Source organism: Cryobacterium sp. GrIS_2_6, from assembly GCF_035984545.1.
Lineage (GTDB): Bacteria > Actinomycetota > Actinomycetes > Actinomycetales > Microbacteriaceae > Cryobacterium.
Genome location: NZ_JAXCHP010000001.1, coordinates 224,139 through 281,809, shown reverse-complemented (window position 1 = coordinate 281,809; position 57,671 = coordinate 224,139). Strand labels below are relative to the sequence as shown.

At 69.3% G+C, this 57,671-nt stretch carries 46 protein-coding genes and 1 pseudogene (1 of these 47 only partly in view); 23 read left to right on the top strand and 24 right to left on the bottom strand.

From position 1 onward, the window contains the following. The 4 genes from RCH22_RS01310 to RCH22_RS01295 form a co-directional block, all read right to left on the bottom strand. On the bottom strand, nt 1–241 hold the start of the coding sequence (locus RCH22_RS01310; RefSeq protein WP_327012525.1) for an Ig-like domain-containing protein. 5,762 nt of this gene lie to the left of the window's left edge; 241 of the gene's 6,003 nt are visible here — the first part of the coding sequence; it begins with the start codon at nt 239–241; its stop codon lies off the left edge, out of view. Next, a complete protein-coding gene (locus RCH22_RS01305; protein ID WP_327012524.1) occupies nt 238–1,776 on the bottom strand; it encodes a serine/threonine-protein kinase in 1,539 nt (512 codons plus the stop codon). Before RCH22_RS01305 ends, RCH22_RS01310 begins: the two co-directional genes overlap by 4 nt. A gap of 150 nt (nt 1,777–1,926) precedes the next feature. Next, on the bottom strand, nt 1,927–2,817 hold the full coding sequence (locus tag RCH22_RS01300; protein ID WP_327015426.1) for a protein phosphatase 2C domain-containing protein: 891 nt from the start codon (nt 2,815–2,817) through the stop codon (nt 1,927–1,929). Nucleotides 2,818–2,822: 5 nt separating this feature from the next. Then, nucleotides 2,823–3,932, bottom strand: coding sequence for an FHA domain-containing protein (locus RCH22_RS01295; protein ID WP_327012523.1), 1,110 nt, complete (start codon nt 3,930–3,932; stop codon nt 2,823–2,825). Nucleotides 3,933–4,109: 177 nt separating this feature from the next. On the opposite strand from RCH22_RS01295, the gene RCH22_RS01290 reads away from it, so the two are divergent. Next, complete coding sequence (locus RCH22_RS01290; RefSeq protein ID WP_327012522.1) at nt 4,110–4,592, top strand: Lrp/AsnC family transcriptional regulator; 483 nt, start codon at nt 4,110–4,112, stop codon at nt 4,590–4,592. A gap of 3 nt (nt 4,593–4,595) precedes the next feature. Continuing rightward, nucleotides 4,596–6,098 carry an aspartate aminotransferase family protein gene (locus RCH22_RS01285; RefSeq protein WP_327012521.1) on the top strand — a complete coding sequence of 501 codons (1,503 nt, stop codon included), beginning with the start codon at nt 4,596–4,598 and terminating at the stop codon, nt 6,096–6,098. Between the two features lie 22 nt (nt 6,099–6,120). On the opposite strand, the gene RCH22_RS01280 is transcribed toward RCH22_RS01285, so the two are convergent. Further along, complete coding sequence (locus RCH22_RS01280) at nt 6,121–7,350, bottom strand: DUF4192 domain-containing protein (RefSeq protein ID WP_327012520.1); 1,230 nt, start codon at nt 7,348–7,350, stop codon at nt 6,121–6,123. 109 nt (nt 7,351–7,459) lie between these two features. On the opposite strand from RCH22_RS01280, the gene RCH22_RS01275 reads away from it, so the two are divergent. Next, nucleotides 7,460–8,641, top strand: a complete 1,182-nt coding sequence (locus tag RCH22_RS01275) for a MarP family serine protease (RefSeq protein WP_327012519.1) — start codon at nt 7,460–7,462, stop codon at nt 8,639–8,641. A gap of 70 nt (nt 8,642–8,711) precedes the next feature. Beyond that, a pseudogene (locus RCH22_RS01270) lies at nt 8,712–9,167 on the top strand (RNase H family protein); the annotation flags it as partial. 290 nt (nt 9,168–9,457) lie between these two features. On the opposite strand, the gene RCH22_RS01265 reads toward RCH22_RS01270, so the two are convergent. The 3 genes from RCH22_RS01265 to RCH22_RS01255 form a co-directional block, all read right to left on the bottom strand. Beyond that, the gene (locus RCH22_RS01265; RefSeq protein ID WP_327012518.1) at nt 9,458–9,748 is read right to left on the bottom strand and encodes a hypothetical protein; all 291 of its coding nucleotides are present in this window, start codon (nt 9,746–9,748) and stop codon (nt 9,458–9,460) included. A gap of 21 nt (nt 9,749–9,769) precedes the next feature. Then, entirely contained in the window at nt 9,770–10,696 is a 927-nt protein-coding gene (locus RCH22_RS01260) for a Pvc16 family protein (RefSeq protein WP_327012517.1), read from the bottom strand. A 597-nt stretch (nt 10,697–11,293) separates the two neighbouring features. Then, nucleotides 11,294–12,757 (bottom strand): cryptochrome/photolyase family protein, encoded by a 1,464-nt coding sequence (locus RCH22_RS01255; protein ID WP_327012516.1) that lies wholly within the window; start codon nt 12,755–12,757, stop codon nt 11,294–11,296. Nucleotides 12,758–12,848: 91 nt separating this feature from the next. Here RCH22_RS01255 and RCH22_RS01250 point away from each other — a divergent pair, with 91 nt between their 5' ends. Continuing rightward, nucleotides 12,849–13,799, top strand: coding sequence for an oxygenase MpaB family protein (locus RCH22_RS01250; RefSeq protein WP_327012515.1), 951 nt, complete (start codon nt 12,849–12,851; stop codon nt 13,797–13,799). A 17-nt stretch (nt 13,800–13,816) separates the two neighbouring features. On the opposite strand, the gene RCH22_RS01245 is transcribed toward RCH22_RS01250, so the two are convergent. The 3 genes from RCH22_RS01245 to RCH22_RS01235 all read right to left on the bottom strand — a co-directional run bounded on the left by RCH22_RS01245 (nt 13,817) and on the right by RCH22_RS01235 (nt 16,784). Then, a complete protein-coding gene (locus RCH22_RS01245; RefSeq protein WP_327012514.1) occupies nt 13,817–14,494 on the bottom strand; it encodes a hypothetical protein in 678 nt (225 codons plus the stop codon). 79 nt (nt 14,495–14,573) lie between these two features. Further along, nucleotides 14,574–15,239: a MerR family transcriptional regulator gene (locus tag RCH22_RS01240; RefSeq protein ID WP_327012513.1), complete on the bottom strand. Its 666-nt coding sequence runs from the start codon at nt 15,237–15,239 to the stop codon at nt 14,574–14,576. Between the two features lie 192 nt (nt 15,240–15,431). Beyond that, nucleotides 15,432–16,784: a M18 family aminopeptidase gene (locus tag RCH22_RS01235; protein WP_327012512.1), complete on the bottom strand. Its 1,353-nt coding sequence runs from the start codon at nt 16,782–16,784 to the stop codon at nt 15,432–15,434. Between the two features lie 50 nt (nt 16,785–16,834). Between RCH22_RS01235 and RCH22_RS01230 the strand changes: the two genes are divergently transcribed. Both RCH22_RS01230 and RCH22_RS01225 read left to right on the top strand, forming a co-directional pair. Then, nucleotides 16,835–17,353: a glycosyl hydrolase family 65 protein gene (locus RCH22_RS01230; protein WP_327012511.1), complete on the top strand. Its 519-nt coding sequence runs from the start codon at nt 16,835–16,837 to the stop codon at nt 17,351–17,353. 42 nt (nt 17,354–17,395) lie between these two features. After that, complete coding sequence (locus tag RCH22_RS01225; RefSeq protein WP_327012510.1) at nt 17,396–18,028, top strand: DUF2510 domain-containing protein; 633 nt, start codon at nt 17,396–17,398, stop codon at nt 18,026–18,028. A 31-nt stretch (nt 18,029–18,059) separates the two neighbouring features. Here the strand turns inward: RCH22_RS01225 and RCH22_RS01220 are convergent, their stop codons facing one another. After that, nucleotides 18,060–18,782, bottom strand: a complete 723-nt coding sequence (locus RCH22_RS01220) for a hypothetical protein (RefSeq protein ID WP_327012509.1) — start codon at nt 18,780–18,782, stop codon at nt 18,060–18,062. Between the two features lie 59 nt (nt 18,783–18,841). Between RCH22_RS01220 and RCH22_RS01215 the strand changes: the two genes are divergently transcribed. Then, a complete protein-coding gene (locus tag RCH22_RS01215; RefSeq protein WP_327012508.1) occupies nt 18,842–20,992 on the top strand; it encodes a RecQ family ATP-dependent DNA helicase in 2,151 nt (716 codons plus the stop codon). 88 nt (nt 20,993–21,080) lie between these two features. Then, nucleotides 21,081–23,207: an acyltransferase family protein gene (locus RCH22_RS01210; RefSeq protein ID WP_327012507.1), complete on the top strand. Its 2,127-nt coding sequence runs from the start codon at nt 21,081–21,083 to the stop codon at nt 23,205–23,207. Nucleotides 23,208–23,227: 20 nt separating this feature from the next. Here the strand turns inward: RCH22_RS01210 and RCH22_RS01205 are convergent, their stop codons facing one another. Both RCH22_RS01205 and RCH22_RS01200 read right to left on the bottom strand, forming a co-directional pair. Continuing rightward, nucleotides 23,228–24,811 (bottom strand): ABC-F family ATP-binding cassette domain-containing protein, encoded by a 1,584-nt coding sequence (locus RCH22_RS01205; protein WP_327012506.1) that lies wholly within the window; start codon nt 24,809–24,811, stop codon nt 23,228–23,230. Nucleotides 24,812–24,911: 100 nt separating this feature from the next. Further along, nucleotides 24,912–25,781 (bottom strand): hypothetical protein, encoded by an 870-nt coding sequence (locus RCH22_RS01200; RefSeq protein ID WP_327012505.1) that lies wholly within the window; start codon nt 25,779–25,781, stop codon nt 24,912–24,914. Nucleotides 25,782–26,142: 361 nt separating this feature from the next. Between RCH22_RS01200 and RCH22_RS01195 the strand changes: the two genes are divergently transcribed. From RCH22_RS01195 to RCH22_RS01180, 4 genes are read left to right on the top strand one after another with little or no spacing between them, the layout of a single operon-like run. Then, complete coding sequence (locus RCH22_RS01195) at nt 26,143–26,970, top strand: amino acid ABC transporter substrate-binding protein (protein ID WP_327012504.1); 828 nt, start codon at nt 26,143–26,145, stop codon at nt 26,968–26,970. Between the two features lie 7 nt (nt 26,971–26,977). Beyond that, a complete protein-coding gene (locus RCH22_RS01190; protein WP_134445903.1) occupies nt 26,978–27,646 on the top strand; it encodes an amino acid ABC transporter permease in 669 nt (222 codons plus the stop codon). Next, on the top strand, nt 27,633–28,526 hold the full coding sequence (locus RCH22_RS01185; RefSeq protein WP_327012503.1) for an amino acid ABC transporter ATP-binding protein: 894 nt from the start codon (nt 27,633–27,635) through the stop codon (nt 28,524–28,526). The genes RCH22_RS01190 and RCH22_RS01185 overlap by 14 nt, the downstream gene beginning before the upstream one ends. A gap of 53 nt (nt 28,527–28,579) precedes the next feature. Further along, a complete protein-coding gene (locus tag RCH22_RS01180; RefSeq protein WP_327012502.1) occupies nt 28,580–29,317 on the top strand; it encodes a Pr6Pr family membrane protein in 738 nt (245 codons plus the stop codon). Here the strand turns inward: RCH22_RS01180 and RCH22_RS01175 are convergent. The 4 genes from RCH22_RS01175 to RCH22_RS01160 all read right to left on the bottom strand — a co-directional run bounded on the left by RCH22_RS01175 (nt 29,223) and on the right by RCH22_RS01160 (nt 35,414). Next, nucleotides 29,223–29,591, bottom strand: a complete 369-nt coding sequence (locus tag RCH22_RS01175; protein WP_327012501.1) for a DUF2834 domain-containing protein — start codon at nt 29,589–29,591, stop codon at nt 29,223–29,225. The genes RCH22_RS01180 and RCH22_RS01175 overlap by 95 nt on opposite strands. 36 nt (nt 29,592–29,627) lie before the next feature. Further along, nucleotides 29,628–31,007, bottom strand: coding sequence for a trypsin-like peptidase domain-containing protein (locus tag RCH22_RS01170; protein WP_327012500.1), 1,380 nt, complete (start codon nt 31,005–31,007; stop codon nt 29,628–29,630). Between the two features lie 152 nt (nt 31,008–31,159). Further along, nucleotides 31,160–34,180 carry an AAA family ATPase gene (locus tag RCH22_RS01165; protein WP_327012499.1) on the bottom strand — a complete coding sequence of 1,007 codons (3,021 nt, stop codon included), beginning with the start codon at nt 34,178–34,180 and terminating at the stop codon, nt 31,160–31,162. Between the two features lie 25 nt (nt 34,181–34,205). After that, entirely contained in the window at nt 34,206–35,414 is a 1,209-nt protein-coding gene (locus RCH22_RS01160; RefSeq protein ID WP_327012498.1) for an exonuclease SbcCD subunit D, read from the bottom strand. Nucleotides 35,415–35,593: 179 nt separating this feature from the next. Here RCH22_RS01160 and RCH22_RS01155 point away from each other — a divergent pair, with 179 nt between their 5' ends. From RCH22_RS01155 to RCH22_RS01135, 5 genes are all read left to right on the top strand, one after another. Further along, the gene (locus RCH22_RS01155) at nt 35,594–36,382 is read left to right on the top strand and encodes a DeoR/GlpR family DNA-binding transcription regulator (protein WP_327012497.1); all 789 of its coding nucleotides are present in this window, start codon (nt 35,594–35,596) and stop codon (nt 36,380–36,382) included. Further along, nucleotides 36,379–37,347 (top strand): 1-phosphofructokinase family hexose kinase, encoded by a 969-nt coding sequence (locus tag RCH22_RS01150; RefSeq protein ID WP_327012496.1) that lies wholly within the window; start codon nt 36,379–36,381, stop codon nt 37,345–37,347. The genes RCH22_RS01155 and RCH22_RS01150 overlap by 4 nt, the downstream gene beginning before the upstream one ends. Then, a complete protein-coding gene (locus RCH22_RS01145; RefSeq protein WP_327012495.1) occupies nt 37,344–39,335 on the top strand; it encodes a fructose-specific PTS transporter subunit EIIC in 1,992 nt (663 codons plus the stop codon). The genes RCH22_RS01150 and RCH22_RS01145 overlap by 4 nt, the downstream gene beginning before the upstream one ends. A 119-nt stretch (nt 39,336–39,454) precedes the next feature. Next, complete coding sequence (gene ptsP, locus RCH22_RS01140; RefSeq protein ID WP_327012494.1) at nt 39,455–41,143, top strand: phosphoenolpyruvate--protein phosphotransferase; 1,689 nt, start codon at nt 39,455–39,457, stop codon at nt 41,141–41,143. Nucleotides 41,144–41,233: 90 nt separating this feature from the next. Beyond that, the gene (locus tag RCH22_RS01135) at nt 41,234–41,512 is read left to right on the top strand and encodes an HPr family phosphocarrier protein (RefSeq protein ID WP_327012493.1); all 279 of its coding nucleotides are present in this window, start codon (nt 41,234–41,236) and stop codon (nt 41,510–41,512) included. A gap of 73 nt (nt 41,513–41,585) precedes the next feature. Here the strand turns inward: RCH22_RS01135 and RCH22_RS01130 are convergent, their stop codons facing one another. Beyond that, nucleotides 41,586–45,158 carry a TM0106 family RecB-like putative nuclease gene (locus RCH22_RS01130; RefSeq protein ID WP_327012492.1) on the bottom strand — a complete coding sequence of 1,191 codons (3,573 nt, stop codon included), beginning with the start codon at nt 45,156–45,158 and terminating at the stop codon, nt 41,586–41,588. Between the two features lie 297 nt (nt 45,159–45,455). Between RCH22_RS01130 and RCH22_RS01125 the strand changes: the two genes are divergently transcribed. Continuing rightward, nucleotides 45,456–45,659 carry a hypothetical protein gene (locus tag RCH22_RS01125; protein ID WP_327015425.1) on the top strand — a complete coding sequence of 68 codons (204 nt, stop codon included), beginning with the start codon at nt 45,456–45,458 and terminating at the stop codon, nt 45,657–45,659. A 2-nt stretch (nt 45,660–45,661) separates the two neighbouring features. Beyond that, a complete protein-coding gene (locus tag RCH22_RS01120) occupies nt 45,662–46,591 on the top strand; it encodes an FHA domain-containing protein (protein WP_327012491.1) in 930 nt (309 codons plus the stop codon). A 48-nt stretch (nt 46,592–46,639) separates the two neighbouring features. Here RCH22_RS01120 and RCH22_RS01115 read toward each other — a convergent pair whose 3' ends face one another. The 3 genes from RCH22_RS01115 to RCH22_RS01105 all read right to left on the bottom strand — a co-directional run bounded on the left by RCH22_RS01115 (nt 46,640) and on the right by RCH22_RS01105 (nt 50,121). After that, nucleotides 46,640–48,370, bottom strand: a complete 1,731-nt coding sequence (locus RCH22_RS01115; protein WP_327012490.1) for a DHA2 family efflux MFS transporter permease subunit — start codon at nt 48,368–48,370, stop codon at nt 46,640–46,642. Nucleotides 48,371–48,482: 112 nt separating this feature from the next. Continuing rightward, nucleotides 48,483–48,656 carry a hypothetical protein gene (locus RCH22_RS01110; protein WP_327012489.1) on the bottom strand — a complete coding sequence of 58 codons (174 nt, stop codon included), beginning with the start codon at nt 48,654–48,656 and terminating at the stop codon, nt 48,483–48,485. 160 nt (nt 48,657–48,816) lie between these two features. Then, nucleotides 48,817–50,121 carry an LCP family protein gene (locus RCH22_RS01105; protein ID WP_327012488.1) on the bottom strand — a complete coding sequence of 435 codons (1,305 nt, stop codon included), beginning with the start codon at nt 50,119–50,121 and terminating at the stop codon, nt 48,817–48,819. Between the two features lie 113 nt (nt 50,122–50,234). Here RCH22_RS01105 and RCH22_RS01100 point away from each other — a divergent pair, with 113 nt between their 5' ends. Further along, nucleotides 50,235–50,621 carry a VOC family protein gene (locus RCH22_RS01100; protein ID WP_327012487.1) on the top strand — a complete coding sequence of 129 codons (387 nt, stop codon included), beginning with the start codon at nt 50,235–50,237 and terminating at the stop codon, nt 50,619–50,621. A 123-nt stretch (nt 50,622–50,744) separates the two neighbouring features. On the opposite strand, the gene RCH22_RS01095 is transcribed toward RCH22_RS01100, so the two are convergent. Further along, entirely contained in the window at nt 50,745–51,473 is a 729-nt protein-coding gene (locus RCH22_RS01095) for an HAD-IA family hydrolase (RefSeq protein WP_327012486.1), read from the bottom strand. A gap of 87 nt (nt 51,474–51,560) precedes the next feature. On the opposite strand from RCH22_RS01095, the gene RCH22_RS01090 reads away from it, so the two are divergent. Beyond that, a complete protein-coding gene (locus RCH22_RS01090) occupies nt 51,561–53,780 on the top strand; it encodes a S9 family peptidase (protein ID WP_327012485.1) in 2,220 nt (739 codons plus the stop codon). 108 nt (nt 53,781–53,888) lie between these two features. Then, complete coding sequence (locus RCH22_RS01085) at nt 53,889–57,077, top strand: DEAD/DEAH box helicase (RefSeq protein WP_327012484.1); 3,189 nt, start codon at nt 53,889–53,891, stop codon at nt 57,075–57,077. Between the two features lie 30 nt (nt 57,078–57,107). Here the strand turns inward: RCH22_RS01085 and RCH22_RS01080 are convergent, their stop codons facing one another. After that, nucleotides 57,108–57,638, bottom strand: a complete 531-nt coding sequence (locus RCH22_RS01080; protein ID WP_327012483.1) for a flavodoxin domain-containing protein — start codon at nt 57,636–57,638, stop codon at nt 57,108–57,110. Between the last annotated feature and the right edge of the window lie 33 nt (nt 57,639–57,671).

Sequence of the window (57,671 nt, the reverse complement as noted above, 5' to 3'; positions counted from 1 at the left end):
AGCTCTCGCTCGTCACGACCGTGTTGAGCTCCATCACCGCCGTGTTCGCCCGGCCGACAGCCTGGCGGGTCTCGTTGGTGACCCAGACGGCGGCATCGCCGAGGTCAAGACGCTGGGCGGTGTATCCGCCGGACACGACAGCGGTCGTCACGACGAGGGCGAGGACGAGCGTTCCGCCGAGGGCCGTCGCCCACGCCGAGCGGTGCGCAGCGAACTGGCGGGAGACCCAGAGACGGATCACGAAGCGTCGCCGCCTCGGGTCAGGTCGCCGCGCGCGCTGCCGGTCACTGATCCGCCGGCGTCGACGCACTTCTCGCCGCTCGCGCCCCCGGTGCGCCCGTCCCGGTTCACGGCGACGCTTACGCAGACCCTGGCCTGTCCGTGCGGGTCGACGCTGAACTCAGTGCCCTTCTGGATGCTGCTCTCACCGGTGCGGAGGGTGATCACGTAGCTGTCCCCCTGGGCGATGCCGGGGTCCGCCCAGCCGAACACGACCATACCGTCCCGCAGCTCCCCCGAGACGTTGCTCACGGTCGGCAGCCCTGGCGTCGCCTGGTGCGAGAGCGCCGACGCCGTCACGACGGCGAGTACGACGATGACGACGGATGCCGCAACGAGAGCCCAGACGAGCGCCGAACGCCGCCAACCCCCTTGCACGGAACCCCTGGCTGTGCTGCGGGACGTGCCCCTGGCCGTGCCCACGCTGCCCGCAGTCCCCGCCGAAGCGTCGAAACCGGACGGGCTGCGCGCGCCGGAGGTGTCGGCGAGCGCACCGGCCGCCGAACGGCGCCCTCGCGGCGCCTGATTCACGCGGCGGCGGCGCGGCTCCTGGTAGGCATTGATCGAATTCACGGCCGAGATCCGGGTGCGGTCGTCGTCGTCGACGCCGTTCTCAGCGGCCCAGTCCTCGTCGGCGACTTCGAGCCGGGTGGGGAGGAGACCCAGTTCGCCCTCGACCGACTGCAGCTCCCTGATGAGCTCGAGCACGCTGCCCTGGCGCGACTCTGGCCGCCGGGACATCGCACGCTGGAGGATGAGCTCGAGCCTGCTCGGGACATCCGCCCGGCCGATCGCCGGGACCCTGGCCTTGTTGATGCGGGAGATGAGATGGGCCGAGCTGTTCTCGGCGCCGGGAATCTCGAACGGCGAATGACCGGCGAGGAAGGAGTACAGGGTGGCGCCGAGGGACCAGACCTCGGAGGCGACGGAGCCTGACACCTCGTCGAGGAGGACTTCCGGAGCGGACCAGGGGATGGACAGCCCGACCGCTTCGACGTTTCTGGCTTCGCTCACCGTGGCCGCGATGCCGAAGTCGCCGAGCACGGCGTGCCCGTAGCGGGTGACGAGGATGTTCGAGGGTTTGAGGTCCCTGTGCAGCATGCCGGCCTGGTGCGCGGCCTGGACGGCGTTCGCGATGGTGATGCCGACCTGGAGCACCTCAGGGACGCCGAGTGGCTCCGCGCGGTAGCGCTGGCTGAGCGCGGGAGAGCACTGTTCCATCACGAGGTACGGGCGTCCGTCCGCCGAGACGCCGGCCTGGAACACGGTCAGGATCGACGGGTGCGAGCTCAGCGAGGCCATCAGATTGGCCTCGGCCTGGAACAGCTGCCGGACCTGGTCGTTGACGACCTCGGCGAGGAGCACCTTGACCGCGACCTGTCGGCGCGGAAGGTCCTGCTGGTAGAGGAAGACGTCGGCGAAGCCTCCGGAGCCGAGCACCCGGAGGTAGGAGAACCCCGGCAGGTTCGGGGGCATCGACGGTAATCGTCGCTGCATCGCGGCCTCCCCGTCTCGCTCTCGCCAATGGTCCCTGAACTGGTCCGTGAACGCGCATCGAACGGGTATCACGACTGGCGTCACTCAAGTTTATGCAGTTGCCCCGCACGTGTCCGGGATGCTGCTCCCCCAACTCAGGGGGTGTCGAACTCAGTTCGTGTCGAGATGGACGATGTCGAGCGGGCCGGTGTCGGCGTCCTGCGAGTCGGACGGGCCGCCGGTCCCCACGTCCTCTTCACGTTCTTCGCTGTCTTCGCTGTCTTCGCTGTCTTCGATATCGAGGACGTCGAGGACGATCACCGTCACGTTGTCGCGACCGCCGTTCTCGAGCGCGGCCTCGACGAGCGCCTTCGCCGCGTCGTCCGGGTCCGGGTTCGAGATCAGGAAATGCCGGATGCCGTATGCGGTGAGTTCCTTGGTCAACCCGTCTGAGCAGATCAGGAGGCGCATCCCCGGGTGCACAGGCAGCACACGGTAGTCGGGGACGGGCGCCTCGTGGAACCCGACTGCGCGGGTGATGATATTGCCGTGCGGATGGACATCCGCTTCGTCGCGGGTGATCCGGCCGGCGTCGACGAGTTCCTGCACGACGGAATGGTCGATGGTGATCTGTTCGAGCACACCGGAGGTGAGCAGGTAGACCCGGGAGTCGCCGATGTTGAAGACGACCCACTGGGGAGCGCCGGACACGAGGGTGAGTGCCGCTCCCGTCACCGTGGTCCCTGTGCCCAGGTCGGTCACGCCGACACCGGACGCCATGTCCGTGACCGCGAGGCCGAGTGCCGCGTTGATGGCCGCATTCTGCGGCGAGTCCCGCCCGGCAAGTTCGCCGAGCCGGTGCACGACGGCCGCGCTCGCGACGTCGCCCGCGGAATGCCCGCCCATGCCGTCCGCGACCGCGAAAATGGGCGGCGCGGAGATCAGGCTGTCTTCATTGACTTCGCGGCGATGCCCGGTGTCGGTGAGTGCGGCCCACGCGAGCGAGACCGTTTTCTTCACCGAGGGGAAAGCGACCTCGAATCCGCCTGAGCCTTGACCAATCTGGGTCACGGGTGGTGCCTTCCACGATGTGCTGGGAAATACGGAGCCGACTCGGTGCCGCTCGCCGGGATGATCTCGATGATGTTATCGTCCCCGATGTCTATTCTCGTACCCGGAGGCACAGTTCGGGAATCGCCGGGACGGAGCCGTTCCTTGCGCCCGTCCGCGGAGACCACAATGGTGCCGTTCCGGGAGCCCGCGTCAGTGACGACGATGACGTCCCCAACCTGCCGGATGTCGACGTGGGTCGCGGACACGAGCGAGCCGGCAGAGACGACGGCCACGAGAGTGATGCTCGGTCCGACGGGGATGCGCGGCTGTGCCGGGCGCCTGCCGAGCCGGTATGGACGGTCGAGAGGGAACTCACGGCCGTCGGACAGCCGGAACCGGGCGAGTGGAGGACGGAGGGCCGCGCCGGTCGCGGTGTCCTCGGTGTCATTCTGCGGGCTGCTCACCGTGTCGTCCGCCCCTCGGATCACGGTGTCGTCCGCCCCGCGGAGCACGGTGTCGTCCGCCCCTCGGAGCACGGTGTCGTCCGCCCCTCGGAGCACGGTGTCGTCCGCCCCGCGGATCACCGTGTCGTCCGCCCCGCGGATCACCGTGTCGTCCGGCCTGTGGATCACGGTGTCCTCCGGCAGCCGCATCGCGGTGTCGTCCGTTTCGGCCGGCAGGCCGCCTGGCGACCAGCGCACCGTCCGGCCGACCGCTGTGCCCTGTGCGTTCCCGGTTTCGCTTCCGCCGGGCACTGCGGCGAGCGCCGCCGTGTCCGGGGAACCGATGACGACGCCGGTCACTGCGGAGAAATCGGCGAGGTTCCAGGGCCGGATGCCCTGGTCTGTGAAGCGTCGTGAACCGCCGACCGAAAACACGTCGACGGCGACCGGTCCGCGCACGACGACGGTCACGGCGGACTCATCCGCCGCTGCACGGATCACGAGCGCGAAGGACTCGAGAGCGTCGGAGCCACCGAGCGGCAACAGTCCGACGAGCGCCTCGGCCGAGACGCAGGCGTCTCCGGCCCTGCTCGAGAGCGCCGTGACGAGACCACGGGGCGCGTCGACGGGGACCGCGGCGATGAAGGAGCGGCCGGCCACGAACATCCACTCTCGGCCCATGGGACTCCCTTCGTCCTCGTAGGGTCTTCACCGTATCCCGAGTACGCGGATCCGCCGTTCGGCGCGGGGAGGCCCCACGCACCGCCAAAACCCTCAAAGATATGGAATCCGCAGCGTTTGCCGTGAAAAGCTGCGGAATCGCTTGCCGGGGCAGGGTCTCGCTGGCATAATCGCTGGATGGTCGCAAACGGACGTACCACGCCGGGCAAGCCGGTACCCCTCGATGATGTCTCGAAGAAAATCATTGAGCAATTGCAGGTCGACGGGCGCCGGTCGTACGCGGAGATCGGCAAGGCCGTCGGGCTCAGCGAGGCCGCCGTGCGCCAGCGGGTGCAGAAGCTCACGGATGGCGGGGTCATGCAGGTTGTGGCCGTCACCGACCCGATGCAGCTCGGTTTCTTCCGCCAGGCCATGATCGGCATCCGTGCCTCGGGAGACACCCGGATGCTGGCGGACCTGCTCGCCGCGATGCCGGCCGTTGACTACGTCGTGCTGACGGCAGGCTCCTTCGACATCCTCGTCGAGGTCGTCTGCGAGGACGACGATGAGCTCCTCGACCTGCTCAACTCCCAGATCCGCAACCTCGACGGGGTCAGGTCCACTGAAACATTCGTCTATCTCAAACTCCACAAACAGTTCTACAACTGGGGAACACGGTAAAAAATGACACTCTCAGAACCCTTGCTCGAATCCGTTCCCGCGTCGCCCGCGGTCGTCAGTGCTGACGCAACCGGTGCCGATGCCGCGGCGACGCCGGAGGATGCCGGGCCCACCGTCTACACGGACGCCGAGAACGCGGCCATGCAGCAGAAGGCCAAGGACCACCTCTGGATGCATTTCTCACGCCAGTCGGTCGTCGAATCCGGCGCGGGCGTTCCGATCATCACGAAGGGCCTCGGACACCACATCTGGGACTCGAACGGGAAGAAGTACATCGACGGCCTGAGCGGCCTCTTCACGGTCAATGCAGGACACGGGCGCAAGCGCCTCGCCCAGGCGGCCGCCAAGCAGGCGGAGGAACTCGCGTTCTTCCCGATCTGGTCGTACGCGCACCCGAACGCGATCGAACTGGCCGACCGGCTCGCCTCGTTCGCTCCCGGCGACCTCAACCGCGTCTTCTATTCGACCGGTGGCGGCGAGGCCGTCGAGACCGCGTTCAAGCTCGCCAAGTACTACTGGAAGCTTCAGGGCCGCCCGACCAAGCACAAGGTCATCTCGCGCAACGTCGCCTATCACGGCACCCCGCAGGGAGCCCTCGCGATCACGGGCATCCCCGCGATGAAGGAAATGTTCGAACCGGTCACTCCCGGGGGGCTCCGGGTGCCCAACACGAACTTCTACCGGGCGGACGAGATGGGCTCCGGCTTCGGCGACGACATCGAAAAGTTCGGCCTCTGGGCGGCGAACCGGATCGAGGAGATGATCCAGTTCGAGGGGCCTGAGACGGTCGCGGCCGTGTTCCTCGAGCCCGTGCAGAACTCCGGCGGATGCTTCCCGCCGCCCCCCGGCTACTTCAAGCGCGTGCGCGAGATCTGCGACAAGTACGACGTGCTCCTCGTCGCCGACGAGGTCATCACCGCCTTCGGCCGGATCGGGAACATGTTCGCCTCGACGACCTTCGGCATCGAACCGGACATGATCACCTGCGCGAAGGGCATGACGAGCGGCTACTCACCGATCGGCGCGACGATCGTCTCCGACCGCATCTACGAGCCGTTCAAGCACGGCGACACGACGTTCTATCACGGCTATACCTTCGGCGGGCACCCGGTCTCCTCCGCGGTCGCGCTCGCGAACCTCGACATCTTCGAGGAAGAAGGGCTCAACGAGAACGTCCGCACGAACTCGCCGATCTTCCGCGCCGAGCTCGAGAAGCTGCTCGCGCTGCCGATCGTCGGCGACGTGCGAGGCGCGGGCTACTTCTTCGGGATCGAACTCGTCAAGGACAAGGGCACGAAGGAGACCTTCAGCGACGAGGAATCCGAACGCTTGCTTCGCGGCTACCTGTCCAAGGCGCTCTACTCCGCCGGGCTGTACTGCCGCGCCGACGACCGCGGCGACCCCGTCGTGCAGCTCGCTCCCCCGCTGACCATCGGTCCGTCCGAGTTCCGGGAGATCGGCGACATCCTCTACGGTGTGCTCGCGGAGGCCCCGAAGTACCTGTAGCGAGGAGCCGGCCCGCGCCGGGTCAGCCGGGTTGGCCGGGCCGACCCGGCTCGTCCTCCGGGTCCCAGGCGGGTACCGCGAACGCCCACTCGGGCAGGTGCCCGGCGGAGACGACGGTGAGCAGCAGCCTGGCCATGCCGTATTCCGGGTCGATCGCCAGGGCCTGGTCGATGAAGATCCCGGCGACCGAGCTGCGCCCGAGCGCCCACGACAGCCAGGCGAGCATGCACAGTGGCGCGGGGCGCACCCGTTTCGGGGCTAGCGCGACCAGGGTCTTCAGGAGGTCGATACCGCGTTCGATCCGTTCAGGGTCAGGGCGTTGCGAGACGGATCCGAGCATGAGGTCGCCTGTCTGCGCGAGGCCCCGTGTGGCGCCGGATCCGGCCTGCTCCTCTGCGACGATGTCGTCCATGCTGCGGCCGGTCTCGCGCTGGATCGCGGCATACCGTTCGTTCAGTTCGTGCGTCATCCGCCCGATCTCCTCGCCGAACGCGATCTGCAGCATGACCTGGTCGCGCCGGGCCGGGCTCTTCAGCAGGAACAGAAGGGTTGCGGCCTCTTCGGCCTCGAGAGCGGAGGGGTCCAGTTCGAGCGCGGCCTCCGTTGTCGACACCGGGTCGAGGATGTCCCCGACCATGGCCACGAGTTCGGGCAGGTCAGGCGCGTCGGGAACCTGGGACCCGAGGCATTCGTACCGGGTCAGCCTCCGGGCGCAGTGCTCCCGGAGCGCCAGGTCGACCTTCGGCAGGTCGGCCCGGCTCACGAGGTGCCCGAGTTCACGCCGGGCCTCCGGCGGCAGGTCGCGGTTCACCGGGGACTCCGCGATCTCGGACAGCGGCCGCCCGCCCGCCGGGCAGGCGGGGTCGAGGTAGGAACCCCAGCCGTCTGCGGCGACGCACAGGGAATCCCGGACCAGGAAGCCGGACAGTTCGGCCCGGCGGCCCAGGATTTCCGCGAAGCGCTCACCGGGGATGCCCGGCGCCTCCGCGAACCGTTCGTCGGTGTAGAGGACGGGTACGACGGCATCCACCCCCTCGATCTTGCACAGCGTGCCGACGAGAGTGGTCGCGACGCGGCGGAGGACCGTGCGTGCGAGGTCGGGTTCCGGCAGGTTGAAGCGCAGGGCGCCGCAGGTGCGGTTGCCACGGAAGGCGACGAGGACCACGCTGCGTTCGGGCTGGAACCCGGCGAGCTGTGGCACGAGGGCGAGGAAGTCGTGGGCTTCCTTTGTCTTCACGATGGTCGGTGTCATGCGGACACTCTCCCGGGGCGTTCCCTCCCCGGGTGCGCTCGCTGGGGATCGGTGCATAACTCGCGCAAGGAACGGACCTGTGCATAACTCCCGACGTAGTCTTGGAGCTATGCCCATTTCGACCATCGTGGACGTCCTCCTCGTCCTGCTCCTGCTGGGCTATTTCGTCTCCGGCTACCGCAGCGGCCTGATCGGCAGCCTGAGCGGCATCGCCGGCCTCGTCGCCGGCGGTATCGCCGCATACTTCCTCGTTCCACTCGTCGGAGCCTGGGTGCCTGCAGCGGAGTGGCGCACCGCAGCAACCCTCGCCACCGCCGCCGCCCTCCTGCTCGGCGGTCTGTCGATCGGCGGAACCCTCGGCAGGGTGCTCCGTCCCCGAGCGGCCCGAAAACGGCTGCTCGTCGTCGACCGGGTGTTCGGCGCCGGCATCGCCGTCGTCGTCGCAGCGAGCATCCTGTCGATGCTCGCCTTCAGCATCGGGTCACTCGGGGTGCCGATCCTGTCGCCCGCGATCGCCTCGTCGACGGTGGTGCGGTCGATCGACTCACTCACGCCCGATCCGGTCAAGGCCTTCCTCGCCCAACTGCGTGCGATGGTCGTCACCGAGGGCATCCCGCGGGTCATCGAGGCCTTCAACGGGCCGGTGCCCACGGTTCCCGTCGTCACCGAAACGAGCGCCGAACTGCTCGCCGCGCAGGATTCCGTGCTCAAGATCGTCGGGACGGCATACGCCTGCGGGCAGAACCAGTCCGGGAGCGGCTTCGTCATCGCGCCGGGCCGGGTGCTGACCAATGCGCACGTCGTCGCGGGCGTCTCAGAGCCCGTCGTCGAGTCGGCAGACGGCACGGCCCGCGCGGGAACCGTCGTCTACTTCGACCCGGCGGCAGACCTCGCCGTCATCGCCGTCGCGGGGCTCGGTGCCGAACCCCTCGGCCTCGGTGCAGACCTCGCAACGGGAAGCCTCGCCGTGAGCGACGGCTATCCGTACGGCGGACCGTTCGAAACCGGACCCGCGGAGGTCGTCGCGGTCGCTCCGGCCGTCGTCGGTGACATCTACGGCGACAATCCGACCTCCAGGCCGATCTACACCCTCGCGGCGGACATCCAGCACGGCGAGTCCGGCGGGCCGCTGCTCAATCAGGACGGCAAAGTCGTCGGCGTCGTCTTCGCGAAGTCGACGGTCACCGCCAACATCGGCTACGCCCTCGCAATGGAGTCCGTCACCCCCGTCGCCGCAGAGGCCGCATCGCTCACCGACTCCGTCGAGCCCGGGCACTGCGTCGTCGGCTAGCTCCGCCCGGTCAATGCGAAAATAGGGAAGAACACCGGGGAGCGAGACCGCTCCCCGAGGAGAGGCCACCATGACCATCACCGCTGCCGCCGACGGTTCGGCACTCGGCAACCCGGGACCGGCCGGCTGGGCCTGGTACGTCGACGACTCCTGCTGGGACGCCGGCGGCTGGAAGCACGCCACCAACAACCAGGGCGAGCTCAAGGCCGTTCTCGAGCTCTTCCACGCGACCGCGCACCTCGACGAGGACCTCCTCGTGCTGTGCGACAGCCAGTACGTGATCAACTCGGTGACCAAGTGGATGCGCGGCTGGAAGGCCAAGGGCTGGCGCAAGGCCGACGGCAAGCCGGTGCTGAACCTCGACTTGCTCCAGGAGATCGACGCGGCGCTCGCCGGCCGTCGCTACCGGTTCGAATGGGTCAAGGGACACGCGAACCACCCGCTCAACGAGGCAGCCGATGCCCGGGCACGGGCCGTCTCCGAGGCGTACCAGCGCGGTGGGCCGATCCCGAAGGGTCCCGGGTTCGTGCGCGCGGGCACCCCGGCGGCACCGGCTGCCCAGGCGGTCCCTGCGGTCGGTCCTGCTGCCGGTGCCTCCTCGCGAGAGCAGAAGCCGGCCGTGCGCCGAACCGTTGCGGCTCCGCCGGCGCGCGCGGCGCATCCGGAGTTGTTCTCGTTCGACGACGCTGCAGACCCTGCCGCCGCGCATAAGGTCTCCCTCACGCTCACCTCCGAGCAGCACGCCCGGCTCACCGCACACGCAGCGCGCCTCGGGCTGACGGTTGAGGAGGCGCTCCGCACCCTGATCTAACGGGGTCAGTGGACGGGCAGCCAGCGACCGTGGACGCGCTCAGTGACCTGCCACGTGATCACTCCGGCGCGGACGCGGGTGCCCGCGAGGGTGTGCGCGCTGATTCGGACCGCTGAGGCCGAATCGTCCGCGGTGAAGCGCACGGTCGCGCGCGCCGAGCCCGCCACGACGGCGAGGTCGGACGCCTCGACGGTCGTGAGTTCGGCCGCGGCGGCGGCCGCAGCGGGCAGGACGGAGTCGGGGGCGACCCCGGGTTGCAGGCTGCCGATGGTCATGGTGATCCGGAACGAGGGCATTCCCTCAGCGTAAGCGGGGCTTCAGTCGCCGGGGAACCTGACCTCGACCCTCGCGCGGTCGGCGAGCTCGTCGCCGGAGAGTCCCGTGAGCGCGATGATGACGACGCTCGGGGCGTTCCCCAGCCGGTCGAGCACGGCCCCGACGTCGATCGCCGCATACGGGTCGTCGAGGTCGAGTTCCTCGGGGCGCACGCCGAAGAGGGCATCGGCGTCGTCGACCAGGAGTACGGCGCCCGCATCCTTGACCCGCTCGAACAGGCGGTCGAGCGTCGCATCCGTCTCCTCGGGGGACGAGGCGACGACGCTGTCGAGCCCGACGGTGACGAGGGCCTTGCCGAGCTCGCTCGCAGCGGATGCCGCAGCCGCGGCCTTCGCACCGGTATCCGTGCCGCTGAACACGGCGATCGCCCCCGCACCGGCGAGCTTCACGACGTCGCGGATCGTTCCGAGTTTCGTGACCCGTTCCGTCGTGTCGAGGGTGAATGACGCCATCACCGCGAACGAGACGCGCAAGGGGGTGGAGGACGCCTGCCAGAGCGAGGTGAGCACCTCGGTCGTGAGCGGAGAGGGGGTGAGCCAGACCTGGAGGTTCTCGCTCCCGGTCACGGGAACCGTGAGCACCGGGTGCCGCTCGATCGCGGCCTGGGCGGTGCCGAAGTCGCGGTGGCTCGCCGCGTCGGTGTCCTCGATGTCGGCGGCGAAGGCGCTCACGAGGTAGCGCAATTCCGCGATGACCCGGCTGGGTCCGTGCTGGGCGCTCGCCTCGCGGTAGCTGATCAGGCTGTCGCTGTAGAGGAACAGGTTGATCGAAGACCCTGTGACCCCGGTGCGTGCGACGTCGAGGCTGCGCGCCGTGACGTTCAGTCCGAAGGGCGGCCGGGCGAGCATCGTCTGGAGCGCCACCGTCGTGGCCGCGATCACCTGCCCGTAGTTCGAGAGCGACGACATGGTGACTCCGGCTTCTGGGGCAGTGGACCCGCCACCGATTTCACGCTACTCCGCCTGACCGCGCAGGTCGAGGACTTCTCCTGCCGCTCTATCAGAAACGGATGTCCGAACTCGACACGGTGAGGTCGTGGAGCACGTCGGGTAGCACCTCCACGTTCGCCGCCCGGCCGATGCCGGTCTCGAGCATGCCGCCGCACCACACCGGAACGCCGTGGGCGGCCGCGACGTCGTGGATCCGCCTGGCCTCGAGGTAGCCGGTGCGACCCGTTCGGCGGTGAGGCGTTCGCCGGCCGCGTTGAGCCGCGGGGCGAGGTGGTCGCGGATCACGAGTTCGCAGCCGTCGAGGAACTCCGAACTATAGCGGGGCTCGGCCTCAGCGGCGCATTCGGCCCAGCCCTCGGCATCCGCCGTGCTCACGTGCACGAGGAGGGCCTCGCGCTCGGACACGGAGCCGAAGGAGGTACGGACCGGCCGGACGAGCGGCAGGCGCACCCGGCGCAGTTCAATGTTCTCGATCTTCCTCCTGGTTTCCGCCGTCTCGAACCCCGGCCACGAGCGCCCTCTCCCTGAATCTAACGCCCGGCAGTGCCCGGGCGCTCACCACACCGTGCGAGAGTGCTCCTGCGCGACGACGGCCTCACGGTCGACGAGACGTCGCAGTCCGGCCAGCGGCTGGTTCATGCGGTGGTTGCCGCGGATGCGCGGCTCGACCCGGTCAAGGAAGGCCCAGTAGCCGGCCGTGAATGGGCAGGCATCCTCGCCGAGTCGTTTCTTCGGGTTGAACGGGCAGCCGCCGCAGAAATCGCTCATCGACGAGATGTAGGCGCCGCCCGACGCGTATGGTTTGGTCGCGACGATGCCGCCGTCGGCATGCTGGGACATCCCGACGACGTTGGCCGGCATCACCCACGGTGTGCCGTCCACGAATGCCGCGATGAACCAGTCGTTCAGCTCGCCCGGGTGATAGCCGCGCTGCAGGGCCTGGTTGCCCAGGATCATCAGGCGCTGGATGTGATGGGCCCAGCCGGTGTCGGCGACGGCGTTCAGCACGTGGCTGACACAGGCCGCGCGCACGCCGGAGCCGTCGAGCTCACGGAACGACCGGGGCAGCGGCTCGTGGGCATTGAGGAAATTGCTGCCGCCGACATAGTCGGGTCCGAGGTGCCAGTAGAGGTGCCACACCCAGTCCCGCCAGCCCATCAGCTGACGGACGACGGCCTCGACGCTCTGCAGCGGCGCCGCGCCGCTCGCGTGGGCGGCGACGACCGCATCGATCACCTCCCGCGGGTGCAACAGGCCCAGGTTCAGCGGAACGCTCAACCGGGAGTGCGCCATCGCATCGTCTCCGCGCAGCGACGCGTCCTCGAAGGGACCGAAGTCGTTCAGACGGGTCTCGATGAAGTCGTCGAGGGCGGCCAGGGCTTCGGTCCGGGTCGCGGCGAAGCGTCGCGGTCCGTCCCGGCCAATCAGGGTGATCCGGCCATCCGCCTGCAGCCGGTCGAGGTCGCGGCGCACCTCGGCGTCGATCTCGTCTTCGACCGGGGTCCACGGGTCGGGCAGGCCGAGGCCGACAGCCCCACGGGGTGGCGGGCGGCGGTTGTCGTGGTCGAAGTTGAACCGGCCGCCCTCGGGGTCTGGGCCGCGCATCAGGACGCCGGTCCGGGCGCGCACCGAACGGTAGAACTGCTCGAGCACCAGCCGGGAGGCCGGTCGGCCCGCCGCCCAGTCCGCGAAGTCGGCCTCGCTCGTGACGAAACCCCGACTGGGCAGTACGTCGGCCCCGAGTTCGACCACGAGCGCCCGCGCCCCCCAGCTGGTGGGATCGATCACCTCGAGCGGGCGGCCGGAGAGCACGTCGCGATAGTGCTCCGTGCGCAGGAATTCCACCCGATCGCCGAGTTCCCGTGCCCGGTGCCGCAGCGCGCTGAGGATCAGGTGCGCCTTCGCCCGGTGGTACGGCCGGCGGCCGAGGACCCCGACGGCCTCGACCAGGACGATCGGTCCGCCGTCGTCGAAATGCGGTCCGAGCTGGTCGGCGAACAGGAATCGGGGCACCGGCATGGTGGTGAGTCTAGAGCCGGGCGAACGCATCAGATTCCGCCGGTCGTGCTGTTCGGGGCGGATGCCCAGCCGGCGCCGGTTAGCCTCGGGTATGGGCAGGTTCACGGACAGCTGGCGGTCGCATCTTCTCTCGATGCTGTCCGGAAACTCCGAGGGACGGCCCGCGTGGGTGGAGAAGATGGAACGCGGCGAGGACGCCGGTTTCTTCGGGCCCGAATCGGCCGCGTGGGCGGTGCACGGCGGAATGGCGACGATGGTCGCCGGGATCCGCGCGCTGCTGATGCAGACCCTGCACCCGGGCGCGATGGCCGGGGTGCACGACTGGTCGCGGTACCGGGAGGACCCTCTCGGACGCCTCTCCGGGACGATCCAGTGGCTCGTGACGGTCACCTTCGCCGACACGACCGTCGCCACAGACGAGTCGACGCGAGTGGGGCGCTTCCACGACCGGGTGACGGGCACCTACCTCGATGCGGCGGGAGTCTCGCGACCCTACGCCGCCGGGGACGCCGAGCTGCTCTCCTGGGTGCACATCGTCTTCACGGATGCCTTCCTCGAGTCCCACAAGCTGTGGGGAGGCAGCATCCCGGGCGGCGCGGACGGGTACGTGCGCGAGTGGGCAAAGGCCGGCGAGCTGGTGGGAGTGCAGGACCCGCCGCGGTCGGCGGCGGAACTCGCCGCCCAGTTGGCCGCCTTCACGGATGCCGGGGTGCTCAAGAGCGACGAGCGCGTCGCCGAGGCGGTGCGTTTCATCCGAAATCCGCCGCTGCGGCGCGGGATGCTGCCGTTCTACCGGGTGATGTTCGCCGGTGCGGTCGCCTCGCTCCCCCGCGAGTACCGGCGGCTGCTCGGGCTTCGCCGTTCGGTGTTCCCCGTCGTGTGGGCGACGGGGGCGGTTCTCGGGATCGTGCAGATGCTGCTCGGCGCGTCGTCGACGTCCGAGGACGCGGCCCGGACCCGCCTCGACCGCATCGCCCGTGCTCGCCTCGCGCCAGAGCCCGACGCTGAGGTGTCGCAGATCGACCTTCCCGGGCCGAGTTAACGTCGATCTGCGACACCTCACGGCGCGGCGGCATCCGTGGGCGGAAGCGCGGCGCGGGAGGCGGCGGACAGCACGAGCGTCGCCGCCAGGGCGACGGCAGCGACGAGCGCGATGGTGAGGGTCGTCACGAGCGCATCCGGGCGCACGATCGACTCCCCGGCGAGCGCCTGACCGGTGAGGATCGCGAGGACACCGAGATAGAGCCCGATCACGAGCCGGATCAGCCGCAACCGCACCACCGGAGCGCGCAGCGCCACCAGCCGGGAAGCGAGCACCTCGAGCAGCAGGGCCGTGCGTGGGATCACCTGCAGGGCGTGCATGCCGACGATGATCACCATTTCGATGACAAGCGCGATTGTCGACACCGTGCCGATCCACCAGGCCAGTCGGCGACGACGCGCAGAAAGGATCCCGAGCAGCCAGGCGAGGCTCGCCGCGTAGACGAGCACGCTGATCGAGAACTTGAGCGGCTTGGCCCAGACCGGCGCGCCGGTGAGGCTGCGCGGATCGATCAGGAGGCCGACCAGGCAGACCACCACGAGCACCGCCATGGCCGCGGTCGCCGCGAGCAGCGGTCGATGCCAGGCCAGGGTGCGCAGGGCGGGCCAGGCGATGATCGCTCGCCGGTTGTCGGCGGATGACGGCGGTGCCGTGGTGCCTGACGCCGGGGTCTCTGGAAACTCGGGGGTGTTCATGGGGCGCTCCCTGTTCTGTCGGTCGGGCGTGGCGGTGCGGTAGCTCGTGCTGTCGTGCTGTCGTGCTCTCGTGCGATGTTCAGGGGGTGTGGTCGGGTGCGGACCCCGGCGCGGGCTCGGGCGCCGCTTCGGGAGGCACGCCGTAGCGAAGGGCGGCGATGTGTTCCTGCGCGGCGCGGCGCAGGCCGGAGAAGAGCTTGTCGCCGAGAACGGTGCCGACCACGACGGTCTCGCCCTTCGCGGCCCGGTCGACCCGCGCATCCAGTTCGTCGATGTCGGCCTCGGCGGCCAGCAGGGCGGCGGCGGCGTACCGGTCGAACCAGCCGCGAGCGTCGGTCTGGCCGACCTCGGCGAAGGTGTCGACGACCCGGGCCGCGGCCAGTCGGCCGGGGTTCGCCGCCGAGACGTGCCAGCCGGCGGTGAGGGCGTCCACCCGGGCCAGTGCTTCGGCGCTCACCGCGGACGCGTCGATCGTCGCCGACACCGAGTGCTGCGCGATCTCGAAGGTCTCCGGCAGCGACCGCTCGGAGTCGATGGCCTCGAGCACCCGCCGGACGGCCGCGACGCTCAGCCCGCCGACCTCGGTGAGGCCGCGAATGAGGCGGATGCGCTCGAGGTGCGACTCCGCGTACAGCGCCTGGTTCGGCCCGGAGCGCTCCCCGCCGGCGAGGAGGTTCTCACGCTGGTAAAACTTGATCGTCGCAACGGGGGTCCGGCTCCGGGTGCTCAGCTCTGCCATTCTCATCGGTCGGTGTCTCCGCGCTCGACGAGGGCACGGGCAAGGGCGCTGCCGAGATAACCGGCGCCGACGACAAGCTGGGTGGTCATGGGATTCTCCTTCTGGACGGCACACGACCGTCCCGTCAGATAGACGAACTATCTGATAGTGAGGATATCCGATAGTGGAAGTATCCGCTACCCCGTCGTCGGGCCGTCGTCACTCCCCAGGAGCGAAGAAGGCGCCGATCGCCGCGCTGAGTGCGACCGGGTCGGCCACGTGGCAGAGTTCGCGGGCCGAATGCATCGACAGGAGCCCGATGCCGACGTCGACCGTGTGGATGCCGAGCCGGGTCGCGGTGAGCGGGCCGATCGTCGAGCCGCACGGGACCGTGTTGTTCGAGACGAACTCCTGGTAGGCCACGCCCGCCTGCGCGCAGGTGCGGGCCCAGAGTGCGGCGCCGGCGGCATCCGTGGCGTAGCGCTGCGTCGCGTTGATCTTGAGCAACGGGCCCGCGCCAGGGACCGGCAGGTTCGCCGGGTCGTGCTTCTCGGGATAGTTCGGGTGCACGAGGTGCCCGGCGTCGGCCGAGAGGCACCACGAGGCGGCGTACGCGCGCAGCTTGTCCGAGGCGGATGCGCCGAGTCCGGCCCCGATCCGGGTCAGGACATCGTCGAGGAGCGGTCCGCTCGCGCCGGAGCGGGTCTGGGAACCGAGTTCCTCGTGGTCGAAGGCGGCGAGGACACTCGTGCTCTGGACTACGCCCGCGGCGGCGTCGACACCGGCCGAGCCATCGTCCGTGACCGCGAGGAGCGCGACCAGTCCCGCGTGCACGGACGACAGGTTGTCGAGGCGTCCGGCGGCGAAGAGCACGTTGCCGAGGCCGAAGCGCGCGGGGGCAGCGGAGTCGGCGGTGAGGAGGTCGTAACCGGCCACATCCGCCGCCTCAAGCCCGGCCAGGCCGGCGAGGTGGGCGAGCAGGTCCGCGGCATCGAGGTCGCCGACCCCGTAGACCGGGTTCAGGTGGCGTTGGCGGTCGAGGGTGAGACCGTTGTTGGCGTCTCGGTCGAGGTGGATGGCGAGCTGCGGGATGCGCAGGAACGGGCCGGTGCGCACGAGGTGCTCTGTGCCGTCGCGGGTGACGAGGCGCCCGGCGAGTTCGAGCTCGCGGTCGAGCCAGGAGTTGAGCAGCGGGCCGCCGTAGACCTCGACGCCGGCCTGCAGCCAGCCCCGGTTGCCGATGGTCGGCTTCGGCTTGAGCTTGAAGCCGGGGGAATCGGTGTGGGCACCGAGGATGCGGAACGGCGACACCGGGCCGGCCCCAGCCGGCTGAACCCAGGCGACGACCGCGCCGTCGCGCACAATGAAGTGCCGCCTGGCCACGGCCGCGTTCGCGCCGACCGTGCTGCCCGCGCTGCCCGGCCACTCGTTGCGCTCGTCGAGCCGGGTGAATCCACCGGCCTCGAGCCTTCGTTCGAGTTCCGCGGCGGCGTGGTACGAGGACGGCGACGCTGCGATGAAGCCGGCGAGGTCGTCGATGTACTCTGGGTGCGAATCCGGTGCAAAGGTCATCCCCCTATCCAAGCACCGGCCGACGACGGGCATGCACGACCGCCTGGCTGATGGCGCGGACCGGGTATCGCGCTCGCTACGGCGACCTCGGCCTGCTCGACCTGATCCATCGTCGCCACGGTGGACTTCTAGGGGCGCGGTCCACGCACGGGTCGACCCTGAACGACGTCGTGCATTCCTGGGTGGAGGCCCGTCGCGACCGGGAGCGCTCCTGGCAGTTCCTGACCAGGGCCCTGGACAGCGACCTCGCCGACATCCAGGGCGGCACCACCCATGAGGGCATCCACCTCGGCGCGATCGCGGGGTCAGTGGACATGATGGTGCGGTGGTACAGCGGCCTCGAGATCCGCGACGACATCCTCTGGCTCCACCCCGTACTCCCCGCGGAGCTCGGTGCGTTCTCGTTCAGCATCAACTACCGGGACCACCCGATCCTGCTCGAGCTCACGTCGACGAACCTGCGCGTGACACTCAGCGCCGGCGGTGCCCCGCCGATCCGGGTACGGGTGGAGGGCCAGGACGCCTGGCTCTCCCCGGGCCAGGTCCGCGATTTCCCCCTGGTCCCGTAGCGGAGGCCCTAGACTGGCCGCACTCGACTAAGTGGGGGCACAATGACCGACGGATCAGGCAATTACATTCCCCTGCCCGCGGCGGCTCCCGCGGCGGGCTGGTATCCGGACCCCGCAGGATCCCCTCGCCAGCGCTGGTGGAACGGCGCGGCCTGGACCACGGACCTGCACTATCCCGAGCCTCCCGTCTACGGGCACCTCGCTCCGACCAGGGTCCTCTCACCGGACACGCCCGTCTACACCGCGGCCATCTGGATCATCACGCTGCTGCCGCTCCTGTCGCTCATCAACGTGGCGTCGACCGACCTCACCGCGGACTTCAACCGGGGGCTGTCGGAGGGCTCCACCGGCACGACGACGTCGGCGACGGATGTCCTCAGCCAGCTCCTCAGCATCGCCGTCTACGCGGCGTCGGTCACCCTCGCCTACTTCGACCGGCGCCGGCTGCTCGCCGACGGGTTCACCCGCCCGTTCCACTGGGCCTGGACCTTCCTCTGCTCCGGTATCTACGTGATCGGCCGCTCGATCGTCGTGCGTAACCAGGCGGGCCGCGGCCTGACCCCGATCTGGGTCTGGACCGGCATCGTCGTCGTCACGACGCTGGTCACCTTCGCCAAGTTCGCCGCCCTCGTGCCGCTCTTCCTCACGACGATCGGGTCGGGCATCGCGGCCTGAGCGGCAGCCGGCGAGCGCGGGTGTTCCGCGGCTAGACCTCGCTCTGCAGGGCCGCGCGGGCGAAGGCGGCCCCGCCGGGGGTGATCGTCCAGTTCAGGTAGTCGCGGGGCTTCTTCTCGAAGACCCCGAGGTGGTTGAAGAGGCGCCACTTGGGGAGCACGACCTGGAACGCGGCATCCGGCGACAAACGCTCGCCGTTCTTCTGCCCCCAGCCGATGGTCTCGAGGCCGAGCGCGAGCGCCTGCTTGAACAGGGCGACCTCCGTGAACCCCCGCCGGGCGATGAGCACCAGGAGGAGGCTCGTGGCGTCCGCCTCGACGGGCGAGCGGCTCGTGCGGATGGTGCGCGCGAGGTGCCACCAGAGCTCGCGCGGGTTTTCGGCGAGTGCGCGACCCCTGCTCGTGAGCACGAGCCGTCCCTTGGTCACCCGCAGTAGCCCGACCCGGCGGAGGTGGTCACGCAGCTCCTGCAGCGGGAGCATGTGCACCTCACGGTTGACCGTCACGGGCCAGCCCCAGTCGAGCTCCGTCGACGCCGCGAGCACATCGACCGGCGGCAGGTAGCCGGCATCGGTGAGGTGGATGCCGTCGGCACCCACCCGGCGCAGGATCCACTGCACGTGTCCCACCATCCGCTGCATCGCCCGCTCGGGCAGCAGGATCGTGTCCCTCACGCGGGCCTCGGCGAGCATGAGCCGAAAGCCGGCGATCGCGTCGGGGTGCATGCGGGATTCGAGTTCCTGGGTGACCTTCACGTTGCGAGCCTACCGAGCGTCCCGGCAGAACTGTCAGCGGCACCTGCGAAGCTGGGAGGATGACCGACATCCGGACCGATACCCGCGCATCCGCCCGTGAGATTCTCCGCACCCTGGTCGGGCGCGACGACGCCGACTTCCACGACGGGCAGTTCGAGGCCATCTCCACCCTCGTCGACGACCGCCGCCGCGCGCTCGTCGTGCAGCGCACCGGCTGGGGAAAGTCCGCGGTGTACTTCGTCGCGACCCTGCTGCTGCGCCGCCAGGGCGCAGGCCCCACCATCCTCGTCTCGCCGCTGCTCGCCCTCATGCGGGACCAGGTCGCCGCGGCGGCGCGCGCCGGCGTGCGTGCCGTGTCGATCAACTCCTCGAACGCGCACGAGTGGGCCGGGGTGATCGAACAGCTGCGGAGGGATGAGGTCGACGTGCTTCTGGTCTCCCCCGAGCGACTGAACAACCCCTCCTTCCGCGACGAGCAGCTGCCCGCGCTCATCAGTCGCGTCGGCCTGCTCGTCGTCGACGAAGCGCACTGCATTTCCGACTGGGGTCATGACTTCCGCCCGGACTACCGGCGGCTGCGCGACCTCATCGCGACGATGCCGTCCGGGGTGCCGGTCCTCGCGACGACCGCAACGGCGAACAGCCGCGTCGTGACGGACGTCGCGGAGCAGCTCGCACCGGCGGCGCCGGCAACAGGTCAGGCCGCGGGGCCCGGCGTCGTCACCATCCGCGGGCCGCTCGCCCGAGCCTCTCTCCGGCTCGGCGTGCTTCGGCTGCCCGACTCGCGAGCCCGGCTCGCCTGGCTGCTCAGCCACATCGACGAGCTGCCCGGCAGCGGCATCATCTACACCCTCACCGTCTCAGCGGCCGAGGACACCGCGCGCCTGTTGCGCGAGGCCGGCCATGCCGTGCGCGCGTACACCGGCCAGACCGACACCGCGGAACGCGAGGAGTCCGAGGGGATGCTCAAGCGCAACGAGGTCAAGGCCCTCGTCGCCACAAGTGCCCTCGGCATGGGCTTCGACAAGCCGGACCTCGGTTTCGTGCTGCACCTGGGCGCCCCATCCTCCCCCGTCGCGTACTACCAGCAGGTCGGTCGCGCCGGGCGCGCGACCGAGAACGCCGACGTTCTCCTGCTCCCCGGTATCGAGGACGAGGCGATCTGGCAGTACTTCGCGACCTCGTCGATGCCGAGCGAGCACAAGGCGGAGGCCGTGCTCGGCGCCCTCGGCGACGCGGGTGGTCGCCCTCTCTCGACGCCGGCGCTCGAGGCGCGCGTCGACCTCAAGCGGTCCCCCCTCGAACTGCTGCTCAAGGTCCTCGACGTCGACGGCGCCGTGCGCAGGGTCACCGGCGGCTGGGTATCGACCGGGCACCCCTGGGTCTACGACCAGGTGCGCTACGAGCGCATCGCGGCAGCCCGGCTCGCCGAACAGCAGTCGATGATTGACTACGAACGCACGACCGGCTGCAGGATGGAGTTCCTGCAGCGCGCCCTCGACGACGACAGCGCGGTGCCCTGCGGCCGTTGCGACAACTGCACGGCGGCCTGGTACCCGTCCGACGTCGCCGTAGCGGCGGCCTCGGCAGCCGCCGCCTCGCTCGACCGGGTCGGCGTCGAACTCGAACCCCGCGCCCAGTGGCCGACCGGGGTGGCGAGTCTCGGGGTCGACGTGCGCGGCAACATCCCGGTTGGCGAGCGTCTCGCCGCGGGCCGCGCCCTCGCCCGGCTCACCGACCTCGGCTGGGGCGGACCCCTCCGCGACCTCTTCGCAGTCCAGGCGGCGGATGCCCCGGCGACCGCCGCGATGACAAGCGCCTGCGTACGGGTGCTCGCCGACTGGAATTGGGACGAACGACCGGCCGCGGTGATCAGCATGCCGTCGCGGCGGCATCCGCTTCTCGTCGCCTCGGTCGCCCGCGCCCTGTCGGAGGCCGGGCGCCTGCCCTGGATCGGCTCCCTGGACCTCGTCGGCGGCGGGCCCGAAGGCGGCAGCGGCGGGAACAGCGCCTATCGCCTCGCCGCGGTGTGGAACCGTTTCGAGGTCGGGCCAGAACTCGCCGCGTCCCTGGCGCCCTTCGCCGGAAAGCCGGTCCTGCTGATCGACGACCTCGCCGACAGCCGGTGGACCCTCACCGTCGCCGGGCGGCTGCTGCGCCGGGCGGGCACCTCTGCGGTGCTTCCGTTCGCCCTGGCACTGCGTTCCTGAGTCCGCGCGCGTTCCGGGAGCCGCGCACGCATCCGCGATGACACATCCTTCCGGTAAACTCCCCGGGCATTCAGAACCAGGGAGACCCGTGACATCGACACTCAAGACCGAGCGACCTGCTCCGGCGCCGCCACGCGAAACCACCGTGCGCCGGGATATCCAGGGGCTGCGGGCCGTCGCCATCGTCGCGGTCGTGCTCAACCACGTGATCCTGTGGCCGACCGGCGGTTTCATCGGCGTGGACATCTTCTTCGTCATCTCGGGCTTCCTGATCACCGGGATCCTGCTCCGCGACCATGAGACGACGGGTACGATTTCGCTCCGGCGTTTCTACGCCAGGCGCATCCGGCGGATCGCTCCGGCCGCGGTGACCGTGCTGGTCGCCACGGCGGTCCTCGCCCATTTCCTGTTCAACACCACGCGGGCGCTCTCCACGCTCTGGGATGCCGTCTGGGCCTTCGTCTTCGCGGCGAACTGGCACTTCACGGCCATCGGCACGGACTACTTCCATGCGAGCGACCCGGCCTCGCCGCTGCAGCCGTACTGGTCGCTCTCGGTCGAGGAGCAGTTCTATCTCGTCTGGCCGATCGTGATGCTCCTCGTGCTCACCGTGGGCGCGAAGCGCCTGCGGAGCGCCCGCGGCGGCAGGGTCGTCCTCGGCCTGGTGATGGTCGTCGTCATTGTCGTGTCTTTTTTCTATGCCCTCGGTGAGAGCGCGACCACGCCGTCCGCCGCCTACCTGTCCACGTTCTCCCGGGTCTGGGAGCTCGGCGTCGGCGCCCTGCTCGCCGCGGCCGCCCCGGTCTTCCACCGGATCCCCGTCGCCCTGCGCGGGCTCCTCGGCTGGGCAGGACTGCTCGCGATCCTGGCCGGCTTCTTCCTGATCGACGACACCCTCGCCTTTCCAGGGCCCTGGGCAGCCGTCCCCGTCGCCGCGACCGCCCTCGTGATCATCGGCGGCATCACCGGCCCGCAGCACTACCTGTTCCCGCTCACGAACCCGCTCAGCGTCTGGATCGGCGACCTCTCGTACTCGCTGTACCTCTGGCACTTCCCGGTGATGGTGTTCCTGCTGATGGCCGACCCCACGCTCAGCGTCCCGGTCATCCTCGGCATGATCCTCGCGCTCTCGATCGTGTCGTACTACCTCATCGAGCAGCCACTGCACCGGTCACCGTGGCTGCACCGGTTCGGCGGCTCAGCGGAATCCAGCCGCCTCGCCTGGCGCACCTGGCGGGAGAAGTTCGGCTCCCAATTCATTCTTGCCGGGCTGAGCCTGTTCGTGATCGCGACCGTGATCGGTGTCAGCGCCCAGGTCACCCTGCACGGCACGAGTTCCCCGGCAGCACCCATCGCGGCGCCCGGCCCGGTGGAGGACCCGACAGCCCAGCTGCAGGCCGATCTCGGCGCGGCTGCCTCGTCGACCGCGTGGCCGGGCGACCTCTCCCCCACCCTCGACGACGCGATCACGACGACGTCGAAGAACAACCCGGCCAGGGGCTGCTTCGATGTCGGAAGCACGCCGAGCTTCGACGGCTGCACCTGGGGCAGCTCGGACGCCCCGAATCGAATGTACCTCGTTGGCGACTCCACGGCCCTTGCCTATGCCCCCGCCTTCAAGGCGATCGCGGAGGGCAGCAACGGGCAGTGGAAGATCACCACGATCGGCCTGTACGGCTGCCGGTTCACGGCCGTGCCCGTGCAGAACGACGGCGCCGGCGTGATGGATGCCTGCCCCCAGCGCAAACAGGACGTCGCCCAGCGCATCGTGGCCGACAACCCGCGGCTCGTCGTGATCTCGAACGCGTACGCCCTCGGCAAGACGCCCGACCGGACCGCCCTCTCCGCGGAGACCCTCGTCGCGTCGACGGCCGCGGAGGCGGCCGTGTACAACGCCGCCGGCCGGATCGTGTACCTCGCGCCGCCGCCCCTCGGGGCCAGCCTCGGCCAGTGCTATTCGCCGGTGTCGAGCCCGCAGAACTGCAACACGGGCATCGACCAGGCCTGGCAGGACTTCGCGGCGGCGACCAGCGCGTTGAACGGAACCGGCAGCTTCTTCGTGTCCTCGCTGCCGTTCAGCTGTTACAACGGCGCCTGCCCGGCGTTCGCGGGCACGATTCCGACCAAGTACGACACCGTGCACATGACTGCCGCGTATTCGACCCATATCGCCCCGGCCATTCGCTTCGCCCTCGGGGCGCTCGGCCTGATGTAAGCGGGTCGTTTCCGGCGGGGTCAGGCGACCCTGACCTCGATCTCGCCCGGCTCCGCGGCCTCGCTGCCGAAGACCAGGAACCGGTTGGCGATCTTGTCGGTGAAGAACCGGTCATGGCTGACCACGACGACAGCGCCGGGGAAGTGCACGAGGGCCCGCTCCATCACCTGGGTGCTCGACAGGTCGAGGTGGTTGGTCGGTTCGTCGAGCAGAAGCACCGAAGCCCCGGAGAGCAGGCACTGCGCCATGGCGACGCGCGCCTTCTGCCCGCCGGACAGGTTGCCGATCGTCTGCTTGAGGTCGGCCTCTGAGAACTGGAACATCGCGAGGAAACGGTTCACCGACTTGCGGGTCGCGGTGAACGCGAGGCTGCCGGGCATGGCGTTCACCGCGTGCGTGACGGTGTCCTTCTCGTCGAGCTCGGCGAGGACCTGGTTGTATGAGACCGGCGCGATGCCGCCCGCCCAGGTCACGGACCCGGAGTCGGCCTTCTCCTCGCCGTCGAGAACCCGCAGCAGGGTCGTCTTGCCACTGCCGTTGGCGCCGAGCACAACGATCCTGTTCCCGCGCCGGACCTCGAAGCTCAGGTCGGAGAACAGGGCCTTGTCACCATAGGACTTGCTGAGGCCCTCGACCCGGCAGAGCACGTCCTTCACGTGCAGGCCGCGATAGATCTCCGTGATGATCTGGTCGACCGGGCGCGGCGCCCTCGCCTTCTTGATCTGCGCCAGCTGGCCGTCGAGGGTGCGGCTCGCCGCCTTCGCCGCCTCCCTGCGGTCGGAGATCCCCTCGGACTCGAACGCGAGGAGCTCGGACTCGTGCACGAACTGCTGCTCGAGCGTCTTGAGCCGGAACTGCTTCTGGATGACGTATTCGCCGAAGTTGCCGGGGTACTCGTGCAGGTGGAAATTCTCGACCTCGATGATCCGGGTGACGACGGCGTCGAGGAATTTCCGGTCGTGCGAGACGATGATCGCCGCACCGTGGAAGTCCCGGAACCAGGCCTCGAGCCATTCGACGCCGGCGACGTCGAGGTAGTTGGTGGGCTCGTCGAGGAGCAGGACGTCGGGGTCCTCGAGCAGGATCTTGGCAAGCGCCGCCCGGTTGCGCCAGCCGCCGGAGAGCTCGTCGATCGCGCAGACGCGGTGGGCCTCGTTGAAACCGAGGGTGCTGAGTGCCGTGTCGATCCGGCGCGGGTAATCCCAGCCGCCGAGCCGGTCCATGTCCTCGAACAGTTCGGCCTGGCGGTGCAGGAGGGCGTCGAAGTCCGTGGCCACGGCGATGGCCGCGTCGATCGACGCGAGTTCGGTTTCGATGGCCTTGATCGGAGCGAAGAGGCCGTGCAGGACCTCGGTGATGGTGGAGGAGCCGTCCAGTTCGGAGAACTGCGAGAAGTACCCGATCGAGACACCGCTCTCGAGCGTGACGGTGCCGGTGTCCGGTGCCACCTGGTCGAGGATGAGCTTGAGGATCGTGGTCTTCCCAGACCCGTTCTTGCCGATCAGGCCGACCCTGTCGCCCGGCTCCAGCCGGAAGAAGGCGTCGCGCAGGATCTGCGTCTTCTCGAATCGAACACTGACGTCGTTCAGCCTGATCAGGCTCATTACTGCTGTCCTCTCGAGGGACGCCCAGGGAATTCGGCGAGCGGAGCCCAGTCGAGTCTACAAAACCCCGGGCGCTTCAGACCCTCAGCGCTACCGAACCTCAGCGCAGCACGTCCATCCGGGCCGGGTCGTCGGGATCGTGCGGCACCTCGCTCCGGGCGGACAGCATCCCGAGACGCACGAGGTCGATGCCGAACAGGTCAGGCCGTCCATGCAGGCGGCGGCGCCAGGTGGCCGGCACCGCCTCGAGTCCCCACCGTCCCGCGAGCAGCGCGCCGGCGGCGGCCACGCTGGCGGGATCGGCACCGCTGTGCGCGGCAGCGGAGATGACCGGTTCGAGGCGGGAAGCATCCACTGCACCCGCGTCGCCGAGGATCGCCCACGCGCCCTGCAGAATCCAGTCGACCGGACCCACACGCTGCACGTCGCCCGTGCGGCCCTGCCCGGCCGCGGCGAGGTGGGCCTCCCAGGCGGCGCGCGCCCCTGCGGGCAGGGTCTCGAACCCGGCCCGGGGATCGAGGCGCCCCTCGAGGACCGCCACGCGGAGCGAGAGCGCGAAGAGAACGCCCGCGTCGCCGGCGCCCGGGTCAGCGTCGATGCGTCCCGAGTCGGTCAGTGCGGTGCGGTTCAGCGCGGTGCCGTGCCCGGACGACACCAACCGCGCAGCCTCGGCGAGCGCCACCGGGTCGTCGAGCATGGCGAGGGCGACGGGGGCCGTTCGGAGCAGGCATCGGCCGGCTGCGAGCCCGGCCGCTTCCGAATCGCCGAATTCCGGTTCCGCGGCCGGCCCGAGGTCTTCCCGCACCGCAGCCTCCCTGGGGTCGAGGCCGTCGGCCGTGAGCAGCGCGAGGTCCACGGCCGCGGCCGTCCGCTCGGACCACTCGAAGTCACCGCCGGACGCGAGGGCGTCCCCGGCGGCGAGTCCCAGCAGGACAGCGCCGGACCGATCATGCTGTTCGGGTGTGCGCACAGCGACCTCCGTGGCATGAGCAACGACATCGAATGCGCGCAGCATACGTCCCGGCGGCACGGCCGACAAGGCGGAAGCCCCCTCCCGTGGCGCCCATTCGCGATGGCGGAGAACGACCGGCGCGGGCGTCATCGTGCGTCACGGGCGTCATCGTGCGTCACGGGCGTCATCGTGCGTCACGGGCGTCATCGTGCGTCACGGGAATAGTCGGGGATGCCTGCACCTTGTTATTCTTCGGAAGTCCCCGGTGAACACACCCGGCCCGGAGACTCCCTCGTGTGAAGGACCGCCACCCTGGTCTTTTACCTTCCGAAGCGTCAAACCGGCGGTTCGATTCCCTGCATTCGCGTTAGGCATTCCCATGAAGCTCACGTTCCGCTCCGCGCTCGTCGCGGGAGCCATCGTCACCCTCGCAGCACTGTCCCTCACCGCGTGCGCCGCCGGCGGCACGGCCGGAAGCACGAGCGGCGCAACGACCGCCGACGATTCCCTCACCAAGGTGCAGCAGGCGGGAACACTCACCGTCGGGACAGAGGGAACATACCGCCCGTTCTCGTTCCACGAGAACGGCGCCGGAGACATCACCGGATACGACGTCGACGTGGTCAAGGCCGTCGCCGCCAAGCTCGGAGTCACCGCGACCTTCCAGGAGACCCAGTGGGACGGCATCTTCGCCGGGCTCGAGGCCGGCCGGTTCGACGCGATCGCCAACCAGGTCTCGATCACCCCTGAGCGCACCGCCAAGTACACCTTCTCCACCCCGTACACCTACTCGACGGGCGTCATCGTCGTGAAGTCGGACAACACCTCGATCACCTCGTTCGAGAGCCTCTCCGGGAAGACCACCGCCCAGTCGCTCACGAGCAACTGGAACACTCTCGCGACCCAGAGCGGCGCCAACGTGCAGGCCGTCGAGGGCTGGGCCCAGTCCGTCGCCCTCGTCGAGCAGGGCCGGGTCGACGCCACGATCAACGACAACCTGACCTTCCTCGACTACAAGAAGAACAACGACGCTTCGGGGCTCAAGGTCGCCGCGACCACGACCGACAAGTCGAAGAGCGCCCTCGCGTTCGCCGGCGGGAGCACCGCCCTCGCAACCGCCGTCGACACCGCCCTCGCCGATCTTGCCGCGGACGGCACCCTGACCTCGATCTCGGAGAAGTACTTCGGGGCCGACGTCTCGAAGTAGCCGGCAGATGACTCAGTCGAACTGGGACCTCGCCCTCAGCGCACTGGGTCCGATCCTGATGGGCGCCATCCAGGGCACGATTCCGCTCGCGCTCGTCTCCTTCGCGCTCGGTCTCGTGCTCGCGCTCGTCCTCGCGCTCATGAGGCTGTCCCGGCAGCGCTGGTTGTCCGCGATCGCCCGGGTGTTCATCTCGATCGTGCGGGGAACGCCGCTGCTCGTGCAGCTCTTCGTTATCTTCTACGGGCTTCCCTCCCTCGGGCTTCTGATCGACCCGTGGCCGAGCGCCGTGATCGCCTTCTCGATCAATGTCGGCGGATATGCCGCAGAGGTCATCCGCGCCGCGATCCTCTCCGTGCCCCAGGGCCAGTGGGAGGCGGCGTGGATGGTCGGAATGTCCCGCCGCAAGGCACTGACGCGGATCATCCTGCCGCAGGCCGCCCGCGTCTCGGTCCCCCCGCTGTCGAACACGTTCATCAGCCTCGTCAAGGACACCTCCCTCGCCTCGCTGATCCTTGTCACCGAACTCTTCCGGCAGGCCCAGAAGGTCGCGGCTTTCAGCCAGGAATTCATGCTGCTCTACCTCGAGGCCGCGCTCGTGTACTGGGTGATCTGCCTCGTGCTCTCGACCGTGCAGGGCAGGCTCGAAAAGCGATTGGACCGCTATGTCGCCCATTGACACCCCGCTCGACCCTCCGACCGAGCCGCAGCACGGCAACGGAAGCGAGCCCGCGGCGTCCGCCGCCCTGCTCACCGTGCGTGGGCTGCGCAAGAGCTTCGGCTTGACCAGCGTGCTCGAGTCCATCGACCTCACTGTCGCCCGGGGCCAGGTGCTCGCCCTGATCGGCCCCTCCGGCTCGGGGAAAACCACCATTCTGCGGTGCCTGAACGGGCTCGAAACCGCGGACGGGGGCACGATCACGATCACCGCCGAGGTCGCAGACGCCACACACATCGACGCCACGCCCGGGGACCCCTCACTCGCCGGAACCGCGATCACGGTCGACTTCGGCGACGTCAAGGGCCCGAGCGACAAGAGCCTCGCGGCCCTCCGCGACCGGTCGGCGATGGTGTTCCAGAACTACAACCTGTTCCCGCACAAGACGGTGCTCGAGAACGTGCTCGAGGGTCCTGTCGTCGTGCAGCGCCGCCCGAAGACGGAGGTCACCGTTGAGGCGCTCGCTCTCCTCGCCCGGGTGGGTCTGGCCGACAAGACGGATGCGTTTCCGTTCGAACTCTCCGGCGGCCAGCAGCAGCGGGTCGGGATCGTGCGGGCGCTCGCACTCCGCCCCCAGCTCCTGCTCTTCGACGAGCCGACGTCCTCGCTCGATCCTGAGCTGGTCGGGGACGTGTTGCGCCTGATCAAGGAACTCGCGATCGAGGGCTGGACCATGGTGATCGTCACCCACGAACTCGAGTTCGCCCGGGAGGTCGCGAGCGAGATCGCCTTCGTCGACGGCGGCACGATCGTCGAACACGGCGACCCCAGGCAGGTGCTCCGGCACCCGCGCGAGGAACGCACCCGGCAGTTCCTGCACCGCCTTCTCAACCCGTTCTGAACGCGCCCGGCCGGCCCGTCGACCCCGCCCGTCCGCCCCGCTATCGTGATGCCATGGCAACAGGAGCGGTGACCACGCAACGAGGCGTCTTCGGGGTCTTCCGCCTCGCGATCGGGATGCTCCTCCTCGCGAGTGTGCTCACTCAAGTCGTCGACCAGGCAGTGCACGACGCCTTCGTGCCGACGGAGTACTTCGGGTATTTCACGGTGCAGTCGAGCCTCGTCAACGCGGTCGTCCTGCTCTGGGGCGGTTCCCTCGCCCTCCGGTTCCGGGCAGACCCGGAGCTTTTCACCCGGATCAGGATGTCGGGGCTCTGCTACGCAATCGTGACCGCGGTCGTCTACAACGCCCTGTTGCGGAACGTCGTGTCCGACGGTTTCACCGGGATCGCCTGGCCGAACGAGGTCCTGCACGTCTGGGCGCCGATCTTCATCCTGGTCGATTGGCTCCTCGCTCCTGGGCGGCCGGCCCTCGCATGGAAGGCCCTGGGCTTCGCCCTCCTGTATCCGATCGTGTGGGTCGTCTACGCCGTGATCCGCGGCGCCGTCACCGGGTTCTACACGTACCCGTTCCTCGACCCGACCGGACCCGGCGGGTATGGGAGCGTCGGCGGGTACGTGCTCGGAATCGCCGTCGTCATCGCGGGCCTCGCTGCCGCGGCGATATCCGTGAGCCGGGCTGGGCATGCGACAGGGGTCACGGCGTCGACAGCTGTTCTGGCGGAAGATCCGGCAGCATCCGTGCCGCCGCCAGCTGACGCTCGCGCATCGCGAGGAACAGCGGAAAGCTGAACGCGAAGGCGAGAAAGAACGCGAGGACGACGTAGAGCCAGGCACGCTTCATGCCGAGCCGGCGTGCTTCGACGATGATCAGGATGCTGCCGGCCACGGCTGTCACGAGCAGGTCGACGGTGAGCGATGACACCGAGGGGCCACTACCGGTCCAGTCGCCGAGGTAGTCGCGCGCCTGGCTGATCGAGAGGATGTTGTACGTCCAGGTGCCGATCAGGCCGGCAACACTCAGGCCGAGGTACACGAGGGCGAGCGGGGTCCAGTTCCGGGTCATGCCGACAGTATGCCGCCCCTTCCCGTTCGCGCGGGGCTAGTTGGCGGGGCCGGCGGTGAGGGTCGCGGACGCGGTGTGGGTTGCGCCGGCGGTGTCCGTCCAGGTGAGGGTGACCGAGTCGCCGGGGTTGTACGCCTTGAGAGTCGAGGTGAGGGCGGCGGCCGAGGTGATCGACGTACCGTCGACGGCGGTGATGGTGTCGCCCGTGACGATCCCGGCGGTGGCGGCGGCCGAACCGTCGACGACCGCGGTGATCACGGCCGAGTCACCGGTCGTGGCCGTCGATCCGGTGGTGCCGGATGCCGCGCCGAGGCTGCCGCGGTAGCTGCGGCCGTTGACAGAGCCCGTGTCGGCCGACGCGGTGGCGCTCGAACCGACCGCGACCCCGAGGAACGCCGGGTAGCCGATCGTGACCGTGCTCGTTTCGACGCCGGTGTGGATCAGGGTGACGACCTCGAGCGCCGCGTCGATCGTGATCGCGAAGCCGCTGATCGTCGCCGTCCCTGAGGACGCCGCCGTTTCAATGCCGATGACCTCCCCGTCGGCGTCGTAGAGGGGCCCGCCGGAGTCGCCGGACTGGATGTCCGCGTCAACCTGGATCAGGCCGGTCAGGGTTTCGGCGTCCGTGGCATCCTCGCTCGAGGCGGTGATGGTCTGGTCGACGCTCGTGACGGTGCCGGCCGCCGCGGTGAGGGTGCTCGTTCCGCCGGCGTTGCCGACGCCGGTGACTGGGTCCCCCGCCGCGACGGTCGAGGTCGTGTCCAGAGTGGCGGGGACCAGCCCGGAAGCATTCTCGAGTTTCAGCACGGCGATGTCCTGTGAGGAGTCGGTACCGATGACATCCGCGACATAGCTCACGCCGGTCGAGACGACCGTCACGCTGATGCTCGTCGCGCCGTCGATGACGTGGTTGTTGGTCAGGATCTCACCGCTCGAGCTGAGCACGATGCCGGTGCCGGCCGCTTCGGCGCTCTGGTACTTGAGGACGGTGTCGATGACGACGACGCCGATCGACTGTGCGGCCGTTGCCGCAGTGGTGTCGAGCGCGGTGGCCGTCGTGGCGGATGCGGTGCCGGACCCGTAGTTGGAGGGGCCGCCGGGGCGCAGGCCGGAGGTACCGAGGGTCGCTGAGGAACCTGAGGTTCCCGATGAGCCGGTTGACCCTGAAACCGAGCCTGAGCTGCTCGTGCTCGACGTCGAGCTGTTCGAGGACGAGACCGCGGCGACGACCTGAGCGACGGCCATCGAGGAGACGTACAGGCCTGCGCCCGTCGTCGCAGTGACGAGGGCTGCGGCGAGCCCCATCGAGACGATCACGCCCGCCCGGAAGCGGGGCCGGTGGAAGGCCGGGTTGACGACGGGTGCGGCGGGGATGATGCCAGTGGGTTCCGTGCCCGTTGGTTCGGTGCAAGTCATTGTGAGATCCTTTTCCTCCGGGTGACGGCCATACCGTCGCGACTGGTTCCCACCCAAGTCCCGGAAGCTATCGGATTTCTATGAGGCGCCGCGGTGTTGGCCCAGAGGGTCCCGCCCATCGGCTGTGAGCCCCTCCGGGCAGGGCGGGCCGGTCAGACGAGAACTGTGCTGCCGATTTCGCTGAAGCCCTGGTCGGTGACGGTGACCTCGAGCTTCGCCGGAATCTGTTCCTTCATCGAGTCCACGTGGCTGATCAGTCCGATGGTGCGGCCACCGGCACGGAGGCCGTCGAGGGTGCTCATCGCCGTCTCGAGCGTTTCGCTGTCGAGGGAGCCGAAGCCCTCGTCGACGAAGAGGGTATCGAGTGCGATTCCGCCGGCTTGGTTCGAGACGACCTCGGCGAGTCCGAGGGCCAGGGCGAGGGAGGCGAGAAAGGTCTCGCCTCCGGAGAGCGACTGGGTCGGGCGGGCCCGTCCGGTGTGCTGGTCGAGGATGGCGAGTCCGAGGCCGGACTGGGTGCCGCGGTACTGCAGGGAATCATCGTGTTCGAGGGCATACCGGCCGCCGGTCATGTCCCGCAGGCGACCGTTCGCGGCGAGGATGATCTCCTCGAGTTGCGCGGCGAGCACGTAGGTTTCGAGTTTCATCCGTTTGGTGTTCGGTTCCTCGCCGTGCACGACCGCGGCGAGCTCCCGCACCTGGGCTTGGGTGACGAGCAGGGTCGCGGAGGTGGCGACAAGCGCACGGGCCTCGGCGACCACGACGGCCAGTTCCTCCTGCCGGACGGCGAGGGCCCCCTGCTCGGCGAACGCCTCGTCCCTGGCCCCGGCTGCGGCGGCCTGGGCGGCCCTGGTCGGTTCGAGATCGAGCGCGGCATCGGGAAGGTCGGCGAGCTCCGGTTCGGCCAGCACGGCGCGGACCGCGGCGAGCTGATCGTCGTGGGCGCGGATGCCGGTCTCCCTCGCCGCGATCTCGGCCGGCGCGAGTCGTGCGGTGACCACCTCCGCTGCTTCGGCGAAGCCTTCGGCGGTGAGCCGCTCGGCCACGGCCGCAGAGGCGGCATCGAGGGCACGATCCCGTTCGCCGCTGAGGGCGCGGGCCGTCTCGAAGGTGCGCGCCGCCTCGAGCTCGGTGCGCAGGCTCTCCGCCCGCTCGGTGACGGAGGCGTAGCCCGCCGATTGCCGATTCACCCGTTCCTCGATCGCGATGCGGCGGCCGCGGATTTCGGTGAGCCGGGTCGCGGCATCGTCCCTGCCGGAGTGGACCCCGGCGAGGGTCTCCCGCGCGTGGTCGAGCTCGGTGCGCAGCCGCAGCCGCTCGGCACCGAGTTCCGTTTCCCGTGCCGCCGCGGCGCGGGCACTCTCGAGTGCGGTGAGCGCGGCGGCGCGCGAGGCCGTGCGGTCGGCACCTGTTCCCGGGCCGGCGGAAGCACGGGCGGCGGCAGCGCGCGCGCCCAGGGTGAGGACCTCGCCGTTGCTGCGCTCGAGGTCGTCCTGGACGCGGGTCATGCCGGCGAGGGCGGCCTCGATGTCGGCCTCGGTGACCGGCTCACCGGGCGCCTCCGCGGGGTGAGGATGCCGCGTGGAACCGCATACCCCGCACGGTTCGCCGGAAACGAGCCGGCCGGCGAGCTCGCCGGCGTGGTCTGCCAGCCGCTTGGCAACGAGGTCTCGGTAGCGTCCGGCGGCGTCGGCGTTCTCGGTGGCGGCGGTCGCGTGCCGGCGGCGTGCGGCGTCGAGGTCCGCCTCGAGTGCGGCAGCCTCTGCGGCTGCGGTTTCCGCGGCGACCGCGCGGGCGAGCGCGGCGACGGCTTCCGGTCCGCGGGCGGAGTCGCGAGCGAGCGCGGCAAGGTCCCGGTCGAGGTCGTCGAGCAGGGCGGGCGCTGCGTCGATCCGTGCCTGCAGCCCGTCGAGCGTGGCCTGGATCTCGGCGAGCCCTGCCGCGGCGGACCCGGACTCCGCATCGAGGGCCGGCAGTTCTTCCTCGGCCGCGAGGACGTCGTTCAGGGACCCGAGCTGTTCGAGGAGCAGGTCGATGGTGGCAGAGAGTGGGACGGCATCCTGGTCGTCGTCGCCGTTCTGGTCCTCGACGTCGGAACCGTGGACCGTAATCCAGTTTTCCCGCGCCGCCACCTCCGTCCGCGCCGCGTCGAGGGCCGCGGCGAGCGCACCGGACTCGGCTTCGATCTGGGGCCACACCCGCGCAGCGCGGTGTGCGGCGGCGAGGTCGTCACGGTCGGCGTCGACAACGGCGCTGCGCTCGTCGAGCACGGCCAGGGTGGCCGCTGCGGCGTCCCGGCGGTCCTGGCGGGCGCGCACCTCTTCCTGGGCGCGCAGCCTGGCCGTCGCGTCGACCAGTGCGGCGTCCGCACGGGCAGCCGCGGCCACAGCGACGGCGAGTGCGTGCTCGAGTCCGGCGGTGGCCGCCCCGAACCAGGCCAGGTCCGGTGTTGCGGTGCCGGGCTCGGTGCCTGCGGGCACGTGCCGGACGGCGGATGCGGCGAGAGTGTCGAGCCGTACGCGCACGCCGGTGAGTTCGTCGTCGAGGGCCTTGCGACGCGTGATGAGTTCTGTCTCGAGGCTCTGGAACCTGCTGGTGCCGAAGAGGGTGCGCAGGACTTCGCGACGGTCGTCGGTCTTGGCGAGCAGGAACCTTTGAAACCGGTTCTGTGCGAGCAGGATCACCTGCAGGAACTGGTCCTGTTTGAGCGGCAGGATGCGGGAGAGCTCGTTCCCGACATCGACGGGTCGTGCGGCGAGACCCCGCCAGCCGTCGACTGCGCCGGCAGCCGTGTCGGCGACCGCGGCGGCCTCGCGGACCTCGAGCCGGGCATCCGGTGCGGACACGGTGGTGCCGATGCCCCGCTTCTTGGCCTTGAGGTACTTGGGAGTGCGGAAGATGCGGTAGTCGTTGCCGTTCAGGCCGAATTCGAGCTCGACGAAGGTGGGATCGTCTGGTTCGCAGTGGTCGCTGCGCAACTGCGATTCCGTGCCCTCATAGCGCGGAACACTGCCATAGAGGGCGAAGCAGACCGCGTCGAGGATGCTGGACTTGCCCGCGCCGGTCTTGCCGGTGATCAGGAAGATACCATCGTCGTCGAAGCGCTCGAAGTCGACGACCTGCTCGTTCTTGAACGGGCCGAACCCGGCGAGACGCAGGCGCTTGATCTTCACGTCGTACTCCTCGTTTTCCTGGTGCTCACTGGGTGACTTCTTTCAGTTCCCCGGCCGCGAGCAGTTCGGCGACGAGGTCTCGCTCGAACTCCGTCTGCCCGACACCGTTGCGCACGAAGCTCAGGAAGCCGGCGATGATGTCGGGATCGGTCTGCCGGTTGATCCGTTCGGCGTAACTCTCGCCGCCGGTATCCACAACGACTGCCGGTCGGTGTTCGAGCGTGACACAGTGCGGGAACCGCTTCTGGAGCGCCCGCATGCCGTCGAGGGGCCTGACCTGGTCGGTCAGCACGGCCGAGACCCAGTCCCCTTCGAATGCTGCGAACCTGTCGGCGGTGAGGAGTTCCTCGAGCTCGCCGGTGAGCACACTGAGCCTTCGGGGAATCGGGAGGGCGACCCACTCGATCTCGAGCTCGGCACCCTTCCCCGAACGGTCGGGGCCGAGGTCGACCTGCCAGGCACCGCGGGGCTTGGCGGCCTCGGCGAACGAGTAGTGCAGGGGTGCGCCGGAGTAGCGCACCCGGTCTTCGAGCCTGGCTCGCCCGTGGATGTGCCCGAGTGCGACGTAGTCCGGGCCCTCGAACACGCTGACCGGCACGAGGTCGAGCCCGCCGGCGGTGATGTCCCGCTCGACGTCGCTCGCCTCCTGCGTGGCCGCGACGCCGGCCGCGAAGCAATGCGCGAGCACGACGGAGCGACCGCCGCGGACCGCGAGGTCCGCCCGGATCTGGTCCATGACGAAGGTGAGCACCTGCTCGTGGGTCTTGAGCGCCTGGTCTGGGCGCGCCTGGTTGGCTCGCGTTTGAGTGGAATAGAGGTGGCGGACCAGGGCCGGTTCGAGGAAGGGGATGCCGTAGAAATGCACGGGGCCGTACTCGTCGGTGAGAGTGACCGGCGAGGCGACCTGCTCGGGCCGGGTGATCACATGGATGCCGGCAAGGCCGGCCCATTCGGACTGGAACCCGAGCCGGGTGGCCGAGTCGTGGTTGCCGCTCGTCATGATGACCTGCGCGCCGGCCTTCCGAATCTCGCGAAGGGCCGTCGCGAGGAGGGTGTAGCTGTCCGCTGAGGGCATCGCCGAGTCGAACACATCGCCGGCGACGACGACCACGTCGATCGAACGATCGCGGACAACGTCGACGAGCCCGTCCAGCACGGACCGGAGGTGCTCGAGGGTCGAGTGCGTGTGGAACGTGCGCCCGATGTGCCAGTCCGACGTGTGCAGGATCCTCATGATCGTCACGCTACCGTCCAGCACCGACACGGACCGATCGGCCCGCCCACAGCATCTATCTTTGTTCTTCTGTGTTTTCCTTGACAAACAAAAAGAAACACAGATATCGTGTAGACAATCCTGATCGAAGCGATCGGGCCGCGCAGTGGCGGGGGGTCACTCAAAGACGAGGAGGTATCATGTTTGCGGAAGAACGGCAGGCGCTGATCGCCGAACTCGTCAGCGAAGCCAGCCGGGTCACCGTCAATGAACTCGCAACCCGCTTCGACATCACCCCGGAAACAGTGCGCCGCGACCTCGATACGCTCGAAGGCTCCCGGCAGTTGCGTCGAGTCCACGGCGGGGCCGTTGCCCTCGACCGCCTCAGCCTCTCCGAGCCCAGCCTGGCCGAACGGCAGACCCAGCGACACGACGAGAAGGAACGCATCGCCGCTGCCGCGTTCGCGATGATCCCGACCAGCCAGTCCGGGTCGATCATCCTCGACGCCGGCACCACCACCGAACTCCTCGCCGACCGCCTCGCCGACTGGACATCCGCCGGACCCGACGACCAGCTCCTCGTCATCACGAACGCCGTTCCGATCGCATACAAGCTCGCCGGCAACGAGGAAATCCATCTCCATCTCCTCGGCGGTCGCGTCCGTGGCCTGACCCGCGCCGTCGTCGGCCAGAGCACGATCGCCCAGCTCGAGGGACTCCGCCCCGATATCGCATTCATCGGCGCCAACGGCGTGCATGCCATCTTCGGCCTGAGCACCCCCGACCTCGTCGAATCGTCTGTCAAGACCGCCATCGTCCGATCGGCACGGCTCGTCGTCGCGCTCGCCGATTCCACCAAGCTCGACGAAGAGACCCTGGTGCGGTTCGCCGCGCTCGGCGACATCGACGTGCTCATCACGGATGCCCTCCCATCACCGGAACTTTCCGCGGCCCTGGCCGCGGCTGACGTAGAGGTTGTGATCGCGTGATCATCACGCTTACCCCGAATCCGAGCCTGGACCGCACGATCTCGCTCGACGGCGTCCTCGCCCGCGGCGAGGTGCAGCGCGCCGTGGCGAGCCATGTCGAGCCGGGGGGCAAGGGCGTCAACATCTGCCGCGCCCTTGAGGCCTCCGGCGTGGAGAGCCTCGCGATCCTGCCCGGCGACGCCCTCGATCCTGTGCTCATCGCGCTCTCCGATGCGGGCATCCCGCACCTCGGCATGCCGATCGGCGCAAGCATCCGCAGCAATGTCGCGATCACGGAGCCGGACGGCACCACGACCAAGGTCAACGTGCCCGGTCCTGTGCTGACCCCCGCGCAACAGACCGAACTCATCGATCTCGTGCTCGACCGGGCGGATGGAGCAGGCTGGGTCGTGCTCGCGGGCTCGCTTCCCCCGGGAGCTCCCGTCGATTTCTACGCCGACATCATCCGCCGGCTGCGCGCCCGCTACGGCTCAGCGGCGCCGAAGGTCGCCGTCGATTCGTCCGGCGCCCCCTTCGCCGCGGCAGTGAGCGCCGGCCCAGACCTGATCAAGCCGAACGGCGAGGAACTCGCCGAACTCACCGGAATCCCGGACGCCGAAGCGCTCGAGGGCAATCCGTCACTCGTCGCAACGGCATCCGCTCGCCTCGTGGCCGGCGGCGTCGGCGCGGTCCTCGCCACGCTCGGCGCCCAGGGTGCCGTGTTGACGACCAGGGACGGATCCTGGCTCGCCCAGACGCCGCCCATGGTCGCCGTGAGCACCGTCGGCGCCGGCGACTCGTCGCTGGCCGGCTTCCTGCTGAGCAACCTGGCCGGTGGCAGCGCCCCCGATGCGCTCCGCCAGGCAGCAGCCCACGGGGCCGCAGCCGCATCTTTGCCCGGATCAACCGTTCCGGCACTGAACCAAACAAAGCCCAGCGACGTCACCGTGACGCAGCTGACCCATCCAAAGGAGGATGTCCAGTGAGTGCACTGATCACCCCGGAGCTCGTCGCTCTGGATAAGAACCTCGGAGCCGCTCCCTCGAGCGTCATCCGGCGACTCGCCGAGCTCGTTGTCGGCGCAGGCCGGGCCACCGAGATCGAGAGCCTGTACGCGGATGCTCTCGCCCGCGAAGCGAAGACGGCCACCGGCATCCCGGGCGGTCTGGCCATCCCGCATTGCCGTTCCGCAGCCGTTACCGAGCCGACCCTCGCGCTCGCCCGCCTGTCGACCCCGGTCGACTTCGGCGCAGGAGACGGCCCCGCCGACCTGGTCTTCCTGATCGCCGCGCCGGCCGGCGCGGACCAGGAACACCTTAAGATCCTGGCGAAGCTCTCCCGCTCGCTGATGAAGCCCGCGTTCACGGCCGCCCTGCGCGCAGCCACGACGCCCGCAGAGATCGTCGAGCTCGTCACAAACGTCGTCTCCCCCGTTCCCGTCGCTGTCGGCGGCGGCACTGCAGCCCCCGCGGCATCCGTCGCGACCGGCGTCAAGCGCCTCGTCGCCGTCACTGCCTGCCCCACCGGTATCGCGCACACCTACATGGCCGCTGAGGCCCTCTCTGCCGCCGCGGAAGCCGCCGGCGTCGAGATACAGGTCGAGACCCAGGGCTCTGCCGGCCTCACCATGCTCGACCCCGCGGTCATCGCCGCAGCCGACGCGGTGATCTTCGCGGTCGACGTCGACGTGCGCGGCCGTGAGCGCTTCGCGGGCAAGCCCGTCATCCAGGTTCCGGTCAAGCGCGGCATCGACGAGCCGGCCAAGCTCATCGCGGACGCGATCGCAGCCTCCCAGAACCCGAACGCCCGCCGCGTCGGCGGAACCGCAGGTGCCGCCGAGGTCGACGAGAAGAATGAGCACTTCGGCCAGAAGGTCAAGCGCGCACTCCTCACCGGTGTCAGCTACATGATTCCGTTCGTGGCAGGCGGAGGCCTGCTCATCGCACTCGGCTTCCTCCTCGGCGGCTATGAGATCACCAAGATCGCCGACGTCGTCACCCTGCAGAACAGCCTCTTCAATCTGCCGGACGGCGGCCTCGCGATCTACCTCGGCGCGGTCTTCTTCAAGATCGGCGCCCTGTCAATGGGCTTCCTGGTCCCGGCGCTCTCCGGCTACATCGCCTATGCGATCGCCGACCGCCCCGGAATCGCCCCCGGGTTCGTCGCGGGCGCCGTCGCAGGCTTCATGGGTGCCGGCTTCCTCGGCGGCATCGCCGGCGGCCTGCTCGCCGGTGTCGCAGCGGCCAGCTTCGCGCGGCTCAACGTTCCGCGCTGGCTCCGCAGCCTGATGCCCGTCGTGATCATCCCGCTCGTCGCGTCGATCGTCGCCTCCGGGTTGATGTTCCTCGTGCTCGGTGGTCCGATCGCCTGGCTCACCGCCGCGCTGAACACCTGGCTCACCGGGATGAGCGGCGCAGCGGCGATCGTCCTCGGACTGATCCTCGGACTGATGATGGGCTTCGACCTCGGCGGCCCGGTCAACAAGGTTGCATACGCCTTCGCCGTCGCCGGACTCGGCACCGCGACCGTGGTCAACCAGGCTCCGTGGCAGATCATGGCCGCCGTGATGGCCGCCGGAATGGTTCCGCCGCTCGCGATGGCCCTGGCCACCGTGCTCGACAAGAAGCTGTTCAGCCCGATCGAACGTGAGAACGGCAAGGCGGCCTGGCTGCTCGGTGCGTCCTTCATCTCCGAGGGCGCCATCCCGTTCGCGGCGGCAGACCCGCTGCGCGTGATCCCGGCGAGCATGCTCGGTGCCGGTGTCACGGGCGCCCTGTCCATGGCCTGGGGTGTCACGAGCAAGGCCCCGCACGGCGGTATCTTCGTGTTCTTCGCGATCGACAGCTTCGCGCTCTTCGCCCTGGCGATCGCAATCGGCACTGTCGTCGCCGGCGTCGCCGTCATCGCACTGAAGAGGTACACCACCAAAAAGGCTCCCGCGGCAGTAGAAGCCCCGGTTTTGGTCACCGTCTGAGCGCACAAAACTGACATCACCGCATGAAAGCGCGGCGACCGATACGCGATGCGCGTCGGTCGCCGCGTAATATCGTTACCGTGGGCAATCAATTCCCACGCGAGAATAGAGGTTAAACCGTGCAGCAGAACTTCTCCGGCGTGGGCGTCAGTCCCGGGCGGATCATCGGATCGATTCGGCAGATGCCCAAACCGGTCAGTGAACCCCCGGCCGGAGAACGATTGGCTGCGTCGCTGTCAGCGGATGCCGCCTCCGATCTGCTGCGCTCCTCCGCGAAGACCGTGCAGACCGAATTACAGAACCGTGCCGCCGGAGCGACGGGTGCAAGCAAGGCCGTTCTCGAGGCCACCGCGCTGATGGCGACCGACCCGATGCTGATCAAGGCCGCGGTCAAGCTCATCAAAACGGGCACCTCTGCCGAGCGCGCGATCTGGGAATCCGGCGCCTCCGTCGCCGAGATGCTGATCAACCTCGGCGGTTACATGGCCGAACGGGCCACGGACGTCCTCGACGTACGCGCCCGCATCGTGGCCGAGCTGCGCGGAGTGCCCGCGCCGGGCATCCCCCTCGCCGATGCACCCTTCATCCTTGTTGCCGAGGATCTCGCCCCCGCTGACACCGCGACCCTGGACCCGGAGAAGATCCTCGCCCTCGTCACCTCCGGTGGTGGGCCGCAGTCCCACACCGCGATCATCGCCCGCGCCCTCGGCCTCCCGGCCGTCGTCGCAGCCCCCGGCGTCGACGCCCTCGAAGACGGCATCGAGGTGTACGTGGACGGCGCGGCCGGCTTCCTCTCCCTCGAGCCCGGCGCCGAGGAAATCGCCGCCGTGGAAGCCTGGAAGACCGCCGCAGCGATCCTCGCCGTCTTCGATGGCAACGGACGCACCGCGGACGGCCACCTCGTCCCCCTGCTCGCCAACGTCGGCGGGGCCAAGGACGCTCTCAAGGCCGCCGAAGCCGGCGCCCAGGGCGTCGGACTGCTCCGCACCGAGTTCTGCTTCCTCGAGCGCGAGACCGAGCCCACGATCGAAGAACAGGTCATCGCCTACCGGGGCGTGTTCGACGCGTTCCCCGGCCAGAAGGTCGTCGTGCGCACCCTCGACGCCGGCGCCGACAAGCCGCTGCCGTTCCTGACCGACACGAGCGAGCCCAACCCCTCACTCGGCGTGCGCGGATACCGCACCGACCTGACCACTCCTGGGGTGCTGGCCCGCCAGCTCACCGCGATCGCCCAGGCCGCCGAAGGTTCCTCGACCAGCGTCTGGGTGATGGCCCCGATGATCGCGACGCCGGAGGAAGCCGCGGAGTTCGCTGCGATGTGTGCCACCGCAGGGCTCAAGATCCCCGGCGTCATGGTCGAGGTCCCCTCCGCCGCGCTCCTCGCGGACCGGATCCTCGGTGAAGTCGACTTCGTCAGCCTCGGCACGAACGACCTTACCCAGTACACGATGGCAGCTGACCGCCAGCTCGGCACTCTCGCCGCGCTGAACTCCCCGTGGCAGCCTGCCGTGCTGAAGCTCATCGGACTGACCGTCGAAGGCTCGATCGCCGAGGGCAACAACAAGCCCGTCGGCGTCTGCGGCGAGGCCGCGGCCGATCCCGTGCTCGCCGTCGTGCTCGTCGGTCTCGGGGTCGCAACCCTGTCGATGACCTCCCGTTCGCTCTCCGCGGTCGGAGCCGTGCTGAAGTCCGTCACCCTCGACGATGCCAAGAAGCTCGCGGTCCTCGCGGTGTCCGCGCCGAATCCGACCGAGGCCCGCAAGCGCGTGCGCGCCGGATTGCCCATACTTGAAGAGTTGGGTCTGTAACCGCACACGCGTAGCCGCTCCCCGCACCACTCCAGTCAGCCCGCAGTATCGTCGAGCACGACCGTCGTCGAGTATCAACCAGGAGGAATTATGTCCGAACGCACAGCCACCATTGCCAGCCGAGTCGGCCTGCATGCCCGTCCCGCGTCCATTTTTGCGGCCGCCGTCGGCGAACTACCGATCGAGGTCACCATCGCGATGGAGGGCGAGTCTGCTGAAGACGCCATGGACGCCTCGAGCATCCTGAGCCTGATGAGCCTCGGTGCGGCCAACGGCGACGTCGTCGTGCTGCGCGCGGAAGGCGACGGCGCCGACGAGGCGCTCGAAGCCCTCGTCAAAATCCTCGAGACGGACCTCGACGCCGAGTAATACTCCACCGGAAGAACAGGAAGCACCCTCGGTAGTCGGGGGTGCTTCCTTTTTTTGTGTGCTCGTCTCTGGTCTACGAGCCGACGAGTGTGATGAAAGCGCTCAACTGGGCGAGCGCCTCGACACTGTGCGGCAGCGAGTCCGTGAGCGCGGGCGAGTAGACGAGCCACGCCGCCCACTGGGCGCGCGAGATGGCGACGTTGAGCCGGTTCGCGAGCAGCAGGAATTCGAGGCCGCGCGGCACCTCCTCCGCGGACGACGCCGCGAGCGAGACGATCGCGACCGCGGCCTCCCTGCCCTGGAATTTGTCGACCGTGCCGACCGGGACCGAGGAGAGGCCGGCCGCCCGGAGTCGTTCCCTGATCAGGGCGACCTGGGCGTTGTATGGAGCGACCACGATCACGTCCGCCGCCCCGAGCGGGGCGGTTCGCCCGGCGGATGTCCACGGCCGGCCGATGGCGTCCCGCACGAGCCCGACCACGACATCCGCTTCTTCGATCGACGAGGTCGCGTTGTCGGTGTGGCGCACCGGCACGGGATGCAGCCCGGGTTCGACCCCGGCCAGGGCACGGTCGGAGGGGTGCGAGCGGAGTTTACCCTCGTAGGAGAGCGCCGAAACTGGAGCACAGACGGCCGGGTGCATCCGCCAGCTGGTCGCGAGGAAGTACCCGAGCTCGGCGGGGAGCACCCGATGCCCGTCCGTGAGCCAGCCGAGCGCGGAGAGGTCGACGGGTTCGGGGTGCGTGCCCTGGCTTACCTGCGGCAACTGCTGCGGGTCGCCGAGAAGCAGCAGCCGCTCCGCCGAGACGGCCGCGGCGATCGTGCTCGCGAAGGAGTACTGCCCGGCTTCGTCGATCACGAGCAGATCGAGGGAGCCACGCGGGATCCGGTCGGCGTTGCTGAAGTCCCAGGCCGTCCCGCCGAGTACCCAGCCGTCCGACCGGCCGGTGAAAGCGGCGAGACCCTTGACATCGAGAGCGCGCCACGGAACGGCAGTGCCTTCTTCGCCCTTCTTCGGCCTTTTGCCGACGCGGTCCGGGTCGAGCCCGACCCCGGCACCCGCCTCGACCACCGCGCGCAGCATGTTCTCGACGGCCGCATGCGATTGCGCGACGACGCCGATCCGCCAGCCGTGCCGGACCACGAGGTCGGCGATCACCCGCGAGCCGACGAAGGTCTTCCCGGTTCCGGGCGGCCCTTGGACGGCAAGGTAAGAGTGATCGAGGGCCAGCACGGCATCGCGGATGGCACCCTGGGTGTCTCCTGCGGTAACGACAGGCAGGGTGGCGCCCGCGCGCAGTCTCGGCGGCACCCGGCGCAGGATGTCGAACGCGGCATCCGCGAGCGGCAGCGGCCATGCGGACAGCACGGCCCCGCCCCACTGGGAGATCGCGCCGACCTGGCTGCCGGGCTGCGGCGGGGTTCCCGGAGTGAGGTAGACAGGGAGTGCGTCGTGGTGGGGCGCGTCGCGTTCAAGGATCTCGTCGACGAAGATCACGCCGTCGTCGAGGGCACCTCCGTCGAGGGCGCCGCCGAATCCGCCGTCGTCGCCCACCTGCACGATGGTTGCCTTGTTGTGGGCGGTGCGGGCGCCCGGCTCGTTGCTCCGCCGGATCGGCGGATACGGCGGGTCGTAGACGAGGAACGGCTGTTGCCCGGCCTTGAGTGAGCTTCCGGGCGCCGGGGTGCCCTCGAGCCGGAGCAGGCGTCGGTCGAGGACCTGCCTGCCCTCGCGGTGCCAGCCGATCTCGACGGTGGCCCGCACGACCGAGAAGACGTCCCTGGTGTCCGACCAGTCCTCGAGGGGCGACGCGAGCCTGGCGAAGTGGTCCCACCAGAACGATTTCTGTTCGCGGCGATGGTAGTCGATGGCCGCGGCCGCGAGGGCGAGCGCGGTCTCGTCGCTCGTGCGGCCGGTCGGCGGCACCTGTTCGAGCAGGGCCGTCAGTTCGAGGTAGACCGGGTCGGGTTCCCGCTCGGGGACCGCGATCGCGAGCTCGCCGGCACGAGCCGCGACGCCGGCATCGCCCGCGGCATCGAGGCGTCCGGCGGCACCGTTGTCGAAGGCACCGTCGTCCGCGACCCGGTCGAGGAGCCAGTCCCGCAGCCGCCGCGTCGACCGGCAGTCGTAAGCGTTGTACCGCGCGATGTCCTCGAGGACGGCCGCAGCGGCATCCGTCTCGCCGGCGGCGAAGAGCTCGCCCGCGCGCGCGTACTCGGCGATCGAGTCTGCGGCGTTGTCGACGCCCTCCCTGGCCTTCTCCCCCATGTACAGCGGCTCGAGCTTCTTGAGCGAGTAGCTGCGGCTGCCGACCCGAAGGCCCTGCCGCACGATCGGGTACAGGTCGACGAGCACGTGGTTGCGGAGCAGGTCGTCGACGGCGTCCTCTCCGACGCCGTGCCGGGCGGCGAGGCTGAGCAGATGGGTGCGCTCGTAGGGGGCGTAGTGGTAGATGTGCAGGCCGGGGTAGCGTTCCCGGCGTTCGTGCACGTAGGCGAGGAAGTCGATGAGGGCCTGGCGTTCCTCGGCGTAGTTGTGCGCCCAGAAGGCGCGGAAGGTGTCGTCGGCTTCGAGGAGGCCGAACAGGTAGTCGAGGCCCCATACGATGGTCCCGGCGGAGGCGTCGTCCGCTCCCTCCTGGTACAGGGGGTCGCCCTCGAAGTCGAAGAAGATATCCCCCTGGCTCGGCCGCGGCAGTGCAGCGAGCGCCGGCGGGTTGGTCACCTGCCAGGCGAGCGGTCGGCCGGGGTGCGGATCGAGCTGAAGCCGGGCCTGTGCGCGCAGGGTCGCGAGCGTCGAATCGGTGATCCCGGCGACGGGCCCCGTAGACGCGGCGAGCTCCTCGATCGTCCCGATCCCCGCAGCGCGCAGGCGGGCACGCTGGGCGAGCCGCAGCCGGGCGACCAGGAGCACATCCCGGTGCAGTTGCACCTGCTCCTCACAGACCGCGCAGCGTCCGCAGGCGACGTACCGGGGGTCGCCCCAGGGGGTCGGCGCGGCGTCGGCGAGGCGTTCGTCGATCAGGCCCTCGAGCCTGGCCCTCCTGGCCCGGTACACCGTCAGGATGTCGGCCAGCCGGTGCGAACTCGTGCGCCCGTCTCCGAGCAGGAGGTGCACCCGGTCGCCGGTGCGGATGCCGAGGCGTTCCAACTGGTCGCTGTACGCCGCGAGTTGCAGCAGCGCGGTCACCGTGGCCGAGCGGGCCAGTTTCGTGTCGTAGACCTCATAGCTCGGGCCCGCCGGGGCGACTCCCGTCGTATCGCCCTGCTCCGGCGAGCGGATGATGAAGTCCGCGTACCCGAGGAAACGCCCGTCGAAGAAGGCGGCCTGGAACACCACCGCGGCGCCGGTGCGGAGGGCCTCGGCGCTGAGCCGGGCGGCTTCGAGCATCGCAGCACGCTCGGCGCGGGCCGGACGCTCGATCTCGACCACGGGCCCGGACGAACGGAGCCGGTTCAGCATCCGCAGCTCGTGGGCGTCGCCCAGTTCCGCGGTGCGCGCGAGCATCGCGTCCGTGGGGTCCGGAACCGGGTCGATCCGCCCGAGGCGGGCGTCGAGCCGGCGCATCACGGCCCATTCGCAGACCGCGGCCGCGCTCAGGTCGCTCGCCGAGTACACGACGGTGACAGGGTCAAGCAGGAACACGACGGCCTCCCGAAAGGATTTGCATCGAGGCTAACCGAAGCCACTGACACCGGGTTGCTGTGAGCCGCCTGTGCAATCCCCCACTGTGCGGAGTGGCCCATTAGCCTCGACCCAACGGCAGTGTTGGCGTAGCCGGGCTTCCCACTGACGGGCAGGCTCCGGAGGGTTTCCTCGACGTCGAACTCCGTATCCTGATCGACGAATTCAGAAGGACACACCGTGAGCGAAACGACCAGCACGAGCACGAGCACGAGCGACGAAACGGCAGGGACGGCGACGGCCCCCGACGGCCACGTCATCCAGGACTGGACCGATCTCGGGAAAGAGATGTGGTCGTACCTGACCGGTAAGAGTGCCGTGATCAACTACACCTTCATCGACATGGCCGTCGAAGTCCCCCGGGACATCGGACCGGATGCCCCGCGGGCGACGTGGAAGCTGAACGGGACCCTCCGCGTCACGACGAGCGAAGGCCCGACCGCCGAGTCCCTCGCCCACTGACCATGGCAACGACCACCCGTCTGGACATCGATCTCGCCTTCTCCCTTGCCGAGCCGGACGGTCAGCATGGCGGCGAACGGATGCAGGGAACGATCAACGCCGCCGGCTCCGACGTCGAGATCTTCGCGAGCCGGCCCGAGCTCTTCCTGCAGACGAGGACGATCACTCTCAAGGAGATCCGCACCCTCGCGGCAGATCTGGCCGAACGTGGGCTCTCGGTCTCGCTGAGCGGTCCGAACGGGCTGGTAGTCCGGCTCGGTGCGATCTCGGCTCATCGGCTGCAGCGCCTCCTGACCGGGTCCGCCAATGTCGCCCTCGGCAGCCGGGCCGCGCTGGCGCCGCTGCTGCGGCGTCGCCGGCGCGCCGGCGGGGCAGAATCGACACCGGTCGTGACTCTCCCGCCCTCCACCCTCTTCCCCCTGGTACCGACGCTCGACCGCCGCATCCGGCGCACGGTGACGACCACGCACTACACCCGCGGATCCGGGCGTCCCCGACTGATCTTCGTCGTCGGGTCGGAAAACTGGGACGGCAGGCCGCCCCGCCAATTCGACCTCATGCCGGAGACCACAAGGATCGGATCGAGCCCGGACGCCGATCTGAGGCTCGACGGTCTCGCTCCCATCCACGCCGAGATCCGGCATGACCATAACGACGAGTACGTGTTCTTTCCCCTCGGGCCCGTCGCGCCGGGAACGGAGTCCCAGGGCATCGACGGAAGTCGTTCGCCAGAGGGGGGCCGGGTTCTGCGCACCGGCGCGCGCATCGAACTCGGGCCGTGGCGGATGGCGTTCTTCCGCGAGGAATTCGCCGATCACGGTCGTCCATACGGCGGCAGGGTGGGCGGGGAACTGGCGTACCAGAAGCCGCAGCCCGCTCGCAGGACCGTAGCGAAGCCGCCACCGGCCACCCCAGGGCGGCCGGTCTCCTAGCCGCGGAGACCCGGCGTTGAGGCGGCCCCTGCCCCGGCGTCCGCTGCGCTAGACCGGCTCTTCCGCGGGGGTGTCGGCGGCGGATGCCTCGCCGCCGGCATCCGCTTGTGGCTCACGGCCGTCGCGGTGCTGCGTCGTGCCCGAGAGCCGCAGTGTCGCGAGCAGGCCGAGGACGAGGAATCCGGCGGCCGCGAACGCGGAGTACCGGGTGCCCTCGCTGAAGGCGTCGCGCGCGGCCGCTCCAACGGCAGGGCTCTGTGCTTCAAGGGCGGGGATCGCCGCTCCGGCACTGTCAACGACCGCGTCGACCACCTGGGTGCGCGCCGACTCCGGCAACCCCGGCACGTCCGCGAGTTTTGCGTCCAGCGAGGCGCCGACCGAGGTGAACAGCACGGTGCCGAGCACCGCGATGCCGAGCGCCGAACCGATCTGACGCGCCGTCGAAGAGGTGCCAGAACCTTGTCCGCTCTTCTCGACAGGAACGTCCTTGAGCACGACCCCGGTCAGCTGGGCGGTCGCGAGGCCGACACCCATCCCGTAGACGAAGAGGAACGGCACGATCGCGAGCCAGCTGGCGTCCGCCGTGATCACAAGACCGAGCCCCGCGACGCCGAGGATCTCCAGGACGATTCCGACCCGCACGATCGTTTCCGGTGACACCCTGTTGCCGTATGCGCCGGCGGATCCGCTCGCAACGAAGGAGCCGATCGCGAGGGCGAGCAGCACGAACCCTGTCTGAAGCGCATCGTAACCGAGCACGTTCTGCAGCCAGAGCGGCAGGGACAGGATGATGCCGAACTCGCCGAGCGACACGATCAGCGCCGCGATATTCCCATTGCGGAATGAAGCGATCCGGAACAGCGAGAATGCGAGCAGGGTGGTCTTGCCCGCGCGCTGCCGGGCGAGGCCCCAGAGGATGAACGCCGTTCCGGCGAGGAGGGTGATCGCGAAGGCGACCGGAATCGGGGAAATCGGATACGGCCAGGTGAAGCCGCCGATCACCATGGCCTTGTTGGTCAGCCACCAGCCGTAGCTGCGACCCTCGATGAGTCCGAAGACCAGGCTGGCGCTCGTGAGCACCGAGAGCACGGCGCCGACGACGTCGACACGGCGGGGTTCTCCGGCATCCTTCGACTCGGAGACGAAGACGAGCACCCCGATGACGATGATCACACCGAGCGGCACATTGATGCCGAACGCCCAGCGCCAGGAGAAGTACGTGGTCAGCCAGCCGCCGAGGAGCGGCCCGACCGCGACCATGCCGCCGATCGTGGAGCCCCAGATCGCGAAGGCGATGCCACGGTCTCTGCCGCGGAAATTCGCGTTGATCAGCGACAGGGTGGTCGGGAGGACCATGGCGCCGCCGATGCCCTGGATCAGGCGGGTGCCGATCAGGAGATCGCCCGATTGCGCCGCCGCCGCGAGAACGGATGCCGCGGCGAACAGCACGACGCCGAGGATCAGGATGCGACGGCGCCCGTACCGGTCAGCCAGTGTGCCGAAGACGAGCAGGAGGGCTGCGAAGACGAGGGTGTAGCTTTCCTGGACCCACTGCACCTGGGTCGACGTGATCGCGAGGTCCCGGACGATCGAGGGGATCGCGACGTTGATAATCGTCGAGTCGACGATGATGAGCGCGACGGCGATGCTGATGAAGACGAGGCCGGCCCAGCGGCGGCGCACGGGCTCAACGCGGGCGGAGGCAGTGGGGGTGGAGGCAGTGGGGGTGGAGGCAGTGGGGGTGGAGGCAGTGGGGGTGGACGGGCGCTGGTCGGTCATGCGGCTACCATTCGGGTCGGCGGGGAGACGAGAAGTTTCGCCATGCGCAGGCGCGCGCCGACGGTCAGGGCGATCACGAGCACGGCGCCGACAATGGCCGCGACACCTGTGGTCACGGAGAGCAGGGTTCCGCTGAGCCGTGCCACGGCGAGCCAGCCGAGCCCCCAGACGAGGGAGGCCGCAGGGGCGAGCCTGCCGTGGCACCGGACCCGATGAAGGATCCGACGAGGGCGACGAGCGCGCCGATCACGACGAGGACCTGCCGCTGGAGATCCCGAGAATTCATCTCACTCTCCTAGATATAAATCAACTGAACAAGACGACGTTAGCACCAGAGCGCACGAATGAACAGTGCGCGCGGGATCCACTGACCCGTGATCACTGGTTCGCGAATCAGCGGGGTGCACTCGGTGGAGTGCGCTCAGGGCGGCTCGACGGGCCCTGGATCAGTAGTTGAACGCGATCGAGCAGGTCTGCTGGCTCGCGGTCTGGCCGCGCAGGCCGGCGATCTCGACGGGAGCCGCGGCATCCGTTGCCGCCGGCGTCGGGGTGCCCGTTGCCGCACCGGTCGCCGAGGCAGTGGGGGTCGGCGTCGGCGTCGGCGTCGCGGCGGGCGTCGCCGTCGGGTCGAGTTCGGCGCTGTTGCCGAGGGATTTGGCGTCGAGGGTGAAGGACTGGTCGGCCGTGACCGCGGCGAACAGTTTCTTGGCGAGGGCGGTCGACGGTACCAGCTTGTTGGTGTTCTGCGGGTCGGTCGCCGACGGGTATTGCACGAACACGAGCTGGTTCAGGTCGATGTCTTTCAGGGCGAGCGCCATGCCGACCATGGTCGGGATGTTGGCGAGCGACGTCGAGAGTTTCAGGTTCGTACCCGCGGCCGTCGCGAGGGCGGACAGCTTCGACACGTCGGTGAGCGTCGCGCTGCTCTTCATCACTCGCATCAGTGAGGACATGTAGGCCTGCTGCGAGGAGATCCGGGACAGGTCGCTGCCGTCGCCGACGCCGTGGCGGCTCCGGAGATAGGCGAGGGCGGCGGTTCCGGAGACGACACTCGTTCCCGCGGGAAGGTCGAGTCCCGTGTACGGGTCCTTGATCGCGTCGTTGAGGCAGACCGGGACGCCCCCGACGGCGTCGGCCATCGCGACCGTGCCCTCGAAGGAGATCAGGCCGGCGTACGGGATGGTCAGTCCGGTCAGCGACGAAACGGTCGACACGACGCAGCCGAGACCTCCCCGTCCGAAGGATGCATTCATGGCCGTGGACGTCGCGGCCTTCGCCACCTTCCCGGTATCGGGGTCCGTACAGGCCGGCTGGTTGACGACGAGGTCACGGGGAATGCTGATCACGACCGCGCTCTTATGGTCGGCGGAGACATGCAGCAGGATGTTGACGTCGTTGAGGGTGCCGGTGCGGTCGCCATAGGCTGCCGACTGGGTGAGGGAGTTGTCCACCCCGACGACGAGAACATTGAAGCCCCCCTCGAAGGAACCGAGCTGGGGAAGCGCGGGCAGGTCGGTCGCCCCGTTGGAGATGTCGACCGCGTTGGCCGAGACCTTCGTTGCGAACTGGCTGACCGCGATGGCCGCAACGGATACCCCGCTCACGAGGACGACGGCGAGCGTGAGCGCAAGCGCCTTGATCAGGGTCATCATCGTGTGGCTGCGGCTCGGTCGGCGCCGATGGCGGATGAGCGTGGCCGCCCGTGCATGCCTGCGGGCATCCGCGCGACCCTCGGGTCTGTGATTCGTCAACAAAACCCCTTATTGCGTTCCATGGTGAGAATCTTGACGGTAGTTGCCGGTCCCGGGTGTTTTCTGGACTCGGGCTATGAGACTCACAGAAACGGCTGTGTCAGGCTGGGAGGATGCTGATCAACCAGGTGCACCACATCGCCATCATCGCGAGCGACTACGCGCGTTCGAAGCGGTTCTACGTCGACGTCGTGGGCTGCACGCTCGAGGCGGAATACTTCCGGGCCGACCGCGACTCATGGATGGGCAAGCTCGCCCTGAACGGCGAGTACATCCTCGAGTTGTTCTCGTTCCCGGACACCCCGCCCCGGCGCAGCGGCCCGGAGGCGCTCGGCCTGCGCCACCTCGCGTTCGAGGTCGACGACGTTCCCGGCGCCCGCGCCGAACTCCTCCGCGAGGGCGTCGACTGCGAGGAGCTGCGGGTCGACCCGAACTCGCACAAGGCGATGTTCTTCTTCCGGGACCCCGACGGCCTGCCGCTCGAGATCTACCAGTCCTGACGGGCCCCTCCCCCAACCAATTCGACGGAGATTTTGCCCGGAAAGCCCTTACATCGCGGCCCACGTGCCAAAAACCCAAAAACTCCGTCGAATCGGTTCGGGGCTGAACTGACTGGGGCGGGGCTACTCGGTGAGGAGCTCGAAGACGACGCCGGTCTCGCGGACGCTGATCCGCAGGCGGTCAAGGCTCGGCACGACGAGATCGGCGTCGAGCTGGTCCATGGTGTGCGTTCCGGCGACACCGATCGTCAGACATCCGGCCGCGCGACCCGCCTCGAGGCCCGCCGGCGCGTCTTCGACCACGACGCAGCGACGCGGGTCGGCGCCGAGCCGCGCGGCCGCCGCCAGGAACGGCTCAGGGAACGGCTTGCCGCGGGGAGTGTCGTCGATCGTCACGACGGTCGCGGGCACCGGGAAGCCGGCCGACTCGAGCCGGGCGAGGCACAACGAACGGGCGCACGAGGTGACGATGGCGCGGCGGCCCTCCGGCAGGCTCTGCATCAGTTCCGTGGCCCCTGGGAGGATCACGATGCCCTCGAGGTCGTCGAGTTCGAGTTCGAGCACCCGGGCGATCGACCACTCGATCTTGTCCTCCGGAACGAGCCTGGCCACCATTTGCCGGGCGGGCACTCCGTGCTCGGCGCCGGTGAACGAGGGCCCGAGGCCCGCTTCGGCTCCCCAGCGCATCCAGGCCCGGTTCACGGCCCGAGTCGAATCGACCAGGGTGCCGTCCATATCGAAGAGGACGGCATCGAAAACCCGGCCGAGGAGAACGTGCCCTGTGGCGACATCCGTGCCGCTGCTCGTGCTGCTCTCCGTCGTGCTCCCGGCGGTGGTGAGGCCCTGCTCCATGTGCTGTTTCCTTCCGTGAAGCCGCGATAGCCGGCTTCGGTACTCCCCCAATTCTCCCTCGTCTCCAGCCTCAGTACGCTGAACACCATGACTACAGCTGCCGTCGTCCCTCCCCTCGCCGCGAAGAAGCCCGTCGAACGCCTGCACCACAACGACCTCTTCACCGACGACTACGAGTGGTTACGCGACAAGGAAAGCCCGGAGGTCCTCGCCCATCTCGAGGCCGAAAACGCGTACACGGATGCCCTCACCGCGCGGCTCGCACCGCTCCGGGAGCAGCTGTTCGACGAGATCAAGGCCCGCACCCGCGAGACCGACCTCAGCGTGCCCGTGCGGGAGGGCCAGTGGTGGTACTACACCCGCACGGTGGAGGGCCAGGAATACGGCATCCACTGTCGGGCCCCGGTCTCGGGCCCGGACGACTGGGCGCCGCCGGTCCTGGACCCCGAAGCCGACGACGCCGGAACGTCCGGCACCGTCCGGGCAGGCCTCCCCGGCGAGCAGGTGCTGCTCGACGACAACGCCGAGGCGGCCGGCCACGAGTTCTACGCCCTCGGCAGCTTCGACGTGAGCGCAGACGCCACCCGGCTGCTCTACGCCGTCGACACCGAGGGCGACGAGCGGTACACGATCCGGGTGCGCGACCTCACGACGGGCGAGAACCTCTTCGACGAGATCACCGATACCGGCGAGGACGCCCTGTTCGAACCGAGTGGCCGCTACCTCTTCTACACGACCGTCGACGAGGCCTGGCGCCCGGACACCGTCTGGCGGCACGAGATCGGCACAGACCCCGCGAGCGACGCGCAGGTCTTCCACGAACCCGACGACCGGTTCTGGGTCGGCATCGGGCTCACCCGCAGCCGCAAGTACCTGTTGATCGAGGCCGGCTCGAGCGTGACGACCGAGACCCGGCTGCTCGACACGGGCGATCCCACCGGCGACTTCGCGATCGTCTGGCCGCGCCGCGACGGCGTCGAGTACGATGTGGAGCACGCCGTCCTCGCCGGGGAGGACCGGCTCCTCATCGTGCACAACGACCAGGCCGTCAACTTCGAACTCGTCGACGTCGCCGCCGGAGACCCGCACGGCCCCCGGCGGATGCTGCTGCCGCACGACGAATCCGTCCGGCTCGAAGGCGTCGACGCGTTTCGCGACTTCGTCATCGCCGAGTACCGGCGCGACGGCTTGACGCAGGTGGCGATCGCGTCGCTCTGGACCGAGGCCGAGGTATCCGCTGCGACCGCACTGACCGCAGAAACCGGAGGCCCCGCTGCGACCGCCGACGCTGCCCGCCCGCTCACGTTCACCGAGCTCGCCTTCGACGAACCGCTCTTCACAGCAGGCACAGGGGCGAACCCCGAGTGGGAGCAGCCGACGATCCGGTTCGGCTACACGAGCTTCGTCACCCCGTCGACCGTGTACGACCTCGTCGTCGCGACCGGCGAGCGCCGCCTGCTCAAGCAGCAGACCGTGCTCGGCGCGTACGACCCGGCGAGGTACGAACAGCGCCGCGAGTGGGCGACGGCCGCGGACGGCACCCGCGTGCCGATCTCGCTCGTCTACCGGAGTGGCCTGGTCACCCCCGGCGAACCCGCGCCGACCCTGCTCTACGGCTATGGGTCCTACGAGATCAGCATCGACCCGACCTTCAGCATCTCCCGGCTCAGCCTGCTCAACCGCGGACTGGTCTACGCGATCGCGCACGTGCGCGGCGGCGGCGAGCTCGGCCGGCTCTGGTACGAGCACGGCAAGGAGCTGGAGAAGCGCAACAGCTTCACCGATTTCATCGACTGCGCGCAGCACCTGATCGATGCGGGGCTCACCGCGCCCGACCGGCTCGTCGCCGAGGGCCGCAGCGCCGGTGGCCTGCTGATGGGCGCCGTCGCGAACCTCGCCCCCGAGCTGTTCTCCGGCATCCTCGCCGGCGTACCGTTCGTAGACCCGCTCACCTCGATCCTCGACCCCGCGCTGCCCCTCACGGTCATCGAGTGGGACGAGTGGGGAGACCCGCTGCACGACCCGGAGGTCTACGCGTACATCAAGTCCTACTCACCGGTCGAGAACGTGCGGGACACGCACTACCCGCGGATCCTCGCGGTCACGAGCCTCAACGACACCCGCGTGCTCTACGTGGAACCGGCGAAGTGGGTCGCGCACCTGCGCGAGGTCGGGGCGGATGTCCTGCTCAAGACGGAGATGTCCGCCGGCCATGGCGGGGTGTCCGGGCGCTACGCCCGCTGGCGGGAAATCGCCTTCGACAACGCGTGGATCCTCGATGCGGCCGGGGTGCATCCGCTGCCCTGAGCTGCGGAAGCGTGAGAGCATGGGGGAATGTCGCAGACCGGGCCCCCTGCACCGGCGCCGGGGTGGCGGACGCGCGTCCGGCCCCCCGCGGGACCGCCCGCCGGAGCGATGGGGAGCGCTGCGACTGCCCCGGGAGCCGCCGTCCCGACCGCAATGGGACTCCAGTTCGAGCTGCGGGAGCTGACCCCGCGCACCGATGAACGCTGGCGCGGGCCGACGGCACAGACGCTCACGAGCCTCCGCGGCGGCCACGGCACACTCAGGCTCGGCGTGCGCCCGGTCGTCCTGAACGCGCGCGGCAACTGGGTGCGTGGCAGCGTGACCTGGAACCAGCTGAGCTTCCACGTGAACCGGCTCGCCCTCAACGCCGAGCACATGCGCTGGCTCAGCGAGCTCTGGGCGCTGAACCGCGCCGTGCGCGGGGTGTACACGAACCAGGAGACCGACTGGCTCTACCTCGACGACTTCGAGAGCTCCCTGCTCTGGGCCCACCTCGGCGAGGCACGCCGGCTCGGGATCTCGCTCGTCGGCACGAAGAAGGGCGCGACCGTCACCGTGGCGGCGGAAGCCGTTGTCGCACTCGACGTGACGAGGGCACCTCCCACGGATGCGGCGGCTGCGTCGGCGTCGAGCAAGCCCGGCCTGCGCCTGACCACGACACTCACGATCGACGGCGATGCGCAGCCGCCGGCCCAGGCCGGCGCGATCGGCAGCCACGGCGTCTACGTCTATGCGCAGACGCCCCCCGCGTCATCGACCTCGACCTCGACCTCAACGAAATCCTCGCCCAGGTCCCCCGCCCTCGCCCTGTCGTTCCTCCTCGCCCCCACCCGCGGCCCGCTCGGCCCGGAGCAGAGCCGGCTGCTCGGTGTGCCCGCCACCGTGGCCGTGCCCGCGTCCGAGACGGCCGAGTTCCTCGGCGACTTCTACCCAAGCCTCCGTCATGCGCTCCCGGTGACGAGCACGGATGCCTCGGTGAGCTTCCCGGAGGCCGCCGCTCCCGTCCTGGTGCTCACCGTGCGCTTCCTCCCGAAGCAGGCGCTGAGCCTCGACTGGGACTGGGAGTACCGCGAGGGCCGTGCCGTCACGCGCGTCCCGCTCAGCGCCGGCCCAGGCCCCGGCGGCCCAGCCGGTCGGGACGCCTCCGCGGAGGCCGCGCTCCTCTCGGCGGTCGAGATGCGGACAAAGCACCTACCCCCGCGCCGGGACGGTGTTTTCTCCGCAACTCAACCGGGCACCGCACCCGGCTCGCCTCCGGACACGCTCCGCGGACTCGACGCGGCCGAATTCACCTCAGAGGAACTCCCCCGACTCGACGAGCTGAGAGGACTGCGGATCGACCGGATCGGCGCGGATCCCGGCTACCGCGAGCTCACCGCGACGCCCGAACTGACCATCACCACGGTCGAGACGAACCAGAGGGACTGGTTCGACCTCGGCGTGATCGTGACCATCGACGGCCGCACCGTGCCCTTCGGCCCACTGTTCAAAGCGCTCGCCCTGGGCAAGCCGAAGCTGCTCATGATCGACAACACCTATCTCTCGCTGCGCCAGCCCGCGTTCGAGCGCCTGCGCACGCTCATCGACGAGGCCCGCAGCCTCACCGAGTGGGAGACCGGGCTGCGGATCAGTCGCTACCAGGCCCAGCTCTGGGCCGAGTTCGAGGACCTGGCCGAACACACCGAGCAGGCCACAGCCTGGCGGTCCGCGGTGTCCGGGCTGCTCGAACGGACCCGCGCGGACGGCGACGGCAACGGCGACGGCCTCCTCGAGCCCGTTCCTGTGCCCGAGGGAGTGACCGCGACCCTGCGCCCGTACCAGCGCGAGGGGTTCGCCTGGCTCGCCTTCCTCTGGAAGCATCGCCTCGGCGGCATCCTCGCCGACGACATGGGCCTCGGCAAGACCCTTCAGGCGCTGGCCTTGATCGAACACGCGACGCGCGAATCCGGCCCCGCTCCCGCCGCACCGCGCCGTCCCTTCCTCGTGATCGCCCCGACCTCCGTCGTCTCCAACTGGATCGCAGAGGCCGCCCGCTTCACCCCCGGGCTCCGCGTGCACGGCGTCGAGACGACCCAGTCGACCGTCCTCGGCCGCGGCGGCATGACGCTCGCCGATGCCGTCGCGCACCACGACGTGATCGTCACCTCCTACACGCTCTTCCGTCTCGACTTCGCGGCATACCGCGCCCAGGGCTGGGCTGGGCTGATCCTCGACGAGGCGCAATTCCTGAAAAACCACGCCTCCCGGCTGCACGCCTGCGCCCGGGACCTCGACACGCCCTTCAAGCTCGCCATCACGGGGACGCCGATGGAGAACCGGCTGCTCGAACTCTGGTCCCTGTTCGCAATCGTCGCACCCGGGCTGTTCCCCTCCGCCCGCCGGTTCAGTGAGGAGTACGTGCGCCCGATCGAGAACCGCGACGAGCACGGCGTGCGACCTGCGGGCACAACAGACGACGGCGGGCAGCCCGGAAACCCGGCGCTGATCACCCGGCTGCGCCGCCGCATCCGCCCCCTGATCCTGCGCCGCACCAAGGATGTCGTCGCCCGCGAACTGCCCGAGAAACAGGAGCAGGTACTGCGCATCGAGCTGAACCCGCGGCACCGGGCGCTCTACGACACCTTCCTGCAGCGCGAACGGCAGAAACTCTTCGGGCTGATCGAGGACCTCGACGCGAACCGGTTCATCGTGTTCCGGTCACTGACCCTGCTGCGGATGCTGAGCCTCGACCCGTCCCTGCTCGGCGACACCTACGCGGACGTGCCCTCGAGCAAGCTCGACGCGCTCTTCGACCAGCTCGACGACGTCATCGCCGAGGGCCACCGGACGCTCGTGTTCAGCCAGTTCACCTCGTTCCTCGGCAAGGCCGCCGCACGCCTCGACGCCCAGGGCACCCCGTACTGCTACCTCGACGGCTCGACGCTGAAGCGTTCCGAGGTGATCGACCGGTTCAAGAGCGGCACGGCGCCCGTGTTCCTGATCAGCCTCAAGGCCGGCGGTTTCGGCCTCACCCTGACCGAGGCAGACTACGTCTTCCTGCTCGACCCGTGGTGGAACCCGGCGACGGAAACGCAGGCGATCGACCGCACCCACCGCATCGGCCAGACGCGCGCGGTCATGGTTTACCGGCTCGTCGCCGCGGACACCATCGAGGACAAGGTGATGGCGCTCAAGGAGCGCAAGGCGCGGCTCGTCGGCTCCGTGCTCGATGGAGCGGGCCTCGATGGCGCGGCGACGGCAGCGGATGTCGGCGACGACTTCACCGCGGAGGACATCCGGGCGCTCCTCGCGCCCTGAGCCCCGCCGGCAGGGCTGCTGGCGAGCGACCTAAGCGGACGCGGGCAGCTCGGCGGCTATCGACGCGGCCCAGGCGTCGATAGCGACCCAGTCGCGGAAGTCGCCTTCCGGGAGAAGATCCCGGCCGGCCGGGATCATCCGAACGAGCCGGTCGCGGCGCCGCAGGGCCGCCGGGTTGAGCGCCCCGAAGAAGACCTTGGTTCCCTGAGGTTCGAGCGCGGCCACGAACTCGTCGAACTGCTTCGGCTCGGCCTCGATGATCAGTTCGTGTCCCTCGGCGTTGCGGGTCGCGGTGCCGAGCGGGCCGCTGCTGAACAACCAGAGCGGGCGGGAGGTGAGCAGCTCGAGGTTGCCGCGGACGAAGTCGACGGCGTCCTTCCGCCAGGAGCCCATGTATGCGGCGCTGCCGATCACGAACGCGGTGTACCGGTCGGGATTCTCCACGACCGAGACGGGCTTCGCTTCTGCGTCCCGCCCTGCCTCGCGCAGCTTCCGCGCGATGCGCTCCGCGATCCCCTCCGTGGCACCGTACTTGCTCGAATACCCCACGAGAACCACCATGGTCCGCCTCCTGCGCCTTAGGTCATGCCTGCA

Bases quoted from the DNA above. Each gene is read 5' to 3' on its own strand.
- RCH22_RS01095 (WP_327012486.1), bottom strand. From the start codon at position 51,473: ATGGAGCAGGGCCTCACCACCGCCGGGAGCACGACGGAGAGCAGCACG.
- RCH22_RS01230 (WP_327012511.1), top strand. From the start codon at position 16,835: ATGGCGCGGACCGGGTATCGCGCTCGCTACGGCGACCTCGGCCTGCTC.
- RCH22_RS01080 (WP_327012483.1), bottom strand. From the start codon at position 57,638: ATGGTGGTTCTCGTGGGGTATTCGAGCAAGTACGGTGCCACGGAGGGG.
- RCH22_RS01285 (WP_327012521.1), top strand. From the start codon at position 4,596: ATGACACTCTCAGAACCCTTGCTCGAATCCGTTCCCGCGTCGCCCGCG.
- RCH22_RS01135 (WP_327012493.1), top strand. From the start codon at position 41,234: ATGTCCGAACGCACAGCCACCATTGCCAGCCGAGTCGGCCTGCATGCC.
- RCH22_RS01110 (WP_327012489.1), bottom strand. From the start codon at position 48,656: ATGAATTCTCGGGATCTCCAGCGGCAGGTCCTCGTCGTGATCGGCGCG.
- RCH22_RS01170 (WP_327012500.1), bottom strand. From the start codon at position 31,007: ATGACTTGCACCGAACCAACGGGCACGGAACCCACTGGCATCATCCCC.
- RCH22_RS01275 (WP_327012519.1), top strand. From the start codon at position 7,460: ATGCCCATTTCGACCATCGTGGACGTCCTCCTCGTCCTGCTCCTGCTG.
- RCH22_RS01215 (WP_327012508.1), top strand. From the start codon at position 18,842: ATGACCGACATCCGGACCGATACCCGCGCATCCGCCCGTGAGATTCTC.
- RCH22_RS01115 (WP_327012490.1), bottom strand. From the start codon at position 48,370: ATGACCGACCAGCGCCCGTCCACCCCCACTGCCTCCACCCCCACTGCC.
- RCH22_RS01280 (WP_327012520.1), bottom strand. From the start codon at position 7,350: ATGACACCGACCATCGTGAAGACAAAGGAAGCCCACGACTTCCTCGCC.
- RCH22_RS01185 (WP_327012503.1), top strand. From the start codon at position 27,633: ATGTCGCCCATTGACACCCCGCTCGACCCTCCGACCGAGCCGCAGCAC.
- RCH22_RS01155 (WP_327012497.1), top strand. From the start codon at position 35,594: ATGTTTGCGGAAGAACGGCAGGCGCTGATCGCCGAACTCGTCAGCGAA.
- RCH22_RS01190 (WP_134445903.1), top strand. From the start codon at position 26,978: ATGACTCAGTCGAACTGGGACCTCGCCCTCAGCGCACTGGGTCCGATC.
- RCH22_RS01175 (WP_327012501.1), bottom strand. From the start codon at position 29,591: ATGACCCGGAACTGGACCCCGCTCGCCCTCGTGTACCTCGGCCTGAGT.
- RCH22_RS01245 (WP_327012514.1), bottom strand. From the start codon at position 14,494: ATGAACACCCCCGAGTTTCCAGAGACCCCGGCGTCAGGCACCACGGCA.
- RCH22_RS01240 (WP_327012513.1), bottom strand. From the start codon at position 15,239: ATGAGAATGGCAGAGCTGAGCACCCGGAGCCGGACCCCCGTTGCGACG.
- RCH22_RS01290 (WP_327012522.1), top strand. From the start codon at position 4,110: ATGGTCGCAAACGGACGTACCACGCCGGGCAAGCCGGTACCCCTCGAT.
- RCH22_RS01225 (WP_327012510.1), top strand. From the start codon at position 17,396: ATGACCGACGGATCAGGCAATTACATTCCCCTGCCCGCGGCGGCTCCC.
- RCH22_RS01295 (WP_327012523.1), bottom strand. From the start codon at position 3,932: ATGGGCCGAGAGTGGATGTTCGTGGCCGGCCGCTCCTTCATCGCCGCG.
- RCH22_RS01195 (WP_327012504.1), top strand. From the start codon at position 26,143: ATGAAGCTCACGTTCCGCTCCGCGCTCGTCGCGGGAGCCATCGTCACC.
- RCH22_RS01090 (WP_327012485.1), top strand. From the start codon at position 51,561: ATGACTACAGCTGCCGTCGTCCCTCCCCTCGCCGCGAAGAAGCCCGTC.
- RCH22_RS01160 (WP_327012498.1), bottom strand. From the start codon at position 35,414: ATGAGGATCCTGCACACGTCGGACTGGCACATCGGGCGCACGTTCCAC.
- RCH22_RS01120 (WP_327012491.1), top strand. From the start codon at position 45,662: ATGGCAACGACCACCCGTCTGGACATCGATCTCGCCTTCTCCCTTGCC.
- RCH22_RS01255 (WP_327012516.1), bottom strand. From the start codon at position 12,757: ATGCCGGTGCCCCGATTCCTGTTCGCCGACCAGCTCGGACCGCATTTC.
- RCH22_RS01305 (WP_327012524.1), bottom strand. From the start codon at position 1,776: ATGCAGCGACGATTACCGTCGATGCCCCCGAACCTGCCGGGGTTCTCC.
- RCH22_RS01205 (WP_327012506.1), bottom strand. From the start codon at position 24,811: ATGAGCCTGATCAGGCTGAACGACGTCAGTGTTCGATTCGAGAAGACG.
- RCH22_RS01100 (WP_327012487.1), top strand. From the start codon at position 50,235: ATGCTGATCAACCAGGTGCACCACATCGCCATCATCGCGAGCGACTAC.
- RCH22_RS01250 (WP_327012515.1), top strand. From the start codon at position 12,849: ATGGGCAGGTTCACGGACAGCTGGCGGTCGCATCTTCTCTCGATGCTG.
- RCH22_RS01180 (WP_327012502.1), top strand. From the start codon at position 28,580: ATGGCAACAGGAGCGGTGACCACGCAACGAGGCGTCTTCGGGGTCTTC.
- RCH22_RS01235 (WP_327012512.1), bottom strand. From the start codon at position 16,784: ATGACCTTTGCACCGGATTCGCACCCAGAGTACATCGACGACCTCGCC.
- RCH22_RS01260 (WP_327012517.1), bottom strand. From the start codon at position 10,696: ATGTCGTCGCTCTCGAACTACGGGCAGGTGATCGCGGCCACGACGGTG.
- RCH22_RS01085 (WP_327012484.1), top strand. From the start codon at position 53,889: ATGGGGAGCGCTGCGACTGCCCCGGGAGCCGCCGTCCCGACCGCAATG.
- RCH22_RS01265 (WP_327012518.1), bottom strand. From the start codon at position 9,748: ATGCCCTCGTTCCGGATCACCATGACCATCGGCAGCCTGCAACCCGGG.